The organism is Rhodococcus baikonurensis (assembly GCF_040489275.1).
GTDB lineage: Bacteria > Actinomycetota > Actinomycetes > Mycobacteriales > Mycobacteriaceae > Rhodococcus_F > Rhodococcus_F baikonurensis.
Genome location: NZ_JBEUOQ010000005.1, coordinates 342,273 through 399,820 on the forward strand (window position 1 = coordinate 342,273; position 57,548 = coordinate 399,820).

The following is a 57,548-nucleotide window of genomic DNA, read 5'->3' on the forward strand; positions in this document are numbered from 1 at the left end:
CCGGAGTCCGGCCGATGCCGAGGGTGTCGACTATCGAAATCGTCCTTCGCACGTCGGACTCCTCGACGCCCCACGACCAACCGAAGTCGTGATTCCAGAGCAGAACTGCGGTCTTCCCCGGATGGTTTCTGGCATGAACGGGAAGGACGATCACCGCATCCATGCTCGGCGCCTGTGGCCATCGGACAGTCTCGCCGTGAACCGATCGTGCTACCGCGTCGACGTATTCGTGTGCGGACCAGTCGTTGCCGTTGGTATGCATGGAAGTACATTCGGTGCCACACACGTTTCGGATGGGTACGCGGCGGGACCGATCGAATATTGCGCTTTCAGGAAATGAACGGCAACACAACGGATTCGAATTGGCGATGACCGTCGCGGTGGACACTGTGTCCGGTACGGAACGAGACCAACTCGCAGCGTGCGACGGTGGCTGCAACAGCGTCGAGGCGAACGGGGTCCACCATCCCGCCCAGACCTCCACGCAGGAACAACATGTCAGCCTCGATGAGCGACAACCGATCCCACCACTGCGGATCCGGTCGGCGGAACTGCTCGAGCGCGGATCGCGTCATCGAGCGATCGAACGTCAGCGCCGCGCGCGGATGCCGCACCAAACTTGTTGTGGCGTGCCACAGTTCTGGCACACTCGGCAATTTCCTCGCGAACACCTGTTCCGGGTCACCTGCGCGTAGTGGCAACGGCGCTTCCTCGATGACCAACTTCCGTACCGCCGTGGGGCGTTTCTGAGCGATCAACGACGCCGCGTGCCCGCCGAGCGAATGACCGACCAGATCCACCTGGTCGAGTTCGAGATGATCACACACGTCCATGACGTCGTCGGCGAACTCGTCGAAGAGATACGACGACGCCCGAGCGCTCCGGCCGTGGCCGCGAAGATCGACCGAGACAACTCGTCGGTTGCGCGATCGCAAGGTCCGCGCGAACTTGTCCCAGGTACCGCTGTCGCCGCCCATCCCGTGCACGAGGATTACCGGAGGCAGATCGGCGACACCGGGATGCGAACCGGAATCGCGGTAGCTGATCTGGACCCCGCCGGCACTTCGTACGTTAGCGACACTCACGAGTTCCCAGGATAGACCTGTCCTCGCGAATTGCTGACGCGGTCGGCCGAGGCGGCAACTCCCCTGGCCGCGTGACCTCGTCGTAGCGACCGAGCCCTATCCTCGCGATGTTGCGCAGCGACTCGCTTGGGTCGGCGAAGTATCCGCAATGCCCTCGAATGGAACCGGTGCCGAAAACAAAGGCTCCGTGCTGCGCCCGTACTGGAGACGGACCGTGCCCGAGGCGACCGATCTTCACGCGCGGGAAATACCGGATCCAGTCCGAGGGCCCCAGAGCAGCCCAGAGATTTCCGGCAAAGCACAGGTCTTCGCGAGAACTGGTCCCCATGCCCGGACTCCCGAGCACCACACAATCGTCTACTCGCGCCGACGGGAGGGCGAGTCCGCACACCACGGCCCCGTAGCTGTGTCCGACGAGCGTCACATGCGCCGAACGCGGCAGGATGCGAGTCAATCGCGCCAGATCGATCGCACCACGTTCTGCGAGCGTCCGCGAGAACGACTCGAGAAATCCCCACGGCGTCCGATAACCGACCCACACGATCACCGCGACGTGGTCGTTCCGCCCGAGCGTTCGGAGCATCCTTCCCAGTGTCCATCCGCTCGCGCGTGGTCCGGTCGGACGGTTCTCGTCGAAGTAGTTTCCCAGTCCGTTGTCGTTACCCGGGACGAAGATGACGATGTGCTCGGCTGTGGCGACATCGCCGAACACCTCCACGATCCGGCCTTCGCCGGACTCGTCGTACGCCAGAAGTTGTGCGTCGTGCAGTTCCGTCAGCGCGTAGTGAAGTCGATCGGTTCCGGAAACTTCAGCTCGGCCCGCCGTTTTCATGACACTCCTCGTGAAGAGTTACAACGACGAGAATCATTGCAACAGTGAGTTTTCGAATGTCGTCAACGCTAGGATCCGAACGTCGGCATGGCGATGGTGCCAACGCCCCTACTGTTCGTACAGCCGACTCGACCATGGCCGGTACAGCTGGCTATACCTGTGAGCTCATTCGTACACACCCTCCACCGACCATCCACCGCCTTCACAGATCATCAGCAACGCCCGCGATTCCTCCAGCAGAACCTGAGCCCGCGCCGCCGTGCGTGCCGAAGCTGCGTCCCACCATCGCTCGTCCACCGGCCAGGGCCCGGCCCATCCCTGCACTGCCCATTCCTTACTCCCCCACTTCAGCCTTCCCGGCTGCGAACTGAAGACACCGCGCTCGGTGACGTACACGGCGTTGCCGGCCGCATCCCCCAGCCACACCTTGGGATTGTCGACGAAGATCGACCCCGGAGACGGTTGCGGCAGACGACCCGGCCACGGGGCTGTCGGATCGTGAGCAGCTACCCGCTCGTCACCCAAGGGCAACAAGGTAATTCGCTCCGAGGGCCCTCGCCCACCGCTCAGGACACCGACCTGAACCGATTCGCCGCCCAGAAGACCTTGCACACGCACCAATGCTCGCCTGGCTCGTTCCTCCTCGTCGCCGACACCGCCCCACAGCCCCAACTGCAAGGCACCGGCACTGACCACCTCCACCGGTTCCAGACGCAACACAGCTATACCTGCGGTCGGCCGGGTCTCACTGCGCCCGGTGAGCCAGCCGTCCAGTTGCCATCGCACTCGATCGGCCGTTCCCTCCGGCGTCAGAGGTTCGGCGCAACGCCAAGTCCGAGAAAGATTTTCACCGTTACCCGTGCTGGCCGAAATCGACAGACGGGTGCACGCCACTGCGGCGGCGGACAGCTTGTCATGCAGCAGACTTGCCAACGCGCGCCCGGCAAACGCTGCGGCATCCACCCGCTCGATCGACGGATCGTAATGCTGCTCCACCTCCAGATCCGGCGGAAGCGTCCGCGCCGACGGTGGCCGCTCGGGTTCACCACGCGCCGCACGATGCGCGAGCACCGCATCAGCGCCGAAACGCGAAGCGACGTCCACAGCCGGTAAATCCGCGAAAGCACCGATGGTCCTGATCCCGAGCCTGCGCAGCAGATCCACCAACTCTCCGCGATGCGGTGCAGACAGGCTGGGCTCGGCCGCCAACTCCGGCATGGGTAGCGGCGCCAGAAACCGTGCTCCCTCCCCCGGCGGCACCAGCGCTGCCCGGCGCGCGGCAATGACCGCGGTGGACAGTTGATCCGCCACCCCCACCTGGCTCTCGACGCCCGCAGCAGATGCCTGATCCACCAATCGTTCCGCCGCGGCTTCCTCCGAACCGAAGTACCGACTGACACCTCGTGCGCTGAGCACCAACAAACCAGGACGGAGTACCTCGACGCCCGGTGCCACCGCATCGATGGCCGCGGCCACCGGCTCGAACAATCTGGCGTCGCGTTCCGGATCTGCCGTCGCCACATACAGTTCCGGGCAGCGGGCCTGCGACTCGCGTCGTCGTAGGCCTCGGCGAACACCCTCCGCACGAGCCGTCGCCGAACATGCGATCACACGGTTACCCGAGGTGACCGCGACGGGATGCGTTGCCGGAAGATCGGCAAGTGCTGCCGCTGCCACCGCCGGCCAATCCGGGCACCACAACGCCAGAACTCTGCTCACAGTGACACCACCTGCTCCGACATCACATCCTGCGACATCACACCCTCGACCGGCCGAGAAGGTACCCACTCGACCCGCCCGGCTGCACTGCAGATGTCCAGACGCGTGGTCCGGGGCTGGAACGAGCGCCCCCGAGCACGAACCGCGAAGCTCAGGGAATTGAGCCGACCACGCCCCAACTCCCGGCCCTGACCGAACCCACCGTAACCATGAACCCGAGCGTCCAAGCGAACCTCAGCACCATCCCAGTGACCTTCGGTGACAACAAGAGTCGAGCCCTTGCTTCGAGCGCGTGCCACTACCGCCCGAGCACGCGACGGGGATACCGATGCACCCGCCAATCCCAGAATCACCAGATCCATACCGTCGAGCAGCACAGCGGCAATCTCGACCGGATCCGGCCCTGGCGCCGGAACGAGTGCCAGACGTTCCAGTTGCGCACCCATCTCGTACGCCGCCAGCAATCCCAGTCGAGGCTGCCCGATGACTGCCACATGCCCTCCGGACGCCGTCACCGACGCGACCAATCCCAAAAGCAAAGATGCCGCGCCGTCGACGGACACCACGGTTCCGCGTACCAAACCACCCTGCGGCAACAATGCCCCGATACCTTCCGGCACCGGGAGAACACCAGCCTTGTGCGCGCGGTCCACGACCGGCCTGTCCCTGTCCGCAACACTCTCGGACGCTGCTGCACTTGTCTCGGAAACACCAGCGACGGACACACCAGCCACCGACACGCTCGGTCCAGAGAACGACGTATCGCCCCGAGAGGGAATGGACGCGATCTGCCGGCGGAGCTGCGCCAGCCGATCCTGACGGGACAATCCCGCCGCATCTGCCGATAGCTCCACCAACTCGGTCACCTCGGTCATCCCCATCCTCCGGAACACCGGAAAAACTCACTCGGCAGCAATCCATAACCAGCCGGCAAACCGCGGGGAAGTCGGGTCTGACATGCATCCAACGAACAGCAATTTCGAACATATTTTCGAACTGTTTTCAGTAAACCGTGTCACCCCCGACACGTCAAGCAGAGCAAAAATCCCAGTTCACAGGAGCCTCGAGCGTCACAGTGGCATCAATCCATTAACCTTGAGATGTGACAGCTCAGGAGCAGACCGGGAGGGGCATCGGGCCCGAATACCTGCTGGCGGGGCGGTACCGACTCCGCTCCAAGATCGGCGACGGAGGGATGGGCGCCGTCTGGCTGGCCCGCGACACCCTCCTCAGCCGTGACGTCGCGGTGAAACAAGTCACAACCACGGAAGGCCTCGACACCGAAACGGCCGAAGAGGTCCGCGAACGTACATTGCGCGAGGGCAGGAACGCCGCAAAGCTCACCCATCCCCACTCCATCGCCATGTACGACGTCGCGATCGAGTCCGGCGAACCGTGGTTGGTCATGGAGTACTTCCCGGCCCGCAGCCTCGCCCAGGCCATGAACCTGGCCGACACGTTGCCACCGCTCGAGGTCGCGCAGATCGGCGCACAGATCGCTGCGGCACTCACCGAAGCGCACGCCGCCGGCATCGTCCACCGCGACATCAAGCCAGGCAACATCCTGATCGCAGATCGAGGCAAGTCCCTCGGCACCGTCAAGATCAGTGACTTCGGCATCGCCCGCGCAAAGAGCGACGTGTCCGACTCCCAGGACGAGGTCATCACCGGCACTCCCGCGTACTTCGCACCCGAAGTTGCCCGCGGCGATGATCCCACCGAGGCCAGTGACGTCTTCTCACTCGGGTCGACGCTCTACACCGTGATCGAGGGTCAACCGCCCTTCGGCATCGACTCCGACGCCATCGCCCTCCTGCACCGGGTCGCCAAGGCCGAGATCTACCGCCCCACCAAGTCCGGACCGCTCACCGACGTTCTTCTTCAGCTCCTCGAGCCCGACCCCACCCGCCGGCCGACGATGGCTCAGGCACGCGACGCACTCGCCGCTGCCGCGACAGGCGGCGGCACGATCGAGCAGTTGATCGACGCTCCCGTCTACTCGTCCGAGGGTGCCGTACCGGCCTGGGCGCACCGGACCACACAACTCGCCGACCCACACCGTCGCAATCGCCTGACCGGCTCCACGATCACCGGACTTCCTGCAGTGCAACAGAACACGCCTCTGCGAAACGTTCCCAGTCCGATGGACATGTTCTCCTGGCCGCCGCGGATACCGACCGGCCCCGCCGATGCCAGCACCCGAGACAAGGTAGTGGCCTGGGCTCCCCTCGCCATGACCGGCATGGTTGCCGTCATCATCCTGGCCGCACTGATCGTCGTCATTCTGGTGTTCACTGTCTGACCGGTGTTCACGGTCTGAGTACAAGCTTCACGCAGGCAGGATGTTCGCGTTGAGGTGAAACACGTTGTCCGGGTCGTACTTCGCTTTTACCGCGGACAATCGCGCGTACTTCGCCGCGCCGTAGGAAGCTCGCACCCGGTTCTCGTCGACATCGGTCATGAAGTTGACGTACCCGCCTTGGTTGGAAGAGAACGGACGCAACGCTTCCCAGGTCTCACGCACCCACGATCGGTCCAATTCCAGCGTCCCGGCATCGGTTGCCGTCGCCGTCATATTGCACACGTAATGCGGTGTGCGAGAACCACCGAACGCAGTGTCGTCCTCGCCGACGGAAGTGAAAGCTCCCTGCAGCGGAAAGATCGGCATGAAGGACATCGGCGACGATTTCTTGCCCGCTTGTTCGGTCAGAACATCGATCACGTCGTCGGAGAAATCCATCAGATCCAAAGCCTTCTCATAGGCGTACGCACCCCACGGCTCCGATTCGTCGAGCATCGACTGCAACCCGATGTACGGGAGCGGGGTGACGAACTCGAAAAGCGTCGGCAAGCCCTCTCGAATCGGCGCAATCGCATTCGAGTGTTCCTCTTCCGATCCGAAACCGGCTACCAGCAAGGCGTAGCCGGGCAGTAGGTGAAATTGATCCGGGACAAACGGCGCCGGTGGCGCGGACAAACTGACGGCAACCATCGCACCGGTATTTCTCGGCAGGGCAGGCACCACCTCGCGACACAGACGAAGCGCTGCGGGTCCGTCCTCCATCCCCCAGAAGAACAGTCCCAGATGCACTTCCGGACCGATCTCGCTCAAACGGTACTCGAATTCGGTGACCACCCCGAAGTTTCCGCCACCGCCGCGCAGTGCCCAGAACAGGTCGCTGTGATCGTTCTCGGAGGCTCGCACAATCGAACCGTCGGCAAGTACCACCTCTGCCGACACCAGGTTGTCGATCGCCAGGCCGAGCGTGCGCGTCAACCACCCCATGCCACCGCCCAGAGTCAGGCCACCGACACCGGTATCGCTGATCACTCCGCCGGTCACTGCCAAGCCGTGTTCCTGCGTCGCCGTGTCGAGGTCGGCGATCGTTGCACCACCACCGACCCTGGCTCGCTTCGCGGACGGGGCGACGCTGACTACGTTGATCGCACTGAGATCGATCATCACACCGCCTTCACACACCGACGTGCCTCGGTAGGAATGCCCGCCACCTCTGACCGAGACCTCCAACGAGTGGGCTCTGGCAAATGCAAGTGCCACAGACACATCCGACGCCGACCTGCACCTGGCGATCACCGCCGGCCGGTGATCGATCTGTCCGTTCCAGATCGATCTGGCGTCGTCGTACTCCGGATCTCGGGGACCGAACACAGAACCTGTGACCGCCGATTTCAGCGGCGCGAACTCGACCGTCGTCATCACACACCTCCTTTGTCGGGTGTCGCGGTGACCAGCAGGTACTCCCACTCCATCGCGAAGGGCTCGCTTCCGCTGCCGTACTTTTTCGCCAACTCGAGCAGATCTCGATCCAACGCCTGCGTCCGCGCCGGGTCGTCGGCGATGTTCCGGTACACCGCGATGGTCGGGCCGTAGTTCTTCTTGAAGAAGTCACGAAAATCTTCCGGCCCACTGAATCTGTCCACACGCAGGACGTTTTTCCTGGTGACGACATCGCCGAGCAGATCACGAACATGGTTCTCGTCACCCCACAACGGCGCCGGTTGGGTTCCGGGAGGCGGCGGCGGTGCGTACGGCTTCATCGTCTTGAACATCTCGCCGATGAACCCCGTCGGAGTCCAACTCAGCACCCCGATCTTTCCGCCGGATCGACACACTCGCAGAAGCTCGTCCGCGGCGCGCTGATGATGCGGTGCGAACATCACGCCGACACACGAGAGCACCACGTCGAACTCGTTGTCGCGGAAGGGAAGAGCCTCGGCATCTGCTTCCTGCCAATCGAGTTCGACGCCGGCGAGCGCAGCGGCCTCCTTTCCGGCCACGAACAATTCCGGAGCCAGGTCGGTGGCGATCACCTGCGCACCCAATGCGGCCGCCGGGATCGCCGCATTACCCGACCCCGCCGCGACGTCCAGCACGCGATCACCTTCCTGCACGCCGCACTCGCCGACCAGTACCGGCCCGAGATCCGCGATGACCTGCGCCGCTACCGCCGGATAGTTACCCAGACCCCACATGGCCCGGTGCTTGGCCTTCAGCTCGCGATCCAGCCCGAGCGTTCCCGTTGATTCACTCATTACGGTTCTCCTTCAATCTTTTTCGTACTTCTAGCCGACAAACGTCGATGCCGTTACTTCGACGCTACGACGGCTGTCCGCCCCTCTCCAGTACGAAATCTGTACCGGAGCATCCCAGAGGCCTACGATCGAGAGATGGGGTCCTCGTACCACCAGTTCTGCCCCGTCGCCAAGGCGATGGAGCTGCTCGACGAGCGGTGGACACTGCTTCTCCTACGCGAACTGATGATGGGAAGCGAGCACTTCAACGATCTCCGACGCGGACTTCCGCGAATGTCACCGACATTGCTCTCCACGCGACTGCACCAACTTGCAGTTGCCGGCATCGTCGAGCGAGAAGAAACCGACTGCGTCGTCAGCTATCGTCTGACCGACGCCGGCCGCGAACTGCGGCCTGTGGTCGAAGCTCTCGGCATCTGGGGTACCCGGTGGATCGGCGAGCTGGGCGACGAAGACCTGGATCCGAAACTGCTGCTCTGGGACATGCATCGCCGCGTGGATCACTCCGTGGTGCCCGACGGCAAGACCGTGGTGCAGTTCGTTTTCTCCGGAGTGCGTGGACATTCACGACACTGGTGGCTCGTCATCAATTCCGGCGAAGTAGACATGTGCGATATCGATCCGGGTTTCGACGTCGCAGTGTCGGTCGCCGCAGGCTTGCGACCGATGACCGAGATCTGGCGCGGTAACCTGACCTGGTCGGACGCCATACGGTCCGGCGACGTCACCATTTCGGGGCCCGCAGCATTGCGTCGCAGCTTGCCTTCCTGGTTCGAACTGTCGACTTTCGCATCGATTCCGCGCCCTGCTTAACACATCCTCACCAGCACCGTTCCGTCCTGTTACAGAGCTGTTGCAGACCGTGACACCGTCGACGAACGGTGACCACCTGTCGGTGACACTGACCGAGCAGTCTCTGTCGTATGCCCAGCCATCGCGGAATCATCCGCCTCGTCGCACTCGGTGTAGTCGCACTCGGTACGCTCACGCTCAGCGCGTGCTCGTACACGGAAGAAGCAAAGCCCAAGAGCGGTAACTACCTTGCCACTCAGCCTGATTCAGGGCCAGCAGGTGGCGAGATCGAGGGCGGCATCAGCGTGCAGGACACTCACGTGCCGGCTCTGGCCCGTCTCGATTCCGCCCTACTCGCGGCGTTGCAGTCGGCAGCGGCCGACGCACAGGCATCCGGGGTTGCCATGCACGTCAGTTCGGGTTGGCGATCCGCTGCGTATCAACAGCGGTTGTTCGACGAAGCCGTCGTCAAGTACGGCAGCGTGGACGAAGCGTCCAAGTGGGTGCACTCCCCGAGTCTGTCGAAGCATGTCAGCGGACAGGCCGTCGACATCGGACCGACCGATGCCGATGACTGGCTCATCCAGCACGGCAGCGATTACGGCCTCTGTCAGACCTACGCCAACGAGATGTGGCATTTCGAGTTGGCGACCACTCCCGGTGGGGAATGCCCGCCCCAATTGAGCAACCCTTCGGACGAGAGAGCGGAAGGCTGATCATGACACGAGTCAAACCATCGAGACTGATTGCCGCACTGGCACTTCTGATCCTCGGAGTCATCGAGTTCGAACTGGCAGTCAACACGACCGGTGGCCAGATCGTCGACCAACAACTCATGGTGGGCGCGGCCACCTCAGAAGGCCTCGGTGTCTTCTCCACCGAGTTCATCGGCCTCGTCACTCCGATACTGATAGTGGGAGGAGTGCTCGTGGCGCTCATGATCACATTGCGCAACAACCCGATTGCGCTGGCACTACGCGTCGTCGTCGTGACCCTCGGTCCCATCACGACGGCCTGGGTTCTCAAACAATCGTTGGATCGACCGGACCTGAACGGTCTGGTGATGCACAATTCCTTCCCCAGCGGCACTCTGACGGCCATCGCTGCTCTGGTCTGCGCGATCGTGCTCGTCACGCCCTCGAGGTGGCGGGCAGTCGTTGCAGTCAACGGCGCGCTGCTCACTATCGGAACGGCGATCTCGGTAGTCGTGTTGCAATGGCACCGGCCGAGTGACGTGATCGGTGCGCTACTGCTCGTCGGCTGCTACACCCTTGCTGTGTCGGCATTTCCGTTGAACACCAGCGTCGCACGGCACGCGGTGCTGGCGGACTCGGGCAACGAGCGACTTTCGAGAGTGTGACCCCTGTACCCTTGGCTGACCGAGATTCCTCCGACCGCAGAAGGCCCCTGATCATGGCGAGTCCAAGGTGAGCGCATGGTGAGCATTCTTTTCATAGAAGACGATCCAGCGGTGGCCGAGGCAATCACGTTGGGGCTGAACCGACTCGGGCACAACGTCAGCCATCGCCCCGATGGTAACGGCGATTTCGACGACGCGCTCGGTGCCACGGATCTCGTCCTACTCGACCTCGGGCTGCCAGGAGCCGACGGTTACGAGATCTGTCGACGCATCCGCACTCGCAGTTCCATCCCGATCATCATCCTGACCGCCAGATCCGACGACATCGACACTGTTGCCGGCCTCGAGGCCGGCGCCGACGACTACGTCGTCAAGCCGGCCAGTCCGCGTGTCCTCGACGCTCGGATCAAAGCCGTCGTGCGGCGCTCGGCACCAGCAACGACGCGTCCGGATGCGGCGCCGGGTGCAGAGACATTCGGCGACCTGGAATTGGATCGCTCGTCATTGCAGGTCCGCAAGGCCGGAACGCTGCTGACCCTGACTCCCACCGAACTCCGACTGATACTGGCACTGACCGAGAACCCAGGGCAGGTCCTCAGCCGCCGGCAGTTGTTGTCCGCAGCCTGGGACCAGGAATACCTGGGCGACTCCCGAATCGTCGATGCAGCGGTGCAACGACTGCGCGGAAAGATCGAGGACGACCCAGCCACACCGACCGTGATCGAAACGGTGCGCGGGTTCGGGTATCGCTTCAACACCAGCCCAGCCCGATGAGACCGACCTGGCTTCAGGTCGACGGTCTGCGGACCAGGCTCGTGCTCGTGTTCATCGCAATCGTCGTGATCATCGCCGGGGCAACCGCAGGCGTCGTCTCGTTCATGGCGCGGTCGTGGATCTATTCCAACGCTCAGGACGTGGCGACGGCACAATTTCGCGACGAACTGCAGTACAGCAACGGACCGCCGGTAGACGGGTTGACACCTGACACCCTCGACCAGATCTTCCAGTCCGACATGACTCTGATCGTCGACGGGGAAGTCATCCGTCAAGGATCAGTGGATGCGGCAACGATCCCACCCAGCTTCGAAGAGGGTTTGGACAGTCCCAAACTGATCCGCTTCGAGAGACTCGACTCCCAGCGCATCATGTTGGGAATGTCGGTCAATGTCGTGGACATGACTGCAGACGACGGCTACGACAACGAGACACTGGTCAAAGCCGTCACCATCCGGCCGCTGGTAGGGGTGCAGGACAAGTTCGACGACCTGCTTCGAGCTGTCGGTCTCACCCTCGCAGCCGGTGTGTTGGTGAGCGGTCTGCTCGGGCTGTGGATCGCGTCGACGCTTGTCCGCCCACTCAAACGCCTCGACGAGGCCGCCGCCCGCGCCGCCGACGGCGACCTGAGCGTCCGGCTCCCCGAAGACGGAGTAGCCGAACTTGCGCAGGTCACAACAACGTTCAACAACATGGTCGCTCGCAACGAAGCGGTCATCCGTGGGCTCGAAGAATCGGAAGAGCAGTCGAGAAGGTTTGTCGCCGACGTCTCCCACGAGCTTCGAACGCCGCTCGCAGCACTGGTGCCCGTCAGTGAGATCCTCCGCGAAGAGATCCCCAACCTTCCGCCGGACACCGCCGCTGCCGCGCGCATCGTGAGCAGCGAAATCGGCAAACTCACTCGACTCGTCGAAGATCTGATCGAAATGTCTCGCCACGACTCACAACAGGCGCGCCTCGTCCTCGACGACGTCGACCTCGTCGAATTGACCGAGCGCACACTCGAGAGCCGCGGCTGGATCGAAACCGTCGAACTCCGCGCACTTGAAAATGTCAGTGCCAGAGTGGATTCGCGCCGAATCGACATCGTCGTCGCCAACCTCGTCGGTAACGCACTGCGCCACGGCGCGCCCCCGGTTCGCGTCGAGTTGAGTGTCGAACCCGGTTCCTCCGTCATTACCGTCGTCGACCACGGCCCCGGCATCTCACCCGAGGATCGGCAGGCAATCTTTCGGCGGTTCTACAAGGTCGACACCGCGCGCGGACGCAGCGAGGGCAGCGGGCTCGGACTCTCCCTCGCCGTCGAGAACGTGCATTTGCACGGCGGCACCATCGGCGTCGACCAGGTGGACGGGCGCACGGTCTTCACGGTTCGCCTGCCCCGTCGCTGACCCCATTCCCGAGCGAACGTACCTTTCAGCGCACCCAAGGCGATCGTCGTACCGTTCGCTCGAAAAGGGGTGGGCACCTCGCACCCCAGACCGCCCACATCCGACCAAATAGTGGGATTCTAGTTTCAACATGTGAAACTACGCGAGTAGCGTCGGCATCGTCGAACAGCGTAGAAATCGGAGGGCACCATGACGCAGGCGTCGCGGTTGGACAAGACGGCCGTCTCCCCCAAGGCGTGGACGATGCTCGGAATCGGCGTCGCCGCCCAGGCAGCAGGCACCGTCTTCGTCAGCACCCCCGCCTTCTTGATCCCACTACTGCATTCCGAGCACGGCCTCTCGTTGACGCAGGCCGGAACCCTGGCCGCTGCACCCACTTTCGGCATGGTTCTCACGCTGGTGGCCTGGGGCGCGATGGCCGACAGATTCGGTGAGAAATGGGTCATCTCCATCGGACTCGCGTTGACGGCGATCGCTGCGCTGGCGGCGACAACCACCGACAATTACGCCCTCCTCGGGATCGCGTTCCTGCTGGGCGGCATGGCCGCGGCGAGCACCAACGCTGCCAGTGGACGTGTTGTGGTCGGCTGGTTCCCCAAGGATCGGCGCGGCCTCGCCATGGGTATCCGGCAGATGTCACAGCCCTTGGGCGTGACCATTGCGTCGCTGACCATCCCGACCCTCGCCGCCAACGTCGGCATCGGTTGGGCCGTCGGCCTGTCGGTAGCTCTTAACGGCGTTCTCGCCCTGATCTGCGCTGCCGCATTGGTCAATCCCCCGCGACCGGCGGCGCAGCCCACCGATGTCCCGGTCGAGACGGTCAACCCCTATCGCTCGAACTGGTTCCTCTGGCGCATCCACGTCGTCTCGGCACTGCTGGTGTTTCCGCAGTTCACCCTCTCGACGTTCGGTCTGGTCTGGCTGATCAGCGAACAAGGATGGGATGCTGCGCCCGCGGGACTCCTGATCGGGATCTCCCAGTTCGTGGGCGCGCTCGGACGCATCGTCGTCGGCGTCTGGAGTGACCGTGCCGGAAGCAGAGTAGGCCCCCTGCGGTTGGTTGCCGTCTCTGCATCTGCGGTCATGTTGGCAATGGCGGCGGCCGACGCAGCGCCTTGGGGCGTTCCCGCCCTGATTCTGCTGCTGGCAACCACCGTCAGTGTCGCCGACAACGGTTTGGCGTTCACATCCGTCGCCGAGGCGGCCGGGCCGAAATGGCAAGGAAAAGCGTTGGGCGCACAGAACACCGGGCAGTTCATTGCCGCGTCAGCAGTGGGCCCGGTGGTCGGTGCGCTGATCGGCGCGGTCGGCTACCCGCTCGCCTTCGCGATAGTCGCGGCATTTCCGGCCGCAGCAATCCCCTTGGTGCCCAGCCGAGACCGCGACATCAGCGTCTAGTCCACGATCGGATTCGGTTGCACTGCAGGACCCGTCAGATCGCAATGCGGCTTGCAGGCAACCGAATCCGCTTCCTGAACCGGCTCCACAATCGGAGTACGGATCAGCGCCGCGGCGATCACGGCACCAACCACCAGCAGCGCCACACAGATGTACATCGCGTATCGGAATCCGTCGGAGAAACTCGTCGGATCGACCAGGCTCTCGGCGTCGATCCCCACTAGGGCCGGCAGGGCGGCAACGGCAAGAAGTTGACTCGTCCGGGCAACGGCATTGTTCACACCGGACGCGATTCCCGACTGCTCCACCGGCACCGAGCCGAGCACCGCGGTGGTCAACGGCGCCACCATCACGGCCAGGCCGAGCCCGAACACCAGAACTCCCGGCAGCACGACGGTCAGGTACGACGCATCCGGGCCGATCCGCGTCATCAACACCAAACCCACCGCGGCAACGGCGGGCCCGACCGTCATCGGCAATCGCGGTCCGTGCGTCTGCGCGTAACTGCCCGCGCGCGAAGACAACAGCAGCAATGCCAAGGTGATCGGCACCGTTGCGACGCCGGCAGCCACCGGCGAGTACCCCGCAACCAATTGCAATTGGAGCACGAGCAGGAAGAACACACCGCCCAGCGCCGCATAGACCGCAAGGGTCACCAGATTGGCCGCAACGAACATCCGCGAACGAAACAGGGACGGCGGCACCAACGCACTCGGCGATCGACGTTCCACCACAACGAACAGGCACAGCGTGAGCACCCCGACCAGCCCGACTATCGGGTTGACTTCGATCAGCCCGTACGTCAGCGCGCCGAGACCGACTACTGCGCAGGCAGATCCGACCACGTCCAGGTGCTCGGGCGGATGCGGGTCGCGGCTCTCCGGTACGTGGCGCACCGCTGCCCACACCACCACGATCGCCAACGGAATATTGAGCAGGAACACAGATCGCCATCCCGCCACTTCCACCAACCAACCACCGAAAAGCGGACCGACAGCGCCGGCGACGCCACCCAAGCCCGACCACAAGCCGATGGCCGCGCCGCGGTCCTCCTCGCGAAGTGACGCGGAAATGATGGCAAGGCTGCCAGGCGTCAAGAGCGCAGCTCCTACTCCCTGCAGGATCCGTGCAATCACCAGAAACGTGATGTCTGGTGCTATTCCGCACAGCAACGACGCGACCGCGAACCAGACCGTCCCCCACACGAATACCCGTCGCCGACCCCACCGATCGCCGAGAGCGCCACCGAGGAGTATCAGCGATGCCAACGCCAAGGTGTAGCCGCTGAGCGTCCATTGCAGTCCGGCGACACCGGAATCCAAGTCTTCACCGATGTGCGGCAGAGCAATGTTGACGACGGTGCCGTCGAGGAGAGCCATGCTGGAGCCGAGAACGGTGGCGGCGACAACCCAACGCCCACGTCTCGACGCGAGCGCCAGTGGTTCCGTCATCGCTCCATGGTGCGCCCTCACGCGCAATCGCGAAAGAGCGCGCGGAAATTCAGTCGATCTGGCGGCGATGTGCCCAACGCGTCAGCGCATTGCGATTGGACTGCTGAGTCTTTCGCAGAACGTTCGATGCGTGAGTCTCGACGGTCTTCACGGAAATCACCAGGTCCTCGGCGATTTCACGGTAGGTGTACCCACGTGCCAGCAATCTGAGCACTTCGAGTTCTCGCGGAGTGAGCGAGTCGAGTTCCGGATCGAGTTGCGGCTCCGGTGCATTGGAGCGTCCGGTGAAGGAGTCCAGTACGAAGCCTGCCAGGCGCGGCCCGAACACCGCGTCACCACCGGCAACGCGTCGCACGCCCTCGGCAAGTTCGGATCCCGAGATCGTCTTGGTCACGTATCCGCGCGCACCGCCGCGGATTACCGCGATCACGTCTTCAGCGGCATCGGAAACGCTGAGCGCCAAGCACACCGGGCCGGAATCGATTCCGCGCAGAACTGCCACTCCGCCACCGTCAGGCATGTGGACATCGAGCAGAACGACATGCGGCTTCGTCGAGTTGATACCCGCGATCGCCTCCGCGACGCCACCTGCTTCACCGACGACGTCCATGTCTGCCTCGCGCGAGAGTTCCGCCCTCACCCCGGAGCGGAACACTGCATGATCGTCGACAAGAAATACGCGGTACGGGGGCGGCGCAAGCGAAGTCACTGGGGCTGTTCCTCGGGGTTGTCGACACGGTCAGCAGTCTGGTCCCACTTTAGAGCAGAGTCACCCAGCGGCATGTGCACGCGGATCTCGGTGCCCTTTCCGATGTCGGATCGAACCACGACGCGGCCACCGCGCCGCTCGATGCGACCACGAATCGACTTGGCCAGCCCCTGGCGATCCTCCGGCACCGCGTCGACGTCGAATCCGACGCCGCGATCACGAACGAACACACTGACCTGGTCGCCCTCGACCTCGGCGAACAGATTGATTTCCATCTCCCCCGAGTGCTTTGCCGAGTTCACGAGAGCTTCACGCGTCGCCCCGAGGAGCGCGGTGAACGCCTCCTTCGGCAGACCGTTCTCCACGCCTTCACCTTCGAGTTGTACGTCGCCGACCGTGACGGGACGGACCGTGACACCGTGCTGGTCTTCCACTTCACCGGCGATGATCTTCAGGCCTTCCGTCAGGCTCGTGTGATCGATGTCGCCGCCACTGAACAACCATTTGCGCAGTTCGCGTTCCTGGCCGCGGGCCAGGCGCGCCACCTCTTGCGGGTTGTCGGACTGCTTCTGAATCAGAGCCAACGTCTGAAGTACGGAGTCGTGCAGATGCGACGCGATCTCTTCACGTTCGTCGTTGCGAATGCGGGCCGCACGCTCGGCGCCGAGAGCTCTCCACATCCGCAGCCACAGCGGCACCGTCAACAAACCGACACCGATCAGCGTCACGACCACGGCCAACAGGGACGAGCGGAGTGCTTCGAGGTCGACCTGTGCAAGGACGACAACGCCAAGACCCAAAATGATCAAGGTGGCTCCCCCGACCACCCGCGCCCACGTGAGAACGGTAGGCCGCTGCGGCAAGCCGATGACGGTACGGGGACCGTCGGAATCGAACTCGCGCCACACCAAGGCAGCACCGATCGCGACGACGAAGAACGGCGCGAGCACCGAACCAGCCGTGCCACTGAACAACCAGGACAACGCAGCAGCGCCGCCCAAGCCGAGGGCGATCAATCCGTACGCCCTCTGCCGCTCGGCTGCGGACGGTTTCTGCGTGTCCGTGCCGGCGGAGGTGAAGATCCAGAGAGCGCCGTAAATCACGATGCCGGACCCGGCCATCGCCGCCAGAATCGCGAAAGCCACTCGCACTTTCAGGACGTCGATACCGAGATGATCGGCAATACCGCCCGCGACACCGGCGACGATTCGACCGCCAGCGCGTCGCTCCAACTTTCGCAGCGGAACGCCGCCCGGGATGGGCACACCCTTCTTCATGGGTACGGCAGACGCCGGTACCCCGTTGACGGGTGGGCCTCCCGGAAACCCGGGAGCGGGACCGCTCACGAACGGTGGAGCTGACAGATATTGCACATAGTCGATACTGGCACGAACCACGCAGACACACATCAGGGTCCAACCCTGAATCAGGGCGCCACCCTCACCCGCGATCACCACAAAGATCAGGGTTGGCCCTGATGCGCGGAGGCCGCCCCGGAAGCCAGGATTGATTCATGAACAATCCGACTTTCCAAGAACAGATCCAGGATCTGTGGCGGACCCGCCCCGTGCGTCTGCCGGCACAAGGTCACGTGGCCGGGGTATGCGCCGGAATCGGATACCGGTACGGCATCGACCCCATTCTGGTACGCGTGGCCTTTGTCGCCTCCACCATTTTCGGCGGCTCAGGCATCCTTCTCTACCTCGCGGGCTGGTTGGTGCTCGCCCGCGCCGGTGACGGATCGTCTCCCGCTCAGTCGTTGATGGGCCGCGGACACAGTTCCGATTCCAGTACCAAGACCATCGTCTTGTTGGTGGCTCTCGCCATCGCGGCCACGACCGTCGGGCCCGTCGGCGTCGGTCTGGGTGGCTCCGGACTGATCGGGCTGATCCTGATGGTCGGCGGCCTGTGGCTGCTCTACCAGCGAGCGCCCGTCCCGCCTGCACTGCCGCAGAACACGTCGCCGTACGTCGGCGCGGGTACCGCGTATCCAGGAACCGGATTCACGCCTGGTCCGTTCACTCCCGGATACTTCGCACCCAATCAGCCGCCCGTGTACACGCCGTACACCAAACTCCCCGACAGCTACGTGCCCGAGGAACGGCCGGTCGAACAGTCGCAGCAGTCACCGCAATCCCAGGCCGGTCATCCGACGATCGACCTGTCGAAGGACCCCGGCGCTTCGCCCGCCACCAATCCGACCGAGGTGATCGGCGAGGCCGCCATCACACCGCCCTCCTGGGATCCGCTCGGTGTTGCTCCGTTCGCCTGGGATCTCCCGGACCCGGCAGTCAAGGCCACGCCGCTGCTGCCGTTGCCACCGCGTAAGCGTCGCTCGCGTTGGACGCTGACAGTGCTCGGACTCTCGATCATCGTCGCCGCCGTCACCGGGGCTGCGGGCGCGGCAACCGGCAACGACTGGTTCACTCCTGGCCGAGTCGGCGCGGTCGGGTTGGCCGTCATCGCCATCGGTCTGATTCTCGGAGCATTCTTCCGAAAGGGATACGGCCTGCTGGTCGTCACCGGACCGCTCGTGGGCTTCGTACTGCTTGCCTCGTTGGTCTACCCCATAGAGTTCGACGCCTCGGGTGAGCAAAGGTGGACTCCGGCAACAGCTTCCGAGTTGGATCCGTCGTACTCGGGAGCCTTCGGCAGCTTCACTCTCGACCTCAACGGGGTCACGTTCACCGAGGACAAGACCATCGACGTCGCGGCGTCGTTCGGCGAGTTCACCGTCATGGTGCCGCCAACCGTCAACGTCAAGAACAGTTGCACCGTCGTCATGGGTGACGGATCCGGTTGCCTCGACGGCGGGGTACACCCGGGTCGTGAAGCGAGACCGGATTCGCCCACACTGACCATCAACGCCAAAGCCACGTTCGGCAGTCTGAAGGTGACGCAATCATGAGCGAGTACGACGAGACGACAGACCATGACGAGACCCGAGAGTCCAAGCGCCCCTCGGCACTTCTGCTGATCGCAGGACTGGCCGCACTGTTGGTCAGCGTGTGGGCGTTGGTCGGGCCGTTCTCCCTGGCGCCGGCAGCGAACATTCAATTCCGTTGGCTGTTCGTCGGTGCCGCCGTCGTGGCAGGACTACTGCTGGTGATTCTGCCGAATCGGCGCAACCGAAAGTAACTGCTGTGCGCCTTTATTAACCGCGGGGGTTAATAAAGGCGCACAGTAGTTTTTACTCCCACTCGATAGTTCCCGGCGGCTTGCTCGTCACGTCGAGGACTACGCGGTTCACGTCCGCAACCTCGTTGGTGATTCGAGTCGAGATGCGCTCGAGGGTCTCGTACGGCAGACGGGTCCAGTCCGCGGTCATCGCGTCTTCACTCGAGACCGGACGCAGCACGATCGGATGACCGTACGTCCGGCCGTCACCCTGCACGCCCACGCTGCGGACGTCGGCGAGGAGAACCACCGGGCACTGCCAGATCGTTCCGTCCAAGCCTGCAGACGTAAGCTCTTCGCGCGCAATGGAATCTGCCTGACGCAGAATCTCGAGGCGATCGCGGGTGACCTCACCGATGATGCGGATACCGAGTCCGGGACCGGGGAACGGCTGGCGTCCGACGATCTCTTCCGGCAGGCCGAGTTCGCGGCCCACTGCACGGACCTCGTCCTTGAACAGCAGACGCAGCGGTTCGACCAATTTGAACTGCAGGTCTTCCGGCAGTCCGCCGACGTTGTGATGGCTCTTGATGTTTGCGGTTCCCGTGCCGCCGCCGGACTCCACGACGTCCGGGTAGAGCGTGCCCTGGACCAGGAAGTCGACGGTCGCACCGTGAGATGCGTTCTCGCCCAGAACATCACTGACCGCGCCTTCGAAGCTGCGGATGAACTCGCGGCCGATGATCTTGCGCTTGGTCTCGGGATCGGTGACCCCTGCCAGCTCACCGATGAAGGTGTCAGCGGCATCCACGGTGATCAGGCGCGCACCGGTTGCCGCGACGAAGTCCTGCTCGACCTGTGTGCGCTCACCAGCACGCATCAAACCGTGATCGACGAAGACACATGTCAACCGGTCGCCGATTGCACGCTGAACCAAAGCCGCAGCGACAGCGGAGTCGACACCACCGGACAGACCACAGATGGCGTGTCCATCGCCGACCTGCTCGCGAACCTGCTCGATCAGCGCATCGGCGATGTTCGACGCCGTCCACGCTGCCGGGATACCGGCGATCTCGTGCAGGAAGCGACTCAGGACCTGCTGACCGTGCGGCGAATGCAGAACCTCGGGGTGGTACTGCACACCGGCGAGCTTGCGGGCGCGATCCTCGAACGCCGCGACGGGAGCGCCATCACTGGTCGCGGTCACCTCGAAGCCGGAAGGCGCTTCGGTGACGGCGTCGCCGTGACTCATCCACACCGGCTGCGTCGCGGGAAGTCCGTCGTGCAGCAACCCACCGGATACCGCGATGTCGGTACGGCCGTATTCACGGGTGCCGGTCTCGGCAACGGTGCCGCCGAGGGCGCCTGCCATGGCCTGGAATCCGTAGCAGATTCCGAAAACCGGGATGTCGTGATCGAAAAGTGCGGGATCGAGCTTGGGAGCACCGTCTGCGTAGACACTCGAGGGCCCACCCGAGAGCACAACAGCCAAGGGGTTCTTGGCCACGATCTCCTCGACGGTCGTGGTGTGCGGAATCACCTCCGAGTAGACCTTGGCTTCGCGAACTCGCCGTGCGATCAACTGCGCGTACTGCGCTCCGAAGTCGACGACAAGAACTGGTCTCTGCTGCTCGATATCTGCCACAGGTGCAGTCTAATCGCCGCGGCCAGCGCTTCTGCGCATGCATGGACTCGGCCCGCTCCTCGACCGAGTGAGCGCGAGGTACGTCACTACACAGGCCGACTCTCAGAACTGCGAGGCGACCTCGCGCTGATCTAGACCACCGTCCAGGTCAACGACGCCCCAATCACCCGCACCTTAGCTTCGGCAATCAAATCAGCGACATCATCGCAGGCCAGGGCCCGAAATAGACGAAGGGTGAATTTTCTGGACGTTTGACCGATTCGCCTGAACCAAACGTCCAGTAAAGGTAATCTCGCCCGTCAAGTGATCAGGATCACGATCGCAAACGGCCGGCGCCGCCGAACGGCGCTCACCTCGAGGAGGACCTGTGCGTCGATTCATACGACGACTCGCCATACCTGTCGCGGCTGTGACGGCTGCCGCCGGACTTCTAGTCCTCGGCACGCCGGCCACTGCTGACGAAGCTCCGCCCACCAGCTTCACCGGCACGACCGACAACCTGATCTTCACGAAGAGTGTCATCGGGAACGCGGCAGTTCACCCGGGCGACACCGTCACGTACAAGACCGAGATCAAGCACAACGAAAGCGGCATCGAACGGTCGATCGCAAAGATCCGTGACATCCCGCCCGCTGGATTCGTCCTCGTGCCGGGCAGCGCCAAGGCCACCTACCTGGGTGTGACCACCCGGGCCACCATCAGCAACGAATCGGATGGCGGAGTCTCCGCGAAGTGCTCGAGCGGATGCACCTTCCTGGTCGGTGGATTCGTCGTCAAGAAGAACCAATCCGTGACACTGGAAGCGACCTACACGGTCCCCGTCGCAACGGCCTTCGGTACGTACGACAGCGGCATGCTCTTCGACGTCAACGCCTTCAGCACGCAGCAGGGCCTCAACCCGATCAACGTCAATGTCCAGGTCGTCGACCCGTCTGTCGCCACCGGGACCACACTGGTTGCACCGGCAACGGCGAAGGTCGGCACTCCTGTCGACCTGACCGCGACAGTTGCGCCGTCCGACGCGACGGGCACCGTCCAGTTCAAGGACGGCGGAAACGACATCGGCTCACCCGTCCCGGTTGCCACCGGTAGCGCCACCCTTTCCCACACCTTCGACAGCGTCGGCACCCACGACATCACCGCCGCCTACAACGCCGGTCCGGGATTCCACAGCTCGACCTCCGGAGTCCAGACCGTCGACGTCTCCGCGGACACCACCACCACGATCTCGGCTCCGAACGCCGCATTGGTCGGTGACAGCATCACCGTGAGCGCCGTCGTCACACCGGCGAACGCCGTGGGCACGGTGCAGTTCAAGGACGGCGACACCAACCTCGGCGCACCGGTGGCCGTGGTCGACGGAACGGCTTCCCTGACCCGCAGCTACGACGCTTCCGGCACGCACATCTTCACCGCAGTCTTCACCGGCGAGGCCGGCTACGGCGATTCAGTGTCCACCGCAACTCAACTCGACGTCAGCGATCCCGACTGGGGAACCACGACCACAGTTGTCGAACCGCTCACAGCAGTGGTCGGTGAACCGACCAACCTTTCGGCCACCGTCTCCCCCATCCCGAGCAGCGGAACCGTGACGTTCAAGGTCGACGGCACCGAGGTCGGTACCGCACCGGTCGGCACGGGTGACGGCGTCGCGATCCTCCCGCACACCTTCGCGTCAGCCGGTGCCGCAGCCGTGGTTGCCGAGTTCTCCGGCGGAACCGGATTCGTCGGCTCCACGTCCACGTCGTTCACGGTGAACGTGACCGATCCCGAGCCTGCCCGCGCGGACACCACGACGATCCTGACTGTCAGCGGCGCCGCTCAGGTCGGAAAGGCATTGCAGCTCAAGGCCACCGTTGCACCCGGAACATCAAACGGAATGATCCAGTTCAAGTCCGGCACGACGCCCATCGGCGCACCCGTTGCCGTCGTCAACGGAGTCGCGACACTCACGCACACCTTCGACGACGAAGGAACATTCGGCCTCACTGCCAACTTCGTCGGCGACGCCGGTTGGAAGAACTCCGTCTCCGGCCCGACGGTCGTGCAGGTCGGCACCGCACCGACCGACGGCGGCGGCACCGGAAGCCTGGACACCGGTTCACTGAGCGGCCTGATCCCGCTCTTCGGAAGCTAGTCCCCCACATCAGCTTTGGACACCACTCCCGTACCAAGCTCAGGAGAATCCATGTTCGTGTATTCCAGACGCCGCATCGCGGCGCCGATCGCCGCCACGGCACTCGCCAGTGGCGTCATCCTCGCGGGAATCCCCGCATCAGCAGCACCGGTGACGACAACTTTCGGAACGAGTTGCCTCGCAACCCCGTCCGCTGTCGCCGGTCCGACCACGCAGTCCCAGTCCGGTTCGGTCATCGTCGACGCACCGGAGAGCGTCGGAGCCGGTGAGACCTTCGAGGTCACCATCCAACCCGGCCCCATCGCCTTCCCTGGATCCGCTTCGGGGGCCACCGTCCAGAACGTCTCCCGTATCAAGGTCGACGTCGATGTTCCCGCGAACGCCACCCTGGTGGAAGCCACCATCGTCCCCGGTACTTCGGCTGGGCTCAGCGGTGTCGCGCCGAACATCCTGCGCGTCAACGAGAACGGCAACGTCGATCCCAACGGAACGATTCTGCGCCTCTCCGGAAACAACCAGGTCATCGGAAACAGCCCGAGCTCGAGCATCAACTCCGAGGGCGGCATCGTCGTCAAGGCGACCGGTAAGAACGTCGACGGTTCCAATAACGCCGACGGCTACACGCAGTTCCAGCTCCCCCAGGTCAAGGCAATTCTCAAGGCCGGTGATTCAGGGGACGTCGCGATGAAGGTACGCACCGGCGGCAGCGCAGGAGCGTGGAACAACGATCGCAACTTCCTCACGTTCCTCCCCAAGGCCACCTTGGTCATCACCGCCTGGGCACCCACGCGATGCACCCCGCGTGACGCCGAGAACGGTCCGCTCAACAGCGGCGCAGGCCCCCTCGCCACGACGCGGATCATCGAGGCGGACAAGGCAACCACCACCACGGTGGTCGGGCCGGCCAATGCCAAGAACGGAACCCCCGTCACTCTGTCGGCCAACGTGAGCGGCGGCGCGACCGGTGGAACCGTCCAGTTCTTCGACGGCGACAACCCCCTCGGAGACGCGGCGCCGGTAACGGCTGGATCGGCCAGCATCTCCCCGACCTTCACCGAGGACGGACCGCACTCCATCACCGCGAGCTACAGCGGCGCCCCCGGGTTCCTGGCGTCGACGTCGGCGTCGGCCAAGATCGTGACCGTCACGACCGATGCACCGCCGGACGCCGTGACCACGACGGCCACGGTGTCGCCGTCGACCGCAAAGGTCGGACAGGACGTCAATCTGACCGCCAAGGTCGATCCGCAGGGTACCGGCGGCACCGTCGACTTCATCGTCGACGGCACCGAAACGGTCAGTGCCACGGTCGGAACCGACGGAGTTGCCATCGCTCCGTACACCTTCGCCTCGACCGGAACGCACAAGGTTGTCGCGAAGTTCACGGGCTCACCAGGATTCGCGCCGTCCGCTGCCCCGGCATTCCCGGTCAGTGTGACGACTCCGGCTCCGGCCGACGTCGAGACGACCACGGTCCTCGACGCCGTCGGAACTGTTCAGAAGAACACCCCGGTGACGCTCAAGGCAACGATCGATCCGGCCGGAGCCTCGGGCAAGGTCCAGTTCAAGATCGGTGACACCCTCATCGGTGGACCGGTCGATGTGGTCAACGGTGTCGCAACGGTACCGGCGACGTTCTACAACTCCGGGACCTACAGTGTCACTGCAGAATTCGTGGGCGCTGCGGGCTACACGTCCTCGGCATCCGCGCCGCAGACCCTGACTGTCCCCGGTGATACCGACGGCGGACCCGGCGGCGGAACCGGCAGCCTCGACCTCGGCACTCTCTTCGGATCGCTGGGCGGCTGACAAGGTGGGCTGACGATCTGAAACTGCAAAAGGGGCGTGCCGTCGAATCCTCGACGACACGCCCCTTTTTCGGTTCTCGGTGAACTATCCGGCTGCAGGCTCCACCGGAACAGCAGTGGCCGTCTTGCCGCCGGTGATCTTCACGATCGGCAGAACCAGCGCGGCCGGAGCCGACGCCGGCACGACGGGCGACTTGGGTGCAATCGGTGCCAAGCGTTCGTAGCCGCTGCCCTGGGCGGGACGCAGGTCGGTCTCCCCCTTGTTCGGCCACAGCGACGCCGAGCGCTCGGCCTGGGCGGCAATGGTCAGCGACGGATTCACGCCGAGATTGGCCGAGACCGCTGCACCGTCGACGACGCTGAGCGTCGGGTAGCCGTACACCCGGTGGTACGGATCGATGACGCCGTGATCGGAATCCGACGCGATAGCGCAACCGCCGAGGAAGTGCGCCGTCAGCGGAACGTTGAAGATCTCGCCCCACGTGCCGCCCGCGACGCCGTCGATCTTCTCGGCAACTCGACGCGTCGCCTCGTTACCCTCCGGAATCCACGTCGGGTTCGGCTGACCGTGGCCCTGCTTGCTGGTGACCTTGCGTCGACCGAACAGGCCCTTCTTCGTGTACGTGGTGATGGAGTTGTCGAGGTTCTGCATGACGAGCGCGATGATCGTGCGCTCACTCCAGTCCTTGACCGTCAACATGCGCAACATCTGGTACGGGTTCTTCGCGACCACACCGAGGAACTTGATCCACCGGGGTGTCTTGCCGCCGCCATCGGTCATCAAGGTCTGCAACAGGCCCATCGCGTTCGATCCCTTGCCGTAGCGGACCGGCTCGATGTGGGTGTCGCTGCTCGGGTGGAACGACGACGTGATCGCCACTCCGCGGGTCAGGTCGAGAGCAGGATCGACCTTGTACTTGCCTGCGCCGACGATGGATTCGGAGTTCGTTCGAGTCAGCTCGCCGAGCTTGTCGGAGAGCTTGGGCAGCGCTCCGGTGTCCTTCATGTCGAAGAGCAGATGCTGAGTGCCCCACGTTCCGGCCGCGAGAATGACGTTCGCAGCTGTGTAGGTGCGGCGGTTCTTGCGTCCGAATGCACCGGTTCGCTCGGTGAACACGTCCCACGAACCGTCGCGAGCCTCGCGTAGTCCGGACACGGTGGTCATCGGAATGATCTCGGCGCCGGCTGTCTCGGCAAGGCCCAGATAGTTCTTGAGCAGAGTGTTCTTCGCTCCGTGACGGCAGCCCGTCATGCACTCGCCGCACTCGATGCAACCGGTGCGCTCGGGTCCGACGCCGCCGAAGTACGGGTCCTTCGCCTTCTTGCCCGGCTCACCGAAGTAGACGCCGACGGGCGTCTGGATGAACGTGTCACCGACGCCCATGTCGTCGGCGACCGACTTCATGATCTCGTCAGCGGGCGTCATGTGCGGATTCTGAACGACGCCGAGCATCTTCTGAGCCTGCTCGTAGTACGGCGTGAGTTCACTGCGCCAGTCGGTGATGTGAGCCCACTGCTTGTCCTGGAAGAACGGCTCCGGCGGCTGGTAAAGCGTGTTGGCGTAGTTCAACGATCCACCGCCGACACCCGCGCCCGCGAGAATGAGGCAGTCGCGCAGCAGGTGTACGCGCTGAATGCCGAAACAACCCAGTTTCGGAGCCCAGAGGAACTTCTTGAGATCCCAACTGGTCTTCGCGAAATCTTCGTCGGCATACCGTCGGCCGGCTTCGATGACGCCGACCTTGTAGCCCTTCTCCACGAGACGAAGCGCACTCACGCTTCCGCCGAACCCGGATCCGACGATCAGTACGTCGTAGTCCGTTGCCCGTTGCTTGCCCATCAGGACACCTCCACCGTGAACCGTAGTTACCCGCCAGTATGCACCTATCCCTTGTGACTACCACCACAAGGGGCCTCATAAGCGTAACCACAAGTATCAGGAACGGGAGAAAGTCCTGCACAACGAACTGTGGCCCCGGTTCACGAAGAACCGGGGCCACAGAACGGTACAAACTACGCGCGGACGGTCAATCCGACCTTCTGGAACTCCTTGAGATCGGAGTATCCGGCCTTGGCCATCGACCGACGGAGACCACCGACGAAGTTCAGCGAACCGTACGGATCATCCGAAGGACCGCTCAGAACCTGATCCAGGCTCGGACGCTCACCGTAGGAAACCGGAAGAAGCGCTCCACGCGGAACCGAAGGATGAGCCGCAGCGGACGGCCAGTACCAGCCGCCACCCGGCGCCTCGGCGGACACCGCCAGCGGCGTGCCCAGAACAGCAGCGTCGGCACCGCAGGCGATTGCCTTCGCCAGATCACCCGACGTTGCGATGTCACCGTCGGCGATGACGTGGACGTAGCGTCCACCCGTCTCGTCGAGGTAGTCGCGCCTGGCTGCTGCAGCATCGGCGATGGCCGTGGCCATCGGAACCCCGATACCCAGGACCTCACCGGTGGTGGTTGCACCCTCGGTGGAGCCGTATCCGACGATGACACCGGCAGCGCCGGTACGCATCAGGTGCAGCGCAGTGCGGTGGTCACTGACCCCACCCGCGACAACCGGAACGTCCAGTTCGGAGATGAACGTCTTGAGGTTGAGCGGTTCCTGCTCGGTGTGCACGACGTGCTCCGCCGAGATGATCGTGCCGTGGACGACCAGCAGGTCGATTCCGGCCTTGATCAGCTCGGGTGTCAGCGCGCGCGCATTCTGCGGGCTGACGCGAACGGCAGTGGTGACCCCGGAATCACGGACCTGCGCGACCGCAGCGGCCAGAAGACCGGACTGCAGCGGCGCCGCGTGCAACTCCTGCAGGTAACGGATGGCCGCGTCGACGCCACCGTCCTTCTCGGCGATCTCGACGAGACGCCGGAGCTTCTCCTCGACATCGGGGTGACGGCCCCACAGGCCTTCACCGTTGATGACACCGAGTCCGCCGCGCTTACCCAGCTCGATCGCGAAGGTCGGCGAGACCAACGCGTCGGTGGGATGTGCGAGGACGGGAATGTCGAACCTGTAAGCGTCGAGCTGCCAAGCAGTCGACACCTCCTTCGACGAACGGGTTCGCCGGGAGGGAACGATGTTCACATCGTCCAACTCGTAGGTACGTCGGGCCGTTCGACCCATGCCGATCTCAACGAGGTCGCGCACGCGCGCCCCTTTCTCGTGTACTGGTTGCTAACGAGCGGTGTAGTTGGGTGCTTCGACAGTCATCGTGATGTCGTGCGGATGGCTTTCCTTCAAGCCGGCCGCCGTGATCTGGACGAACTGAGCGTTCTGCAGGTGCTCGATCGTCGCCGACCCCGTGTAACCCATGGCAGCGCGCAGACCACCGGTGAGCTGATGCGTCACCTGGGAGAGCGGGCCACGGAACGGAACGCGTCCTTCGATGCCTTCCGGAACCAACTTGTCCTCGGAAAGTACGTCGTCCTGGAAGTACCGGTCCTTGGAGTACGACTTGGCCTCGCCACGCGACTGCATCGCCCCGAGCGAACCCATGCCGCGGTAGCTCTTGAACTGCTTGCCGCCGACCAGAATCAGTTCGCCGGGCGATTCAGCGGTACCGGCCAGGAGCGAGCCCAGCATGGCCGTCGACGCACCCGCGGCGAGGGCCTTCGCGATGTCACCGGAGAACTGGAGTCCACCGTCGGCGATGACGGGCACACCGAGCGGCTTGCACGCGGCAACCGCTTCCAGGATGGCCGTGACCTGAGGGGCGCCGACACCGGCGATGACGCGAGTGGTGCAGATGGAACCAGGGCCGACTCCGACCTTCACGGCATCGACGCCGGCCTCGACCAGTGCCAGGGCACCAGCGCGCGTAGCGACATTGCCACCGATGATCTGAACCCGCTCGCCCAGTTCACGCTTGAGCTTGGCGATCATGTCGAGAACGTTGGACGAATGCCCGTGTGCACTGTCCACCACCAGTACGTCGACACCGGCATCGGTGAGCGCCATCGCACGCTGGAAGGCGTCGTCACCGGCACCCACTGCAGCGCCGACGAGCAGCCGACCGTCACGGTCCTTGGTGGCGTCCGGATGCTGCTCGGTCTTGACGAAGTCCTTGACCGTGATCAGGCCGGTGAGCTTGCCGTTGCCGTCGACGATAGGCAGCTTCTCGATCTTGTGCCGACGGAGAAGGCCCAGTGCTACGTCCGCGGTGACGCCTTCCTGAGCGGTGATCAACGGCATCTTGGTCATGATCTCGACGACCGGACGATTCTGGTCGACCTCGAAACGCATGTCACGGTTCGTGACGATGCCGACCAGCTGGCCGGCGTCGTCGGTGACCGGGAGACCCGAGATGCGGAAGCGAGCGCACTTCGCGTCGACCTCACCCATCGTGTCGGTCGGCTTACACGTGACGGGGTCGGTCACCATGCCGGCCTCGGAGCGCTTGACGGTCTCGACCTGTCCTGCCTGAACCTCGACGGACGAGTTGCGGTGCAGAACTCCCATACCGCCGGCGCGCGCCATCGCAATGGCCATGCGCGACTCGGTGACAGTGTCCATCGCAGAGCTGACCAACGGAATCCGCAGACGGATGTCGCGGGTCAGTTGACTGGACGTGTCGACCTGGCTCGGGATGACGTCGGACGCGGCAGGCAACAGCAGCACGTCGTCGTATGTCAGTCCCAGCATCGCGACCTTGTTGGGGTCGTCTCCTCCGGTGTGTACATGTCCTGCAGAACTACTCATGCGGTCAGGACCCTCCATGGACCTAGATTCGCCCAGGGCGACCGCTGTAGCAGCCGCCTCGAAACGGATTACGAAAAGCTGGATATCGGATAGAAGGCGCCTACACGGAAAGAAATTCCTGGCACCTTTTCCCGGCGTTGCACACCATGGTATCGGCTCACTCAAAGGTCCGAACCATCCCACCCACGCTGCGGGTACGCGTAACAAGTGGCGCTGACCCCCCTGACCTGCGTACCGTGGTGCTGTGCGTGATCAACTGCCCCCCGGTCTGCCGCCAGATCCCTTCGCCGGCGACCCAGCTGACCCCTCCGCGGCTCTCGATGCCATCGAGCCGGGTCAACCACTCGACTCCCATGAACGCCAAGCGGTCGAGGAGGATCTCGCTGACCTCGCCGTTTACGAGGCACTCCTCGCTCACCGCGGCATCCGCGGTCTCGTAGTGTGCTGCGAGGACTGCCAACAAGATCATTACCACGACTGGGACATGCTGCGCGCAAACCTGCTGCAGCTCCTCGTGGACGGAACCGTCCGCCCCCACGAGCCCGCCTACGACCCGATGCCTGAGGCATATGTCACGTGGGACTACTGCCGCGGATACGCCGACGCGTCGATGAACGAGGCGATGCACGGCGACGGTTTCGACAGCTGAGCGAAACCCCACCGAGTTCATACGAAAGTGGCCGACAAGCAATTGCTTGTCGGCCACTTTCGTTTGACTCGGATCGGAACGATGCGATCAGGGCGGGGGTGACGAAGAATCACCCGACGGCGACGAGGCCGGGGCCAGTGAGGTCGTTGTCGTGGTTGTGGTCGTCGTTGTCGTGGTAGTTGCCGTGGGCGACGATGACGGTGTGGACGACGCCGCACTTGGCCCAGGCGCTTGCATGATTCCAGGGTCGGGCGTTGTCGTCGTGGTTGCGCCGCCAGGCTGCTGAGGGTTGGCCGGGTTGACAGAAGTCCCCGGAATCGCCGTGGGCGAGGTGGCAAGCGAGGACTGCTGATCGGTCGTCAGCGGCGGCGCCAAGGGTGACGTGGTCTCCTGGACCTGCGTCATCAACTTGCCCCAACGCTCGACGAGGTCGGTCTTGTCCTGCGAGTCCTTGACCGCATCGGCACGGTGAGCTGCGTTGTCCAGCACCATCTTTGCCGCGGGAATGTCCCCGGCAGCCAACAGACGCTCGGCCTTCTCGAGCTCGGATGTCGTGTCGATCTTCGCAACCGTCGAGTTGGCCTCGTCGGCGAAGACGACCTGCTTGACGCCCCAGAGGGCATCGCCGGGCTGGGCGTCGTACGCCATCGCCGTGGCTCCACCGAAGACCACTGCTGCGACAGCTGCTGCGGCGGCGATCGGGCGGACCACGCGCAGTCGGGAACGGGAACGCTGACGATCGGAGAAGCCGGACGGCGTCGCTGTGATTGCAGCGATGACATCGTCCAACAACGGACCCTCGGGCATCGGAGTCGCAACGACATCGTCACGCCATTGCGAGAGAATCAACGCAAGTTCGTACTGTTCGGTGCTATCGGTTGCTACCGGTCCACCACTCGAAATGGATTCGATCAGCGCATCGTCACGCCGAACCGCAGCCAAGTCCACTGGCGTACCGTCGTCGGCGAGATCACCGAGATTCGAAGCGTCACGCCCCTCGTCTCTAGCCAAAGCTCTCACCTGCTTTCGTCACTTCTTTTTTCAGTTTCGCGATCGCCCTGTGCTGAGCGACTCGTACAGCTCCGGCGGTACTACCGACGGCGACGGCCGTTTCCTCGGCCGACATCCCGACCACCAGGCGAAGTATCAAGATTTCTCGATGCTTCTCCGGAAGTGTGCCGAGCAGTTCGTGCATCTGTCTGCTGGACTCCGAATCAAGTGCTCGTTGTTCGGGACCATCATCCAGTGCTATTACATCCGGTACTTCGGAAACGGGCTCCGACTTGTTACGGGCGGAGCTTCGATGTGCGTCCGCAACCTTGTGTGCCGCAATTCCGTACACAAAGGCCATGAACGGGCGTCCCTGGTCCTGATAACGCGGCAGCGCGGTCATCACGGCCAGACACACTTCCTGTGCGACGTCGTCAGCGGACAGGTGTCCCCGCTCGGCCGCACCCACTCGACCGCGGCAGTAGCGCACCACCATCGGTCGGATGTTCTCCAGAACCAAAGCTAGAGCTGTACGGTCGCCCTGCGCAGCAGCGGCGACCGCGGTGTCCAACTCATCGCTCGTATTTGTCATCGTCAGCGAAAATCCTGGCGTTACAGTGGCACCTCCCGAGCGGGTGTGCTCCCGCTCTCAGCGGAACCCTCTAAGAGTAACCATCCGGACCGGCTGGTCTCCGCATGCCCGCCCAGCAGTCGCGATAACGAAACAGCCCTGCGGGAATCGTTCGCAGGCGACTTCGGCGGAGCAATTACGACAAAGGTAGGAGTAATCCACCGCGCATCGCGATCAGATCGCCGATCTCACGAGCGCTCGGCGAGGTCCTCCCACCACTCACGCCCTCGATCAACAACGACGACGCCCAGGCCAGGGGCAGCAGACCGTATCGCTGACACCGCGCAAGCACATCCGTCGCCAACTCCACGGCCGCGCTTGGGTCTGTTCCGGTCAAAGTGGCACTGAGCAGTAGATCCGACTTCACGCGGTGCCGGACAGACTCCGATTCCCCCGACAATTCGACGGCGCGTTCTGCGTGTCTGCCTGCGCGCGCGAAGTCACCTCCCGCCAGTGCGAGTTCCGCCGAGACCCATTCGATCCGAATTTCCTGCCGCCACAGCCCGGCCTCTTCACCCAGACGCGCCCGACACTGCGCCAGCAGGCGCCAGCCGAGCGGGAGCCGGCCACAGCCGAGCGCATCCGCAGCCAGACCGGTCAGAGCGTCACAGGCGGCCTCTGGATCGTCTTGCAGGCCGCCGACGATCGCCAGTGCGCGACCGTCCCACGTCGACGCGAGTGCATGGCGTCCGCTCTGGCGAAGAAACGACGCCCTCGTGCTGGCAGACAGAGAGGCAAGGACTCGATCCGAATGCGCCGAGAACCCCGAAGTGCGCCGATCCAGGACATCCAATGCGGCCCGCGCTCGGGCGTAATGCCCCTGCCCACCCAGAACCACTGCTGTTGTCCACCACTCCCGGGTGATACTCGGCACCGGGAGGCGGTCGAGATCCGGATCCGCCCCGAACGCGGCGGACTCGAGAGTGCTTGGACGTGCAGCTGCTTGAGAGGGCACAAATGATCCGGTGGGCGCAGATGGTCCAGGGGGCGCAGGTGTCGACACAGGTAGATCATGGCAGCAGCACCGCCAGACAAGCGCTCGACCGATGCCGAAAATCGCACAGAAACACGAAATGGCAAGTTTGTCGGAGTTAATCAGATATTCAACTGAGATTTGCCGAATGTACTCGTAATGATATTTAACGGGCATATATCCGTGACGTTAACTGTGCATTACTTATTGGACAGATGTCCTAGTTGAAACTTGGGCACTAAGTCCCGAAATGGCGCACTATCCCGCCTGCGCAATATCGGACAAATGACGCAAACCGAGCCGAATGACTGAGTGATTTCGCCGGGCGATCAGCAGCAAACATATCCCTGATCTGTGGGTTTCGCATCTCGAGCAGCCAGGCTCGCCGCCCACCACCTCGATCGACGCGATATCAACATCGCCACAGCACAACGCATGAGGGGCCCGAAATGTAAATATATACTTCGTTAACTCTCGTATTTCGATATATGCCGATCGCCACTGAACGAGCCTATTGACGCGATTTACTCAGCACCCTTACGGTTAGCAAGCGTGAACGATTCAGAAGGCCCGGATAACCTCCGGGCAACTTGGTCCGCTCGTTGATCAACGCGAGCTTGCAGTAAGGAGTCAACATGCCTGCACCGAATCACCTTCCAGGCCCCAACGCAGACATCTGGGACTGGCAGATGCACGGTCTGTGCCGCGGAGTCGACTCCTCCATGTTCTTCCATCCCGATGGCGAACGCGGTAGAGCACGTGCCCAGCGCGAAACCCGCGCAAAAGAGATGTGCCGTCAGTGCCCGGTACTGATGCAGTGCCGCAGCCACGCGCTGACCGTCGCCGAGCCGTACGGCATCTGGGGAGGAATGTCGGAAACCGAACGTGAACTACATGCGCGCCACCGTCGCACCACCCGCATAGCTTCCTGATACGCGCAGGTCGAGCGCACAAGGCCCCCGAGAGTTTTCGGGGGCCTTTGCTTGTCTACGTCAGCTCCTGAAAAGAATTTCCGACTCCGACCCATCCTGTCGACGACCGACTCCGAATGCCTTCTGACAGTGCACCTCAGCACATCCCTTCAGGAAGGCAGACCCATGAACACCTCTACTCGAGTTCTGGCAGTCACCGCAGCAGCTTCTTTCGCCGTCTTCGGCGTCGTCGGTTGCTCCTCCGACGACAACGATTCGTCGACCGACACCTCGAGCGCCGCCATGACGTCTTCTGCAATGGGATCGAGCATGTCTCCCAGCAGCGCGATGGCAGAGCCCGCTTCTGATCTGGTCGGTGCCGGTTGTGCCGACTATGCAGCCGCAGTACCGAGCGGCGCCGGTTCGGTCAGCGGAATGGCCCAGGATCCGGTTGCCACAGCGGCATCCAACAATCCGTTGCTCACCACCTTGACCGCGGCGGTCTCCGGCCAGCTCAACCCGGACGTCAACCTGGTCGACACCCTCAACGGCGGCGAGTTCACCGTCTTCGCACCGATCGACTCGGCATTCGCCAAGATCGACCCCGCCACGATCGACAGCCTCAAGACGGACAGCGCCACGCTGACCAAGATCCTCACCTACCACGTGGTTCCCGGCCAGATCGCCCCTGACGCGATCGACGGAACGCACCCCACCGCCGAGGGCGGAACGGTCACCGTCACCGGATCCGGTGACAACATCAAGGTCAACGACGCAACTGTCGTCTGCGGTGGAGTCAAGACTGCAAACGCCACCGTCTACCTCATCGATTCGGTGCTGATGCCGCAGTAGTCCCCACCTGCTGTGCGCCTTTGTTAACCCCCCGCGGTTAATAAAGGCGCACAGCGGCCAACGGCGGGCCAAGAGAAAAGAACCGGACATGCACGCTACGGTTGTACGCGATGAAGCGAGACAACTCTTCGTGAGCGAGCCAGACCATGCGTCGGATGCGGCCGACGCATGCCCGACGGACAACTCTGCGGCCCGCACCGCTCGAATCGCGGAATCACGCGAGCTGGCAGTGATCCTCGCGAACGTCGCCGGTGGCGACCAGAACGCCTTTGCCGAGTTCTACGACCGAACCAGCTCCCGCGTCTACGGCATGGTTCTTCGTGTACTCCGTGATCCAGGCTTCTCCGAGGAAGCGGTCCAAGAGGTCTACCTCCAAGCCTGGAAATCGGCCGACAGTTTCGACCCTGCCAAGGGGTCCGCACTCTCCTGGCTTCTGACTCTTGCCCACCGACGCGCGGTGGATCGCGTGCGCTCCGAACAGTCGAGTTCGGATCGACAGGCTCTCTACGACACCACCAATGCCACTCCCGAGTTCGACGTCGTCAGCGACGAAGTGACGCGAAGAGACGAGCATCGTGCTGTCACGGACTGTCTCGAAACGCTGACGGACACGCAGCGCCAATCGGTGACTCTCGCATATTACGGCGGCCGAACGTACCGCGAAGTGGCCGAAGATCTCGGCGTGGCGATTCCCACGATCAAGTCGCGAATTCGCGACGGACTACTGCGCCTACGTGGATGTTTGGGGGTGATGTGAGATGGACGAAGAGCTGATCGACTACGCGTACGCCTACGCGATCGATGCGTTGGACCTCGACGAGCGCCGTGAGGTCGACAGACGCCTCGCCGCTTCGGACTCCGCGACCCGCGCCGAATTCGACGCCCAGGTCCGACTCACCGCCGAAACCATGGCCGCGATGACCGTCGTCGACGCCGTCGAGCCCCCGCCGTCACTGCGTAGTAGCGTCCTCGCCTCGATCTCGGCACAGACGACTGCTGCCGACGCCCCCGTCTCGCTGGCCGAGCGCCGTAATCGTCGACGTCCGTGGACCGTTGCACTTGCCGCGGCAGCCGCAGTCGCAATCCTGGTCGGCGGCATCGGAATCGGACGCACGCTGTCCGACAACACTCCGCCGCAGAACGCAGCGTCCGAAATCATGGCAGCACCCGACGTTCATGCCACGACGCGGGAAATCCCGGGCGGCGGTAGTGCCACGACGCTGTTCTCGCCCTCCGAGGACGCCGCAGTCCTCGTGATGAACGATGTGACTCCCCCGAGTCCGGATACCGTCTACCAGATGTGGCTGGTGCCGGGCGACACCGACGACACCACGATGATCCCGATGGGGACGATGGCTCCGGGCGACGTCAAACCCACTACCCAGGTGGTGCTCGACGGCATCGGCCCGAACACGAAGTTGGCATTCACGGTCGAACCGCCCGGCGGATCGCAGCAGCCCACCAGCGAGCCGTTCGCGACGATCCCGCTCATCTGATCGCCAGACGAAAGAAGAGATCCCCCACCGGAATCCGGCGGGGGATCTTTTCTTTGTCGAAACTACGAGCAGCGAATCAGTGGCTGTGACCGTGTCCGGTGTCGGCAACTTCCTCGGTCGGCTTCTCTACGACGGCGCTCTCGGTGGTGAGGATCATGCGCGCGACGGAAGCAGCGTTGACCACTGCCGAGCGAGTGACCTTGACCGGGTCGACGACGCCGTCGGCAAGCAGGTTTCCGTAGGTGAGGGTGGCGGCGTTGAAGCCTTCGCCCTTGGTCATCTCGGCGACCTTGCTGACGACGACGGAACCGTCGATGCCTGCGTTGCTGGAGATCCAGAACAACGGAGCGTTGAGGGCTTCACGGACCACGGCAACGCCGGTGGCCTCGTCACCCGTCAAGCCGAGGTTCCCGATCAGAGCCGTACCGGCCTGGACGAGAGCCGATCCGCCACCGGGGACGATGCCCTCGGAAACTGCTGCCTTGGCTGCGTTGACCGCATCCTCGACGCGGAACTTGCGTTCCTTCAGATCGGTTTCGGTGGCTGCGCCGACCTTGATGACGGCCACGCCGCCGGACAGCTTCGCCAGACGCTCTTCGAGCTTCTCGCGGTCCCAATCCGAATCGGTGTTCTCGATCTCGCGACGCAGCTGCGCAACGCGGGTCGCGATGTCGTCAGCGGTGCCTGCACCGTCGACGATGACCGTCTCGTCCTTGGTGACGACGACGCGGCGAGCGCTGCCGAGCAGTTCGAGGCCGGCTTCCTTGAGAGAAAGGCCGACGTCGGTGTTGATGACGGTGCCGGCGGTGACGACTGCGAGGTCGTCGAGGAATGCCTTGCGACGATCACCGAAGAACGGCGCCTTGACGGCAACGGCCTTGATGGTCTTGCGGATGGAGTTGACCACCAGGGTGGAGAGAACTTCACCCTCGACGTCCTCGGCGATGATCAAGAGCGGCTTGCCGGATTCGGCAACCTTCTCGAGCAGCGGCAGGAAGTCGGGAAGCGAGCTGATCTTCTCGCGGAAGAGCAGGATCAGCGCGTCTTCGTAGACGGCCTTCTGCGCATCGATGTCGGTGACGAAGTAGGGCGAGAGGTAGCCCTTGTCGAACTGCACACCTTCGGTGACGACGAGTTCGGTTGCAACGGTGGAGGATTCCTCGACCGTCACGACGCCGTCGGTTCCGACACGGGTGAGTGCCTCGCCGACGAGCTTGCCGATCTCCTCGTCACGCGAGGAAACGGTGGCGACCTGAGCGATCGACTTCTCGCCCTCGACGGGGGTGGCTGCGGCGAGCAGTTCCTCGACGACCTTGTCGGCTGCGGCGTTGATGCCGACGCCGAGAGCCATCGGGTTCGCGCCCGCTGCGATGTTCTTGAGTCCGCCGCGGACGATGGCCTGGGCCAGAACGGTCGCGGTGGTGGTGCCGTCGCCGGCAACATCGTTGGTCTTGGTGGCGACACTCTTGACGAGCTGTGCGCCGAGGTTCTCGAAGGGATCTTCGAGCTCGATCTCACGGGCGATGCTCACACCGTCGTTGGTGACGGTGGGGCCGCCGAATGCCTTGGCGAGCACGACGTGGCGTCCACGCGGGCCCAAGGTCACCTTGACGGCGTCGGCAAGCTTGTCGACTCCGGCTTCGAGAGCGCGGCGTGCGGTCTCGTTGAACGCAATTTGCTTGGACATCTGTTCTGTCAGCTCCTGAATCTTCGGGGCGTGAACGCATTCCGCCCCGGGATCCTGTGTGGACTCCGGGGCGGATCACGTGTGTCTTACTTGGAGACGACAGCCAGCACGTCGCGTGCCGACAGGATCAGGTATTCCTGGCCGGCGTACTTGATCTCGGTTCCGCCGTACTTGGAGTAGATGACCGTGTCACCCTCCTTGACGTCGACCGGGATGCGGTTGCCCTGCTCGTTGACGCGGCCTTCGCCGACTGCAACGACGGTGCCCTCCTGGGGCTTTTCCTTGGCTGTGTCAGGAATGACCAGGCCGGAAGCCGTCGTCGTTTCAGCCTCGTTGGCCTGGACGAGGATCTTGTCCTCGAGCGGCTTGATGTTGACGCTCGCCACGATGAGCCCTCCACTTTGGGGTATGTGCGTCCGAGGCGATCCTCGGACAGCTGTTTGGGTATGCCGTTTACGGCGCGTCACTGCAGTCCCGTCGTCGCGGGTGCCGGAACTCGATCAGCGCCAATTGGCACTCTATACGTGAGAGTGCCAACCCTCAAGGACTGGGCGCATTTTTCTCTTCGTCCAGAGCGAAACAGGACAGCCGTCCACCACGTTCACCTATTGTTCACTTCGTGACGAACATCAATCGCCGTAGTTTTCTGACCTTCGCCGGACTCGGCGCCGTCGGCGCGGTCAGCCTTGGCAAGCCGTGGGGCCTGCAATACGCAGGCGCGTCGACCATTCCGACGTCCGGTCCCGGCACCACTCTCGAGTCCGTGTCCACCCCCGTCAGCAGCAGCGGCTACACCAAGCTCACCGCCGGGCCCGGTTGGGCGAACATCGTGCGCAGCGAGTTGGCCGAGCCGAAGTCGGGACGCGAGGACCGACGCACCGCGCTCGCCTCACTCGTGCAGTTGACCGACGTCCACATCGTCGACGCCCAGTCCCCCATGCGCTTCGAATACGTCCATCAGATCACCGGCTCGGCGTTCCGCCCCCAGGAGACCTTGACGGCGCACGGGTTGATTTCGCTTGTCCGACGCGTCAATTCGATCGGGAGTGGCCCGCACACCTCGCGCCCCTTCGATGCCGTCGTCACCACCGGCGACAACACCGACAACAAGGAATTCGCCGAACTCGACTGGTTCCTCACCTCACTCAACGGCGGTACCGTCGTCGCCAACACCGGTGCCAAGGACCGCTACGAGGGCGTGCAGAACTCGGGTGCCGATCTCTACTGGAACCCCGAGTCACCGATGCTCGACATGTACAAGAAGGCCGGTTTCCCGGAGATCCCGGACTTCTTCGGTGCCGCTTTCACTCCCGTGTCGAGCCCCGGCCTGAACACCCCTTGGTACTGCGTGTTCGGCAACCACGACGATTCGGTGTCCGGCACGGTGCCCAGCGGCATCCCGCCGCTCGAAGCGATGTACACGGGATCTCTCAAATTCGAGGTGCCCGGTTCACCGGAGCAGGCCAAGCAGATCGACGTCGCCACCAAGTTCGATCCCAGTGCGATTCCCGGAATCCTGTCCGCCTTCACGACGCCGCCGCGCCAGGTCACCCCCGACCCGTCGCGCGCGCCGTTCACGCCCCGGCAGTTCATCGCCGCACATCTCGACCCCGCGCACACCGGTCCCGGTCCCGTCGGGCACGGTTTCGCTCCCGACGCCGGAGAAACCGGTATCGGTTACTACTCGTTCCAGATCGCACCGGGCGTCGTCGGTATCAGCATGGACTCCACCAACCGCGCAGGCCTTGTCGACGGTTCGCTGGGCGCCGCTCAGTTCCAGTGGATCGAGAACACCCTGCGCGCCGGCAGCAGCACCTACTACGACGCCGCGGGCTCTCGTGTCACCGAGTCGCGCAGCGACACGTATTTCGTGCTGTTCAGTCACCACACGAGCGACACGATGGACAATCTCGTTCCCGACCCCGAGAACGTCCTCGAGCCACGCCTGCGCGGATCACAGCTTCTCGACTTGCTGCATCGTTTCCCGAACGTACTTGCCTGGGTCAACGGACACACCCACGAGAACAAGATCACCCCGTGGCCCGGCGCGACCCCCGAGCAGGGCTTCTGGGAGATCAACACCGCCTCTCACATCGACTACCCGCAGCTCGGGCGCATCATCGAGATCGCGGACAACCACGACGGAACGGTGTCGTTGCTTGCGACGCTCTTCGAAGCGGAAAGCCCCAATTCCGTCGACTACAGCGACAAGTCGGCGGCCGGACTCGCCTCGCTGTACCGCGAACTGTCGTTCAACGACATCCACCGCGACCCGAAGCTGACGGGTGCCGGCGTCGACCAGAACGTCGAATTGTTGGTCCACACCGGACGATGACTCCGTTTGCCGCAGTGTCCTGGGTGACTTCAGGGTCCCCGGTGACTTCAGGGTCCCCGGTGACTTCAGGGTCCTAGGCGACTTCAGTGTCCTAGGTGACTTCTGGTCCGCTCGAAGGCGAGCGGTGCGCTTTCGCCCACGACACTGCGGCAACGACGAATCGAACTCCGAATCCGATCAACACCAGATTGCAGACGATCTGGAGGCTCACGAGTCCCCTGGCAAGGTCCGTCTGTGCAGCGATGTCACCGAAGCCGACGGTCGAGAACACCGACAGCGAAAAGTACAGGGCCGCCATACGCGACAGCGGTTCGGTGAAACTGCCGACGCTCGCATGCTCGACCGAAAAATAGGTGATGGACACCAAGAGTAAGTAGGTCGGCATCACGACCGCCACTGCTTCGACCGCCTGCAGAGAGGGCACATCGGAACGCAGAATTCGACGCACCTGCCAGGTCGTCACGGCAAGCACCGCGGCTCCTCCACCGATCAAGAGGAAGATCGCACCCACGGTGTGGACATCGATCCACGGCAGGAAGAAGTACGCACATCCGAAGGCGATCATCGTCAGCGTGGGTCGAAGCAGTGCACCCCGGATCAGCGTGCGTCGTCGATCCCGGTCGATGTGGGGAGAATCGCCTTTTTTCCGCATGAATCAATGATCGACAATTTCGCAGGTAAAACCACCCTTTCGGTCCGAAAAGGACGTCACGGAGACGAAAAGCACTGAGCAATCCTCACGAACCTTCTGTAACGTTCATATAACGGCGGTCGATTGAACATTGACCGGTATTGACTGTGAGGAGGTGTGCGATGAGTTGTTCACTGGGAATTTCCACTGGATCTTCCGGTGTCTATTCAGCACTCGTCGACACCGATACCAGCACAAACGCGCCAGGCGCCGTGCCTGCCGAGACTCGCTTCGTCTCGGCGGATCAGGCCAATTCCAACGTCGGTGACCTCGTCAGAGCATCCATCAAGCTGATGACGACGCAGGTAACGGACGGATCTGAAGCGCCGCGCTCGATCGGTGTCAGCTATCGCACCGACGACCAGCTCGCGAGCATCAAGTCATCTCTCTCGCGCTCGCCGAAGCAGGTCCGTGCCATCCCTGAACCTGCCGCAGTACACGCGTATCTCGCCGAGACCGGGAAAACCGAGCGGTACTACACGACAGCTCAGGTCGACGTCGGCGATCAGGGTCTGACGGTGTCCGTCGTCGACCACACCGGTGAAGTTCTGCATTCCGACCGCATCGACGCCCTCGCGGGGGCCGGAATCGACCGGGCATTGGTCGACTTCGTGACCGAGAAGGCGCCAGGGCACCTGCGCCGGTACACCGACGCGGAACTTCTTTCCGCCCGGTGCCACGTCGCGAAGGAGCAACTGTCCACTGCCACCAAGGTGACCATCGACCTTCCCGTCGACGCCATGGCAATCACGCGCGACGAGTTCGAAGCCATCATCGCCCCGGATATCGAGCGCGCCGTCACCTTCATCCGTGAAGTCGTGAACGGCTCACCGCGGCCCGTCGGAGCCGTTGTGCTCATCGGCGGTGGCGCACACATTCCGGCCGTGCGGTCCGCCGTCGCCGCTGCCGTCGATCTCCCACTGGTCGAGATCGTCGAGCCCGAGACTGCGGCAACCAAAGGTGCTGCACTCCTGGCAGATTCGATCACCGCAATTCGTTTCCCCCTGCTGGGCTCCGGAAGTGACCAGCGCTCCGGATCCACCGCCAAGGTCTCGGGCGCTTTGATCGGTGCGCTCGTGGTCGGCGGACTGGTACTCGGCTACGGTGCAAAGGAATTGGTGCCGACCGACGACACCGCGGTCTCGCCTGTCGGAACCGGTTCGACCACGACGACGGTGAGCCCCGAAGCGACGACGAGCACCGGATCGACGATCATCCCCTCGCATGATCCTCTGCCTTCGGTAGCAGGCAGCACGTTCCCGCAGTACGGCTATCCCACAACGCCGTTCGACTCACAGCCGTACGACACGCACTCGTACACAACACATCAGTACACACTTCCGCCTGCGCCGATCCCGAACACCGAGACGACAACTACGCCGCCGACGACCACACCAACCTCACCGAGTTGGCCGACCATCCCGGGAGTCACACTGCCCGATCCACCGGCGTGGTGGCCGACGCTCCCGGACACCGAGGCGACGCCTCCGGTCGATCCGACCGAGGCGAACCCCGGCGGCGGTGTCGGCCCGGGCGAAAGTGGCGGAGAAAACCCGACGACGCCGGAAAACCCTGGAAGCGGTTCCACCGAAACCGAAATCACGGCCCCCGGCGGTGGTGATCCGACGACTAAGCCCGGTGAACCGAATACCTCGATGCCCGAAACCGGTCCCGCGACCACACCGGATCGGGAACCGGTCCCAGTCGGTTGATTCTCGGTCGGTCGATTCTCAGCGCATCAACTGGCTGATCGAGACCGACAGCCCCGGGTCCGTAGCCACACTCAATTCCGAAGGGCCTGCGCCGTTTCCGATCAGGTGGGCGGCCAACGAAGCGATCATCACGCCGTTGTCCGTGCAGAGTCGAGGTTTCGGAATGCGCAACGTGATGCCGGCTTCGGCGCAGCGCTGCTCGGCGAGTGAGCGAATACGTGAATTAGCCGTGGCGCCGCCGCCGAGGACCAAGGTGTCGACCCCGACGTCCTTGGCTGCACGCACTGCCTTCATCGTCAGGACGTCGGCAACGGCTTCCTGGAACGAGGCGGCGATGTCCGGAATCGAAAAGGTCTCGCCTGCGCGCTCTTTCGATTCGACATAGCGGGCGACGGACGTCTTGAGTCCCGAGAACGAGAAGTCGTGCCGCGAATCGCGCGGCCCCGTCATGCCGCGAGGGAAGGCGATCGCGTTCCGATCTCCCTCTTGCGCAGCAGCGTCGAGTGCCGGTCCGCCGGGAAAGCCGAGTCCGAGCAGTCTGGCCACCTTGTCGAAGGCCTCGCCGGCGGCGTCGTCGACAGTCGTTCCCAGCTCGACGATGGGCTTGCCCAGATCTTCGACGTGAAGCAGGTGCGTGTGACCACCGGAGACCAGCAATGCGACGCACGAGGGCAACGGACCGTGTTCGAGAGTGTCCACCGAGACGTGGCCACCGAGATGATTGACCGCATAGAACGGGATGTTCCATGCTGCCGCATAGGCTTTCGCTGCGGCGACACCGACCAGCAGCGCGCCGGCCAGGCCGGGTCCGATGGTGACGGCGAGTGCGTCGGGCTTCTCGACACCGGCGGCCGCAAGAGCGCGGCGCATCGTCGGTACTATCGCCTCGAGGTGAGCCCGTGAGGCCACTTCGGGAACGACTCCCCCGTATCTGGCGTGCTGATCCACGCTCGATGCCACCTCGTCGGCCAACAGGTCGCAGGTTCCGTCACCGTTCCAGCGAACGATGCCGACACCTGTTTCGTCGCAAGAGCTTTCGACACCCATGACGATCATGCTTGCTGCTCCTCAATTTCGCGGACACCGAGCACGGCAGGCCGTCTCATCGTGTACGCATCTGCCCCACTGGGCTGGTAGTACTTCTTTCGCGTTCCGACGATCTCGAATCCTTCGCGTCGGTACAGCGCGATGGCAGGCTCGTTGTCGGTGCGCACTTCCAGGAACACCGGGCACTGGCGTGAATCCGCCAGGGCCAGAAGCGCATCGAGCAACGCGCCGCCGATTCCCAGTCGCTGAGTCGAGGGATCCGTACCGATGGTGTGAACCTCGGCCTCCATGTTCGGCGACGCCCCCAACAAGGCAACTCCGGCGTATCCGAGGACGTGACCGTCTGGTTCTCTGGCAACGAAGTAATGATTATGTGCGCCGGCAAGTTCCGAAACGAATGCTTGCGCGCTCCAGGGACCGTCGCCCGCGAACAACGCGCGTTCCAACTCCGCGCACCGTTCGGCGTCATCGACGTTCATCGGCTCGATGCTGTACTTCATCTGCTCTGTCTCACTTGCCACGTTCTGCGAGGGTCTTCGCGTCCGGGCGTCGCAGGTACAGCGGCTCCAGCGGGGCCGGAACCGAGCCGGCCAGAATCTCGCGAGCAGCGACTGTCACCAACCCGGCCGGTGACGGTGTTTCCGCCGGGTCGACGGGCAGATCGAAGAAGTCCACGTGCGAAGCGGATCCGGCAATCAGCGTCGAAGGCGAAGGATCAACGTCGCCGGCGGAATTCACAGCCGGTCCTTCGACGCGCACCCCTCTGTCATAGCGCGCCCAGTAGATCTCGCGACGCCTCGCGTCAGTCACGACGAGCAGGCTCGGTGTGGTCGGTACCGCAGCCGCGATGGCGTCGAGGCTGCACACGCCGTACACGGGAACACCGAGTGCATCACCGAAGGCAGCGCCTGTCGCCATGCCGACGCGCAGTCCGGTGTACGGCCCCGGCCCGACACCCACGACAACGGCGTTCAACTCTGCCGGAGTGATCCCTGCCTCGGCGAGGCATTCGAGGACGTGAGGGGTCAAGACCTCGGCGTGCGCACGAGGATTGACCGTGACACGCACGGCAAGCGTCTCCACTGTGTCCGGTGACTCTGCGTCCAGTGACACTGGGTCCGGTGACGAAGCCGACAGGGAGACGACTCCGGCAGTGACTGCCGGAGTGGAGGTGTCAATTGCGAGAACAAGCACGATTTCTCAGGGTACCCGCACGTGAAGAACTACTTCCGGCCCGGGAGGGTCACGACGTCCAGGACCAACTCGCAGTCCGCACATCCGATTCGGGTTCCCGATGAAGCTGCACTCGCAGGTGCCGTTCGACGAGCCTTTCCACGACGTCACCACCCCATTCGACCACCACCACTGCATCGGTGAGGTCGGTGTCGAGGTCGAGGGCATCGAGTTCGTCGAGCGCATGCGGTCCGCTGTCTCCCAGCCGGTATGCGTCGACGTGGATCATGCCGACGGGAACTCCGCCGCCGGGGCGGGTGCCCGGACGATGCTCACGAGCGATGACGAACGTCGGGGACGTCACCCGGCCCTGCACCCCGAGCCCGGCGCCGATTCCGCGCGTCAACGCGGTCTTGCCTGCCCCGAGTGGACCGTCCAGCACCACCAGGTCGCCGGCAACAAGTCCCGCCGCCAAGCGTCGGCCGAAAGCCTCGGTATCCCCGGCCGTTTCCAACGTGATCTGTCCGGACACGGGAAGTCCCGTGGAGTTCTCAGCCGACATCGGACCGCTCTTCTACCTGCGCTCGCTGCACCAACTTGTCGATTGCGTCCGTCACGATCGCCGGGAACTCGAGCTGCACCAGATGGCCTGCCCCGTGAACTCTCACGAGTTCGGATTCGGGGAGATCGGCAGCGAGACGCTTCGAGCTGATGAACGGAATCATCATGTCTTGATCGCCGCAGATCACGACTGCCGGTGTGTGCGCGAGGACCTCGAGGGAAGCGGACTCGTCGTGCAGTTCCAACGTCCGCAAGAAATTGACGATGGTCACGACCGAGGTCCGGTCGAGCATGCCGTCCGACAGTTCATGCAGCCGCGGGCTGACATCGGTGCCGTACGAGGCCGCACGCAGGATCGGCGTGATCAGTACTCGCGCAGCGCCGCGGGCATGCTGAACCACTCCTGGCGAGGTGCGCACTGCCAACCGGAACCCGTCGATGATCGGATTCTGCAGATTACGGGTCAGACCGGTCTCGGCCAGCCCGGCCGCCGTCGTCGCGACCAGCCCGACGCCGATGACTCGTCCCTCGAACCATTCGGGTCGCTGACCGGCGAGCGCGAGCACCGTCATGCCACCCATCGAGTGACCGACCAGAACTATCGGTCCCTTGGGCACTTTGGCCTCGACGACAGTCGCGAGGTCGCGGCCCAGCTGCGAGACCGTACAACTCTTCGAACGCGGCATGCCCGAATCTCCGTGTCCGCGCTGGTCGTAGAACACCATTCGAACCGTGTTGCCCCATCGCTCTTCGAGCTGGCGGCGCTGGAAATGCCAGGACAGCGCACTCAGGCAGTACCCGTGCACGAAAACGACTGTCAGCGGAGCGTCATCCGGCCCCACTTCGCGAACTGCGAGCTCGACACCGTCCTCGGTGCGCACAGTGCTCTTGCGGTCGCGCGTCATGAGGTCGAAGTCCTCGTCCGCGTAGATTTCCCGGCCCGGACGCGTCGCGGTCTTGAATGCATTCACGCCGGCCATCGAGCCGAGCGCCACAGCGCTGAGCAGGCCACCGAGAATGCTCATCTTTCCTGCAGTCTTCATGACGTCCCTCCCCCGATGTATGTACGCACAGTGCGTCCACGTATTCCGGTCACGACCTCGTAGTGAATCGTGTCGAGTACGTCGGCCCAGGCCTGCGCGTTGGGTTCGCCCTGATCGCCGTTGCCGAAGAAGATCGCGGTGTCACCTTCGCGAACTCCGTCGCCGTCCGGCCCCAGGTCCACCAATACCTGGTCCATGCAGATCCGCCCGACGGCCCGGCGACGCTTACCGCCCAACTGCACTTCGAACTTGCCGCTGAGTGAACGACACAGACCGTCGGCGTAGCCGACGGGAAGCAGCGCAAGAGTGGTGTCGTGCGGTGCGACCCACTGATGCCCGTAGGAGACGCCCTCTCCGGCGGCCACCTTCTTCACCAGAATCACCTTCGCTCGCAGCGTCATCGCCGGTCGTAAACCGAAATCTCCGAGTTCGGGCACCGGAGACAATCCATATATCGCAATTCCGGGCCGAACCATGTCAAATTGCAGGTCAGGACGGGTGACTGTCGCGGCGGAGTTGGAAAGATGAACCACTTCGGGTTCGAATCCGCGAGCGCGGACGTCGGCAACCGCGTCGATCAAACGCTGCTTCTGCATGTCGATGACGTCGTGATGCGGTTCGTCCGAGTGCGCAAGATGGGAGAACACTCCGCGCAGCCTGATCGTGCCCTCGTCCCGGGCAGTTGCGAGGTCGTCGAGCATCTTCGGCCACTCGGTTCTCGATACGCCGTTGCGATTGAGACCGGTGTCCACCTTGAGCGTCACCGTCGCTGGTTGTCCCAGAACCCGTGCCGCGTCGACGACAGCAGCCAGGTGTCGCGGCGAGGACACGCCGATCTCGACATCGGATCGGATCGCCGAGGAGAAATCGGCGTCGACGCCATGCAGCCAGGCCAGGACGGGAGCGGTGATGCCTGCCTCGCGAAGAACCAATGCCTCCGCGATGGTGGTGACGCCGAGTTCCCGGGCTCCGGCCGAGAGCGCCGTTCGCGCCACCGCAACTGCGCCGTGGTTGTATCCGTCCGCCTTGATGACCGCCATCAACGCGGCGTCCCCGGCAAATTCACGCAGAACACGCACGTTGTGCGCGATCGCGTCCAGATCGACGACTACCTCCGTCTGCGGCCCTACTGCGTCTTCGAGTCGGCTCGCCTTCCCCTCGGCAGGCTCCTTCGGTGCTCTTCCCTGGGCAAGCGTCATGGCGACAATCCTGCCACCCACGCAGAATCGGACACGTGTTCGGGTTTGAACACCCTCAATCAAGGGCAAAAGAGCGAAGCACCCGCACCGACTCGCGCAGACCTCCCAGCAGGGGCGAAGCCGAAATCGGTGCTCCGGCGACATCGCTCTGATCGCCGGCAGCGGCGATATTCGCAGCCAACGCGTGAGCCCGCGCCCCGACGGCCCCGGCTTCGAGAGGGCTCAGTCCCGCCGCCAGCAACGCGCCGATCACACCGGAGAGGATGTCGCCCGAGCCTGCGGTCGACGCCCAGGAGCCGCCGGCGTCGTTGACCAGGACCTCACCGCCGGGATCCGAGATCACCGTCGTGCGGCCCTTCAGCAGAACCGTGACTCCGAGGCGCTCGGCGAGAGCACGTGTGGACGCGATTCTGTCGTCGCCCAGGGGTGTGAATCGTGCGAACTCGCCGGCGTGGGGCGTCAACAATGTCGGCGCGGTGCGGGCTGCGACAAGTTCGGGACGCTGAGCGAGGAGGGTGAGTCCGTCCGCATCGACGACAACGGGTACATCGGTAGCCAGCACCGACGCCAGAAGCCGCGCGGCGTCGTCGTCGGTACCCATGCCGGGGCCGACCACCCAGGCCTGAACCCGCCCCGCGGCGTGGAACGTCTCACTGGCAATCACTTCCGGGAACCGGGCGAGCACCTCGGCGGAGCCGTGCCCGGCGTAGCGGACCAGGCCGGAAGTGGCGGTCACCGCGGCGCCGGTGCAGAGCACGCCCGCGCCGGGATACTGCTCACTTCCCGCAACGATGCCCACCACACCCTGCGAATACTTGTCGTCCCCCGGGCCGGGCACCGGCCACAGCGCACCGACCTCCGCCGGATCGAGTGAACCGAACGCCGGTTCGTCGACGTTCAATCCGATGTCCACGAGTTCGACACGACCACACAGCGGAGCCGCGAGTACGTGTACGGGCTTGAGCGCGCCGAATGTGACCGTCACGTCAGCGGTCACCGACGGGCCGTCCACCGAGCCGGTGTTCGCGTCGACGCCGCTCGGAAGATCGACCGCCACGATCGGTGCATCCAGTTGGCCGACGAGTTCAGCCGCGTCAGGTCGCAGACCGCCGTGCCCGGAAATCCCGACGATGCCGTCGATCACCAGATCCGGCGACCCGACGTCGGCAGCGACTCGGCCACCGGCCTTCAAGAGAGCGTCGAGGCCCGCCCGATGAGCGCGCGCCGGATCGAGCAACACGGCCCGCACGCTCACACCTCGTTTGCGGAGCAACGCACCCGCCCACAGGGCATCACCGCCGTTGTCGCCGGTACCGACCAGAAGCGTCACCGACCGATGCGCGACCGATCCTGTACGGGAACGTAATTCGTCCGCGACGACTCGCGCAAGGCCGAAGGCCGCTCGACGCATCAGCACCCCGTCGGGCAGCTTGTCGAGCAGCGGCGCCTCCGCTGCTCGCACCTGATCGGCTGTGTAGTACCCACGCATGTCGGAACCCTTCAGTTGCCGTCGCTACCCTCGGAACCATGAAATCACGTCTTCGCCCGGCAATCGCGGGACTCGTCCTCGCCCTCGGTCTGGTCGGGTGCAGTTCCAGCACAGACACCACACCATCTGCGGCCGAAACGACGGCGAGCGGACCCGTGGTGACCATCTCCGGGATGGCGTACTCCCCCGCTTCCCTCACCGTGAACGTCGGCGACACCGTCACGTGGGTATTCGACGACAACGGAATGGCCCACGACGTCAACGGCCTCGGCGACGCGAAGGGCAAACTCCGCAGTCCGCTCAAGAAATCGGGAACCTACACCTACACGTTCACCGAACCCGGAACTTACGACTACACCTGCACACCGCATCCCGAGATGCGCGGAACCGTCGTCGTTCAAGCGCCGTAATGCACTCGGGCCCCGCAGTCTTTCGACTGCGGGGCCCGAGCTGTCTTGCGAAAGCTATTCGACCGTAACCGATTTCGCCAGGTTACGCGGCTTGTCGACGTCGTAGCCGCGTGCGGCTGCAACCTCGGCCGCAAAGATCTGCAACGGAACCGTGGACAGCAACGGCTGCAGCAGGGTAGGTGACGCCGGAATCTCGATCAGGTGATCCGCGTGCGCCGCGGCGACGGTGTCGCCTTCCTCCGCGATGACGATCGTCGTCGCACCGCGCGCTTTGATCTCCTGAATGTTGGACACCAACTTCGAGTGCAGGACAGCGCGGCCCTGCGGCGACGGCATGACGATGATGACCGGAAGGTCCTCCTCGATCAAGGCGATCGGGCCGTGCTTGAGCTCGCCGGCGGCAAAGCCCTCGGCGTGCATGTACGCAAGCTCCTTGAGCTTGAGCGCACCCTCGAGCGCCACCGGGTAGCCGACGTGGCGACCCAGAAACAGCACGGTCGACGCGTGCGCGAACTGGCGTGCCAACGCGCGCACCGGTTCTGCGGTCTCGAGTACCTTGCTGACCAAAGCGGGCATCGCTTCGAGGTCGGCATACTCGCGGGCAACCTCGTCCGGATATTTGGTGCCGCGCGCCTGCGCCAAAGCCAAACCGACGAGGTAGTTCGCGGTCACCTGCGCAAGGAACGCCTTGGTGGACGCGACCGCGATTTCCGGTCCTGCCCGGGTGTAGAGGACGGCGTCGGCCTCGCGAGGGATCTGCGCACCGTTGGTGTTGCAGATCGCGAGGACCCGTGCCTTCTGATCCTTGGCATGCTTGACAGCTTCGAGTGTGTCGGCCGTCTCCCCCGACTGCGAGATCGCGACGACGAGCGTCGAACGATCGAGAACCGGGTCGCGGTAACGGAATTCGCTGGCGAGTTCGACCTCGACAGGTAGACGCGTCCAATGCTCGATCGCGTACTTCGCCAACAGGCCGGAATGGTAAGCACTACCGCAGGCGACGACGAACACCTTGTCGACGTCGCGCAGCTCCTGGTCCGACAACCGCTGCTCGTCGAGGACGATCTTCCCGTTCTCGAAGTGTCCGAGGAGAGTGTCGGCAACCGCAGTCGGCTGCTCTTCGATCTCCTTGAGCATGAAGTAGTCGTGACCACCCTTTTCGGCGGCCGCGAGATCCCAGTCGATGCGGAACGGGCGTCCTTCTGCCTCGTTGCCCGCGAAGTCCGAGATCCGGTAGCTGTCGGCAGTGATCACCACTGCCTGATCCTGTCCGAGTTCGACCGCATCGCGCGTGTGCTCGATGAACGCGGCGACGTCGGAGCCGAGGAACATCTCGCCCTCACCGACACCGACGACGAGCGGCGTCGAGCGACGCGCGGCGACAATCGTGTCCGCGTGGTCGGCGTGCGTGAAGACGAGCGTGAACGCACCTTCCAACCGGCGAACCACCGACAGGGCACTCTCGATGAAGTCGCCTGCCGTCGGCCCCTGCGCGTACGCCCGGGCTACCAGGTGGACTGCCACCTCGGAATCCGTGTCGCTCTGAAGCTCGACGCCTGCAGCCTCGAGCTCCGCTCGCAGCGGGGCGAAGTTCTCGATGATTCCGTTGTGAACGACAGCCAGCTTGCCCGACGCATCACGATGCGGGTGTGCATTGCGATCCGTCGGACGCCCGTGCGTCGCCCACCGGGTATGGCCCATACCGGACGTACCGACGAAGTGATCCGCGCCGTACTCGCCGAGCTCCGCCTCGAGGTTGGCCAACTTACCGGCCTTACGCTCGATCTCGACCCCACCGGTTCCGTCGAGAATCGCGATTCCCGACGAGTCGTACCCGCGATACTCCATTCGCCGTAAAGCCTCCACCACAACGCCCAGAGCTGGGCGGTGGCCGACGTATCCCACGATTCCGCACATGGTGACTCAGGGTACTTGGACATCTGCAGTGGGCGCATTTTGCGGTTCCCGCACCTGGTTGCAGTGTCCGCTCCGCATACACGAGGCGACTCATCGGATAACGTCTTCAACCGTGGCACCGAAACTGAAGACACTGACCCGTGAGCTGTCCAAGCGCGGCCCGCATCGAGTTCTCCGCGGCAACCTCGCCCTGGCCGGACAGCCGGGTGTCGTGTACACGCCGGAAACCGGTTTCAATCTCCCCGCCGTTGCCTTCGCGCACGGGTGGATGGTCGGGTCCCACAAGTACGAGCAGACACTCCAGCACCTCGCTTCCTGGGGAATCGTCGCAGCGGCGCCCGACAGCGAACGCGGTCCGGTCCCGTCACACCTCGGATTGGCGGCAGATCTTCGGGCCACTCTCGACATCTGCGTCGGCGTACGCCTCGGCCCCGGCCAGATCAGCGTCCAACCCGATCGGGTCGCCTTTGCCGGTCACGGCATGGGCGCGGGCGCGGCAGTGCTGGCGGCAGCTCAACGTGGGGATGTCGGTGCGGTGGCCGCGCTGTTCCCGGCCCCGACGGCACCCAAGGCGGAGAACTACGCGTCGAAGATCACAGCGCCCGGATTGATCCTCGCCGGCGAAGACGACGTCGATTCCATGACCAGCAATGCCCGCCCGCTGAGCGTGGAGTGGGGCGGACCCGTCGTGGCACGTACCGTGAACGACGGTCAGGACGCCGGACTGATCGAGGGCCGACGACTCCTCGGCGCTCTGGGTCTCGGTGGGTCCGAGCGTAAGACACAGGCCGCCACACGGTGCCTGCTCACGGGCTTCCTGTTGTTCCATCTGACCGGAGACAAGAAGTACAAGGACTTCGCTGATCCCGACGTCGAGATTCCGCACACGTCACCGTTGCTCCCGGTCGAACCTCACTCCGACGCGCGGGCCAGCCAACTGTTGCGTAAGTAGGGGTCCGGGCTCGCCCCCGTCTCCGGCGGCGGGCTCGGCTCAGTCGGCGTCGGCTCGGACGCGGACCGCAGGTACGGGCCGACTCCGACGGAGCTGTCAGGATCGCTGTCAGCGGTGTCGTTCGCGGCAACTTCGGTATCGAATCGCAGCGACGGTGGGCTCTGACGCGCTTCCTCGGTCCCCGCGACTGCTCTGCGCTCACGGAACTCGTCGAGTTGAGCATCGAGGGTTCGCCGGATCGCTTCGAACGGCGCGTGTACGGACTTCACAGCGGACCAGCGCCGGCCAACTCGGCACCCGTCTCGTCGGCGGGGACGGCAGACGACTCCTCGGTAACTGCGACAGGCGGCTCCGCGTCTGGCTCCATCTCCGGACCCGGCGCCGGCAATACCTCTGCGGCGGAAACCTCAGTGGTGGATACCTCGGTGGTGGTCTCAACCGGCAGCTCGGGCTGAAGTACCTCCGACTGGGGCGGTTCCTGCAGCGTTTCCTGATCGGCGTCGAACACTATTCGCGGCCAACCATTTTCGTCCAACTCCACGCTGACCGACGCAGCGCTCCCGTCAGCGCCGGTGACATCGAGACTCACCCCGCGACCGTCGGGAGTAATCGAGAAGCCCCACACGTTGCCGCCGATCGAAAACGAGAACGGCGACACCGCGGCACCGGAAGCGCTCGGCTCCGCGACCGGCAAGCTTGACGGGAACGCATCTGTCAGCCACTGCGTCGCAACGTCGAAAGCATCACCTACTGCACTCACGCACTGCGTACACGCCCTGTCGAATTCGTCGCGAGCGTCCAGATACACCGAACGAAAAACTGTCTCCAGCCATTGCTCCGCACCACAACCGCTGGAAGCGGCGAGGGTCAGCTGCTCGATCTCCCCCGCGCCCAGACCGCCGATCGTCGCCCGGTCGAGACTGGCCACCTTGAAAGCCTTGTCGGCCAGCGCCGTTCGAACAGTCCGCGCGAATTCGTCAGCCAGTGTGATCAACAGCGGCGCCGAATCTGCATCGGACCGAGCTTCTCGCCTCGCCTCGAAGACCTGGTCTACGACCACATCCACTCCGGAAACATTCCACACCGCTGGAAGGTTCTCCGCCAGGACCGTCAGCATCGTGATCTCCGCGACCGAACCATCCACGGCCCCAGCCACGTCCGACACGTCTCGCGTCAGTGCCCCCAAATCGATGCCCACTTCTGCACGATACGAATCCTCGTAGGACGTGAGCAGTCGTTCTTCGAAACCCAACTGAGTGGCCAGGTCGTGAAATCGACCGAAGAACTGCAGTCCTCTCGCGCCAGCATCCAGGATCTCGTCGGGATGCACGAGCGAATCACGCAGTGCAAGAATATCTTCGACGAATCCAAAGCCGTTCGTCACGGCGTGAGGCGTCACGCTGTTGGGGGTCACGAAGTCGACCCGCCGGAGCCGCGCAACCGCTGCGCGCCCGCACGGTCCACGTCGACGACCGCCTCGGTCGAGGAGGAAAGCCTGCGCCCCAGCATCTCGAGAAAATCGGCACGCCCGACCAAGCGAGAATTCACGACCGCCAATGCCGAAGCCAACGCGACTCCGTGCTCGGCATAGTCACGGCCCGAAACAGCACCGCCGAATCGCAAATGCCTGATCGGTTCCGCAGAAGCTCGCAGATCCTGAGCCGCCGACACCGCATGGCGTGCCAATTCATTTGTTCCAGCACGGTCGACGTCCACGAGCGACCCCCAAGTTTGAGCGGAACCACTCGCACGTCGAGCGGCCTATGACTCCTTGGACGCAGCGGGGCGCATTTACGTTCCCTCGAAAACGCGAACGCGTCTACGTTTTCTCGGCAACGCGAACTCGCGATGTGGGGCTACACCGAACCGACGATCTCGGCCAACTGGTCGGCCAACTTCTGCGCGAGCGGGAGTTCGGTTGCTTCGACCATGACGCGGACCAGTTGCTCTGTCCCCGACGGACGCAGGAGCACTCGACCACCGTCACCGAGAACTCGCTTGGCGTCCGCGACTGCCGCAAGTACCGACGGCGACGCTGCCACCGTCGCCTTGTCGCCGACCTTGACGTTGATCAGCACCTGCGGGAGGGTGGTCATCGTTGCGGCCAATGCGGATGCCGACTTGCGCGTACGAGCCATGCGTCCGAGCAAACGGAGACCGGTGAGAATTCCATCGCCGGTGGTACCGAACGCCGGCAACACGACATGGCCTGACTGTTCTCCACCGAGGCTGTACCCGCCCGCACGCAGTTCTTCCAAGACATAGCGGTCACCTACGGCCGCCGTCACGACGTTGATTCCGGCCTCCCGCATCGCGATGTGCAACCCGAGATTGCTCATGACGGTCGCGACGAGAGTGTTCTCGACCAATTCGCCGGCGTCATTCATCGCGATCGCCAGAACAGCCATGATCGCGTCGCCGTCGACCACCGCTCCGGTCTCGTCGACTGCCAGGCAGCGGTCCGCGTCGCCGTCGTGTGCGAGCCCTAGATCCGCCCCGTGATCGACCACGGCTTTCTGAAGATTCTCCAGGTGCGTCGATCCGCAACCATCGTTGATGTTGAGGCCGTCGGGATCGGCGCTGATCGCGATGACGCGAGCGCCCGCTGCGGCGTAGGCAGCCGGTGCGAGCGCGGAAGCGGCGCCGTTGGCGCAGTCGACGACAACGGTGAGTCCGGCAAGCGGCTCGCTAGCCGCGCTCGCCAGATGTGCCAGGTACAACTGAGAGGCGTCGTCGACGGTACGGACTCGGCCGATCCCGGCACCGGTCGGAAGTACAGGCGCTGCAGCGCCGTCGAGTGCATCCTCGATCGCCACCTCGACGGCGTCGTCCAGCTTGTGTCCACCGGCCGCGAAGATCTTGATTCCGTTGTCCGGCATGGGATTATGCGACGCCGAAATCATGACACCGAGACTGGCGTCGAGCTTTGCCGTCAAGTAGGCAACTGCCGGAGTCGGAAGAATACCCACGTCGAGCACGTCGACGCCTGCGGAACTCAACCCGGCCGTCACCGCAGCCTGAAGCATCTCACCGCTGGCGCGAGGATCGCGGCCGATCACGGCGGTCGGGCGTGCATCCGAGGTGTCGGCTGTCAGTACGCTCGCCGCGGCCACTGCCAATCTCAATGCGAGATCTGCAGTCAGATCCGAATTGGCAAGTCCACGAACACCGTCAGTACCGAACAACCGACCCATAGAACGACTCCTGAATCCTGTGAACCTCGAGAATGGAACTCGAGAATGGAATTTCTCCGAGAAACACAAGAGCGAGCGTCCGGTAACGATGGACGCCCGCTCTCGTGCTGAACAGGTGCCGAAGCAGACCCGTTGGGTCAACCTCGGCAAAGCATCAGCGCTTGGAGTACTGCGATGCCTTACGGGCCTTCTTCAGGCCGTACTTCTTACGCTCGACCGCGCGGGCGTCACGCGTCAGGAAGCCTGCACGCTTGAGGGCCGGACGATCATCAGGGGTTACCTCGATGAGTGCGCGCGCGATAGCCAGACGCAGTGCGCCTGCCTGACCGGACGGGCCGCCACCGTGCAGCAGTGCAATGATGTCGAAAGAGTCGGGACGCTCGACGAGCACCAGCGGAGCCTTGATCAGCTGCTGGTGAACCTTGTTGGGGAAGTAATCCTCCAACGTACGGCCGTTGAGCTTGAACTGACCGGTGCCGGGAGCCATCCGGACGCGAACGACAGCCTCCTTGCGGCGACCGACGGTCTGGACCGGGCGATCGAGGACGATCGGTGCGAGCGTAGCTGCAGCAACCTCTTCGACGACCTCGACTGCGTCAGCGGCGACAAGCTCTTCCACTGCTTCGATGTTCTCTTCGGACACGTTCTGCTCTTCCGGCGATGTCACTGTGCGACCTGCTTGATCTCGAACGGCACCGGCTGCTGCGCGGTGTGGGGGTGATTCGGGCCCGCGTAGACCTTGAGCTTGCTGCTCATTGCGCGGCCGAGCTTCGTCTTGGGGAGCATGCCGACAATGGCCTTCTCGACGAGACGATCGGGAGTCCTGTCGAGGACCTCACCGACAGTGCGGGACTTCAGGCCACCCGGGAATCCGGAGTGGTGGTAAACGTTCTTGCCCTGGAGCTTGTTGCCGCTGATGGCAACCTTCTCTGCGTTGATGATGACAACGAAGTCACCACCGTCGATGTGCGGCGCGTAGGTGGGCTTGTGCTTGCCACGCAGCAAGTTCGCTGCCTGAACGGCAAGACGGCCGAGCACCACGTCAGTGGCGTCGATGACGTGCCACGTGTGGGTCACATCTCCGGCCTTCGGGGTGTACGTAGACACAGATCTTCCTCGTCTTAATTCATTCCACTGCTGACCATGTGCGTATCGCGTAAACGATCCTCGGCGGCCAGTTGAGACCCGAGAACCGCCGGTCTCCACGCATTTCTGCCGGAGCCCTACGGCACGCCACCGATAGACGATACCGGTCTACCCGCTGCCAGGTCAAAGCGCAGCCATCGCCGTCGACAACGCCCTCCCCGGAACCAGGGGGTAAGCGATCGACATGTGCCTGCCCCGGCAACCTGACGGTACCGGGGCAGGCGGGGTGTCATCACGACATGAATGCTGTCAGCGACCGAACCCGTTTGCGGCGATCCGATCAGCTTCCTGCATCTTCTCCGAGCCGCTCGCCGTCGCTCCGGCGATCTGCGCGAGAACCATGTTCAGTTCTTCGGAAGCCTGGGCCCAGCGGCGCTGAGCGTCGTTCCACGCTTCGGAGCCTGCCCCTTCCCAGCCTGCTTGCAGCTTGTCTACGACAACCTTGATGTCGCCCTGCTTGTCGTTGATCGCTTTGGCCTGCTGTTTCATCTGGTCGGACAGCATTGCGAGGCCGCCGAAGTCGTACTTGATCCTGTCGGACATAACTGCTCCCGGTTCGGTGTGACTGGAGAGAAATTGCGAGAACTACTGGCTGAGGACTGCTTGATCGAACGGTGAAGCGCTCACGGTCAGGACATGTTCACCGTCGCGCCGCGAAGCGCGCTGACGTTGTCGTCTTCGGTCGAGTCGAAGGTTCCAGCAGCCTGTTTGATCTGCTCGCAGATGTCGGTCAGAGCAGTGTCCAACTTCAGGGCCGCGCTGTTGTATCGCTCCATGATTCCTGCGTATTCGACCTGTGCGGCGCCGTTCCACGAATTGTGCGAAGCGTCGGCCTCCGACCGAACAGCGTTGACCAGTCCCCTGATGTCACCGAGATGTCCGTCGATGGTCCCCGCCGAATCGATCAATTCAGCGGTAGTTGCGGTAAAGCCCATGTCGTCCCCCTGGATTCGGTGAGTACCGTTCGGTATCGGCGATCACACACGACGGCTTGCCCGTCGAATGTGCACCGGG

At 63.7% G+C, this 57,548-nt stretch carries 56 protein-coding genes (1 of these 56 only partly in view); 20 read left to right on the forward strand and 36 right to left on the reverse strand.

Features of this window, described 5'->3' with window-relative positions; genetic code table 11:
* The 5 genes from ABWI03_RS14975 to imuA' all read right to left on the reverse strand — a co-directional run.
* A protein-coding gene (locus ABWI03_RS14975; protein WP_095968948.1) for a DUF6292 family protein crosses the window boundary here: on the reverse strand, positions 1-262 show its 5' portion. It extends 80 nt beyond the left edge of the window; 262 of the gene's 342 nt are visible here — the first part of the coding sequence; its start codon is at positions 260-262; its stop codon lies off the left edge, out of view.
* Positions 263-329: 67 nt separating this feature from the next.
* Positions 330-1,085, reverse strand: a complete 756-nt coding sequence (locus ABWI03_RS14980) for an alpha/beta fold hydrolase (RefSeq protein ID WP_124566516.1) — start codon at positions 1,083-1,085, stop codon at positions 330-332.
* Positions 1,072-1,917, reverse strand: coding sequence for an alpha/beta hydrolase (locus tag ABWI03_RS14985; RefSeq protein WP_296552810.1), 846 nt, complete (start codon positions 1,915-1,917; stop codon positions 1,072-1,074). Before ABWI03_RS14985 ends, ABWI03_RS14980 begins: the two co-directional genes overlap by 14 nt.
* 165 nt (positions 1,918-2,082) lie before the next feature.
* A complete protein-coding gene (locus tag ABWI03_RS14990; protein WP_095968945.1) occupies positions 2,083-3,636 on the reverse strand; it encodes a DNA polymerase Y family protein in 1,554 nt (517 codons plus the stop codon).
* On the reverse strand, positions 3,633-4,511 hold the full coding sequence (imuA', locus tag ABWI03_RS14995; RefSeq protein ID WP_298778569.1) for a DnaE2-dependent mutagenesis accessory factor ImuA': 879 nt from the start codon (positions 4,509-4,511) through the stop codon (positions 3,633-3,635). The genes ABWI03_RS14990 and imuA' overlap by 4 nt, the downstream gene beginning before the upstream one ends.
* 227 nt (positions 4,512-4,738) lie before the next feature.
* Here imuA' and ABWI03_RS15000 point away from each other — a divergent pair, with 227 nt between their 5' ends.
* On the forward strand, positions 4,739-5,938 hold the full coding sequence (locus tag ABWI03_RS15000) for a serine/threonine-protein kinase (RefSeq protein WP_200315708.1): 1,200 nt from the start codon (positions 4,739-4,741) through the stop codon (positions 5,936-5,938).
* A gap of 27 nt (positions 5,939-5,965) precedes the next feature.
* On the opposite strand, the gene ABWI03_RS15005 is transcribed toward ABWI03_RS15000, so the two are convergent.
* Both ABWI03_RS15005 and ABWI03_RS15010 read right to left on the reverse strand, forming a co-directional pair.
* Positions 5,966-7,354, reverse strand: a complete 1,389-nt coding sequence (locus ABWI03_RS15005) for an FAD-binding oxidoreductase (protein WP_298778575.1) — start codon at positions 7,352-7,354, stop codon at positions 5,966-5,968.
* Entirely contained in the window at positions 7,354-8,190 is an 837-nt protein-coding gene (locus ABWI03_RS15010; protein WP_200315712.1) for a class I SAM-dependent methyltransferase, read from the reverse strand. Before ABWI03_RS15010 ends, ABWI03_RS15005 begins: the two co-directional genes overlap by 1 nt.
* Positions 8,191-8,325: 135 nt before the next feature.
* Here ABWI03_RS15010 and ABWI03_RS15015 point away from each other — a divergent pair, with 135 nt between their 5' ends.
* From ABWI03_RS15015 to ABWI03_RS15040, 6 genes are all read left to right on the forward strand, one after another.
* Entirely contained in the window at positions 8,326-9,003 is a 678-nt protein-coding gene (locus ABWI03_RS15015) for a winged helix-turn-helix transcriptional regulator (protein WP_095968940.1), read from the forward strand.
* Between the two features lie 110 nt (positions 9,004-9,113).
* Entirely contained in the window at positions 9,114-9,698 is a 585-nt protein-coding gene (locus ABWI03_RS15020; RefSeq protein ID WP_298778577.1) for a M15 family metallopeptidase, read from the forward strand.
* A gap of 2 nt (positions 9,699-9,700) precedes the next feature.
* Positions 9,701-10,342, forward strand: a complete 642-nt coding sequence (locus ABWI03_RS15025; protein WP_095968938.1) for a phosphatase PAP2 family protein — start codon at positions 9,701-9,703, stop codon at positions 10,340-10,342.
* 75 nt (positions 10,343-10,417) lie between these two features.
* Positions 10,418-11,116: a response regulator transcription factor gene (locus tag ABWI03_RS15030; RefSeq protein WP_095968937.1), complete on the forward strand. Its 699-nt coding sequence runs from the start codon at positions 10,418-10,420 to the stop codon at positions 11,114-11,116.
* Complete coding sequence (locus ABWI03_RS15035) at positions 11,113-12,507, forward strand: ATP-binding protein (RefSeq protein ID WP_298778582.1); 1,395 nt, start codon at positions 11,113-11,115, stop codon at positions 12,505-12,507. Before ABWI03_RS15030 ends, ABWI03_RS15035 begins: the two co-directional genes overlap by 4 nt.
* A 189-nt stretch (positions 12,508-12,696) precedes the next feature.
* Positions 12,697-13,905 carry an MFS transporter gene (locus ABWI03_RS15040; RefSeq protein WP_298778585.1) on the forward strand — a complete coding sequence of 403 codons (1,209 nt, stop codon included), beginning with the start codon at positions 12,697-12,699 and terminating at the stop codon, positions 13,903-13,905.
* Here ABWI03_RS15040 and ABWI03_RS15045 read toward each other — a convergent pair.
* From ABWI03_RS15045 to ABWI03_RS15055, 3 genes are read right to left on the reverse strand one after another with little or no spacing between them, the layout of a single operon-like run.
* Positions 13,902-15,356: an MFS transporter gene (locus tag ABWI03_RS15045; RefSeq protein WP_298778588.1), complete on the reverse strand. Its 1,455-nt coding sequence runs from the start codon at positions 15,354-15,356 to the stop codon at positions 13,902-13,904. The genes ABWI03_RS15040 and ABWI03_RS15045 overlap by 4 nt on opposite strands.
* A 49-nt stretch (positions 15,357-15,405) precedes the next feature.
* Positions 15,406-16,065, reverse strand: coding sequence for a response regulator (locus ABWI03_RS15050; RefSeq protein ID WP_003940972.1), 660 nt, complete (start codon positions 16,063-16,065; stop codon positions 15,406-15,408).
* Positions 16,062-17,342 carry an ATP-binding protein gene (locus tag ABWI03_RS15055; RefSeq protein ID WP_095969254.1) on the reverse strand — a complete coding sequence of 427 codons (1,281 nt, stop codon included), beginning with the start codon at positions 17,340-17,342 and terminating at the stop codon, positions 16,062-16,064. The genes ABWI03_RS15050 and ABWI03_RS15055 overlap by 4 nt, the downstream gene beginning before the upstream one ends.
* A 236-nt stretch (positions 17,343-17,578) precedes the next feature.
* On the opposite strand from ABWI03_RS15055, the gene ABWI03_RS15060 reads away from it, so the two are divergent.
* A complete protein-coding gene (locus ABWI03_RS15060; RefSeq protein ID WP_298778592.1) occupies positions 17,579-18,973 on the forward strand; it encodes a PspC domain-containing protein in 1,395 nt (464 codons plus the stop codon).
* Positions 18,970-19,203: a hypothetical protein gene (locus ABWI03_RS15065; RefSeq protein WP_019747594.1), complete on the forward strand. Its 234-nt coding sequence runs from the start codon at positions 18,970-18,972 to the stop codon at positions 19,201-19,203. Before ABWI03_RS15060 ends, ABWI03_RS15065 begins: the two co-directional genes overlap by 4 nt.
* Positions 19,204-19,255: 52 nt before the next feature.
* Here the strand turns inward: ABWI03_RS15065 and guaA are convergent, their stop codons facing one another.
* Entirely contained in the window at positions 19,256-20,827 is a 1,572-nt protein-coding gene (guaA, locus tag ABWI03_RS15070; RefSeq protein ID WP_020969072.1) for a glutamine-hydrolyzing GMP synthase, read from the reverse strand.
* 367 nt (positions 20,828-21,194) lie between these two features.
* On the opposite strand from guaA, the gene ABWI03_RS15075 reads away from it, so the two are divergent.
* Positions 21,195-22,964, forward strand: a complete 1,770-nt coding sequence (locus ABWI03_RS15075; RefSeq protein ID WP_298778599.1) for an Ig-like domain-containing protein — start codon at positions 21,195-21,197, stop codon at positions 22,962-22,964.
* A 51-nt stretch (positions 22,965-23,015) separates the two neighbouring features.
* The gene (locus ABWI03_RS15080; protein ID WP_166810891.1) at positions 23,016-24,773 is read left to right on the forward strand and encodes an Ig-like domain-containing protein; all 1,758 of its coding nucleotides are present in this window, start codon (positions 23,016-23,018) and stop codon (positions 24,771-24,773) included.
* Between the two features lie 84 nt (positions 24,774-24,857).
* Here the strand turns inward: ABWI03_RS15080 and ABWI03_RS15085 are convergent, their stop codons facing one another.
* The 3 genes from ABWI03_RS15085 to guaB form a co-directional block, all read right to left on the reverse strand.
* On the reverse strand, positions 24,858-26,612 hold the full coding sequence (locus tag ABWI03_RS15085; RefSeq protein WP_124566531.1) for a GMC oxidoreductase: 1,755 nt from the start codon (positions 26,610-26,612) through the stop codon (positions 24,858-24,860).
* Positions 26,613-26,785: 173 nt separating this feature from the next.
* Positions 26,786-27,925: a GuaB3 family IMP dehydrogenase-related protein gene (locus ABWI03_RS15090; protein WP_124566532.1), complete on the reverse strand. Its 1,140-nt coding sequence runs from the start codon at positions 27,923-27,925 to the stop codon at positions 26,786-26,788.
* 27 nt (positions 27,926-27,952) lie between these two features.
* Positions 27,953-29,476 (reverse strand): IMP dehydrogenase, encoded by a 1,524-nt coding sequence (gene guaB / locus ABWI03_RS15095; protein WP_020723641.1) that lies wholly within the window; start codon positions 29,474-29,476, stop codon positions 27,953-27,955.
* A 244-nt stretch (positions 29,477-29,720) separates the two neighbouring features.
* Between guaB and ABWI03_RS15100 the strand changes: the two genes are divergently transcribed.
* Positions 29,721-30,125 carry a DUF5319 domain-containing protein gene (locus tag ABWI03_RS15100; RefSeq protein ID WP_095968927.1) on the forward strand — a complete coding sequence of 135 codons (405 nt, stop codon included), beginning with the start codon at positions 29,721-29,723 and terminating at the stop codon, positions 30,123-30,125.
* Positions 30,126-30,212: 87 nt separating this feature from the next.
* Here the strand turns inward: ABWI03_RS15100 and ABWI03_RS15105 are convergent, their stop codons facing one another.
* The 3 genes from ABWI03_RS15105 to ABWI03_RS15115 form a co-directional block, all read right to left on the reverse strand.
* On the reverse strand, positions 30,213-31,145 hold the full coding sequence (locus ABWI03_RS15105; protein WP_435054136.1) for an anti-sigma-D factor RsdA: 933 nt from the start codon (positions 31,143-31,145) through the stop codon (positions 30,213-30,215).
* Complete coding sequence (locus ABWI03_RS15110) at positions 31,129-31,707, reverse strand: sigma-70 family RNA polymerase sigma factor (protein WP_003940953.1); 579 nt, start codon at positions 31,705-31,707, stop codon at positions 31,129-31,131. The genes ABWI03_RS15105 and ABWI03_RS15110 overlap by 17 nt, the downstream gene beginning before the upstream one ends.
* Before the next feature lie 175 nt (positions 31,708-31,882).
* A complete protein-coding gene (locus tag ABWI03_RS15115; protein ID WP_298778609.1) occupies positions 31,883-32,701 on the reverse strand; it encodes a hypothetical protein in 819 nt (272 codons plus the stop codon).
* 653 nt (positions 32,702-33,354) lie between these two features.
* On the opposite strand from ABWI03_RS15115, the gene ABWI03_RS15120 reads away from it, so the two are divergent.
* The 4 genes from ABWI03_RS15120 to ABWI03_RS15135 all read left to right on the forward strand — a co-directional run bounded on the left by ABWI03_RS15120 (position 33,355) and on the right by ABWI03_RS15135 (position 35,978).
* Positions 33,355-33,651, forward strand: a complete 297-nt coding sequence (locus tag ABWI03_RS15120; protein WP_003940939.1) for a WhiB family transcriptional regulator — start codon at positions 33,355-33,357, stop codon at positions 33,649-33,651.
* Between the two features lie 165 nt (positions 33,652-33,816).
* A complete protein-coding gene (locus ABWI03_RS15125) occupies positions 33,817-34,482 on the forward strand; it encodes a fasciclin domain-containing protein (RefSeq protein WP_007728616.1) in 666 nt (221 codons plus the stop codon).
* An 88-nt stretch (positions 34,483-34,570) separates the two neighbouring features.
* On the forward strand, positions 34,571-35,239 hold the full coding sequence (locus ABWI03_RS15130) for a sigma-70 family RNA polymerase sigma factor (RefSeq protein ID WP_283376904.1): 669 nt from the start codon (positions 34,571-34,573) through the stop codon (positions 35,237-35,239).
* Position 35,240: 1 nt separating this feature from the next.
* Positions 35,241-35,978, forward strand: coding sequence for an anti-sigma factor (locus tag ABWI03_RS15135; protein ID WP_095968924.1), 738 nt, complete (start codon positions 35,241-35,243; stop codon positions 35,976-35,978).
* A 76-nt stretch (positions 35,979-36,054) separates the two neighbouring features.
* Here the strand turns inward: ABWI03_RS15135 and groL are convergent, their stop codons facing one another.
* A complete protein-coding gene (groL, locus tag ABWI03_RS15140) occupies positions 36,055-37,665 on the reverse strand; it encodes a chaperonin GroEL (protein WP_003940715.1) in 1,611 nt (536 codons plus the stop codon).
* Positions 37,666-37,751: 86 nt separating this feature from the next.
* Complete coding sequence (gene groES / locus ABWI03_RS15145) at positions 37,752-38,051, reverse strand: co-chaperone GroES (RefSeq protein ID WP_003940763.1); 300 nt, start codon at positions 38,049-38,051, stop codon at positions 37,752-37,754.
* 233 nt (positions 38,052-38,284) lie between these two features.
* On the opposite strand from groES, the gene ABWI03_RS15150 reads away from it, so the two are divergent.
* On the forward strand, positions 38,285-40,000 hold the full coding sequence (locus ABWI03_RS15150) for a TIGR03767 family metallophosphoesterase (protein ID WP_124566535.1): 1,716 nt from the start codon (positions 38,285-38,287) through the stop codon (positions 39,998-40,000).
* A gap of 91 nt (positions 40,001-40,091) precedes the next feature.
* On the opposite strand, the gene ABWI03_RS15155 is transcribed toward ABWI03_RS15150, so the two are convergent.
* Positions 40,092-40,652: a potassium channel family protein gene (locus ABWI03_RS15155; RefSeq protein ID WP_095968922.1), complete on the reverse strand. Its 561-nt coding sequence runs from the start codon at positions 40,650-40,652 to the stop codon at positions 40,092-40,094.
* 161 nt (positions 40,653-40,813) lie between these two features.
* On the opposite strand from ABWI03_RS15155, the gene ABWI03_RS15160 reads away from it, so the two are divergent.
* A complete protein-coding gene (locus ABWI03_RS15160; protein ID WP_298778617.1) occupies positions 40,814-42,403 on the forward strand; it encodes an Hsp70 family protein in 1,590 nt (529 codons plus the stop codon).
* 18 nt (positions 42,404-42,421) lie between these two features.
* On the opposite strand, the gene tsaD is transcribed toward ABWI03_RS15160, so the two are convergent.
* The 7 genes from tsaD to ABWI03_RS15195 are packed head-to-tail and all read right to left on the reverse strand — an operon-like array spanning position 42,422 to position 48,915.
* Positions 42,422-43,459: a tRNA (adenosine(37)-N6)-threonylcarbamoyltransferase complex transferase subunit TsaD gene (tsaD, locus tag ABWI03_RS15165; protein WP_166810879.1), complete on the reverse strand. Its 1,038-nt coding sequence runs from the start codon at positions 43,457-43,459 to the stop codon at positions 42,422-42,424.
* Positions 43,456-43,950, reverse strand: coding sequence for a ribosomal protein S18-alanine N-acetyltransferase (gene rimI, locus ABWI03_RS15170; protein ID WP_124566599.1), 495 nt, complete (start codon positions 43,948-43,950; stop codon positions 43,456-43,458). The genes tsaD and rimI overlap by 4 nt, the downstream gene beginning before the upstream one ends.
* 10 nt (positions 43,951-43,960) lie before the next feature.
* Positions 43,961-44,644 (reverse strand): tRNA (adenosine(37)-N6)-threonylcarbamoyltransferase complex dimerization subunit type 1 TsaB, encoded by a 684-nt coding sequence (gene tsaB, locus ABWI03_RS15175; RefSeq protein WP_298778624.1) that lies wholly within the window; start codon positions 44,642-44,644, stop codon positions 43,961-43,963.
* Between the two features lie 49 nt (positions 44,645-44,693).
* Positions 44,694-45,185 carry a tRNA (adenosine(37)-N6)-threonylcarbamoyltransferase complex ATPase subunit type 1 TsaE gene (gene tsaE, locus ABWI03_RS15180; RefSeq protein ID WP_298778627.1) on the reverse strand — a complete coding sequence of 164 codons (492 nt, stop codon included), beginning with the start codon at positions 45,183-45,185 and terminating at the stop codon, positions 44,694-44,696.
* Positions 45,175-46,227 carry an alpha/beta fold hydrolase gene (locus tag ABWI03_RS15185; RefSeq protein ID WP_298778631.1) on the reverse strand — a complete coding sequence of 351 codons (1,053 nt, stop codon included), beginning with the start codon at positions 46,225-46,227 and terminating at the stop codon, positions 45,175-45,177. Before ABWI03_RS15185 ends, tsaE begins: the two co-directional genes overlap by 11 nt.
* Positions 46,224-47,426: an alanine racemase gene (gene alr, locus ABWI03_RS15190; protein WP_298778634.1), complete on the reverse strand. Its 1,203-nt coding sequence runs from the start codon at positions 47,424-47,426 to the stop codon at positions 46,224-46,226. Before alr ends, ABWI03_RS15185 begins: the two co-directional genes overlap by 4 nt.
* 55 nt (positions 47,427-47,481) lie before the next feature.
* Positions 47,482-48,915: an NAD(P)H-hydrate dehydratase gene (locus ABWI03_RS15195; protein ID WP_298778635.1), complete on the reverse strand. Its 1,434-nt coding sequence runs from the start codon at positions 48,913-48,915 to the stop codon at positions 47,482-47,484.
* Positions 48,916-48,953: 38 nt separating this feature from the next.
* Here ABWI03_RS15195 and ABWI03_RS15200 point away from each other — a divergent pair, with 38 nt between their 5' ends.
* Complete coding sequence (locus ABWI03_RS15200) at positions 48,954-49,325, forward strand: plastocyanin/azurin family copper-binding protein (RefSeq protein ID WP_095968914.1); 372 nt, start codon at positions 48,954-48,956, stop codon at positions 49,323-49,325.
* A gap of 54 nt (positions 49,326-49,379) precedes the next feature.
* Here ABWI03_RS15200 and glmS read toward each other — a convergent pair whose 3' ends face one another.
* Positions 49,380-51,242, reverse strand: coding sequence for a glutamine--fructose-6-phosphate transaminase (isomerizing) (gene glmS, locus ABWI03_RS15205; RefSeq protein ID WP_003940837.1), 1,863 nt, complete (start codon positions 51,240-51,242; stop codon positions 49,380-49,382).
* 112 nt (positions 51,243-51,354) lie between these two features.
* Here glmS and ABWI03_RS15210 point away from each other — a divergent pair, with 112 nt between their 5' ends.
* Complete coding sequence (locus tag ABWI03_RS15210) at positions 51,355-52,194, forward strand: poly(ethylene terephthalate) hydrolase family protein (RefSeq protein WP_095968912.1); 840 nt, start codon at positions 51,355-51,357, stop codon at positions 52,192-52,194.
* On the opposite strand, the gene ABWI03_RS15215 is transcribed toward ABWI03_RS15210, so the two are convergent.
* The 8 genes from ABWI03_RS15215 to ABWI03_RS15250 all read right to left on the reverse strand — a co-directional run bounded on the left by ABWI03_RS15215 (position 52,155) and on the right by ABWI03_RS15250 (position 57,469).
* Complete coding sequence (locus tag ABWI03_RS15215) at positions 52,155-52,463, reverse strand: hypothetical protein (RefSeq protein WP_298778640.1); 309 nt, start codon at positions 52,461-52,463, stop codon at positions 52,155-52,157. The genes ABWI03_RS15210 and ABWI03_RS15215 overlap by 40 nt on opposite strands.
* Positions 52,460-53,608, reverse strand: a complete 1,149-nt coding sequence (locus ABWI03_RS15220; RefSeq protein WP_353798744.1) for a hypothetical protein — start codon at positions 53,606-53,608, stop codon at positions 52,460-52,462. Before ABWI03_RS15220 ends, ABWI03_RS15215 begins: the two co-directional genes overlap by 4 nt.
* Complete coding sequence (locus tag ABWI03_RS15225) at positions 53,605-53,910, reverse strand: hypothetical protein (protein ID WP_283376899.1); 306 nt, start codon at positions 53,908-53,910, stop codon at positions 53,605-53,607. Before ABWI03_RS15225 ends, ABWI03_RS15220 begins: the two co-directional genes overlap by 4 nt.
* A gap of 140 nt (positions 53,911-54,050) precedes the next feature.
* Positions 54,051-55,388 (reverse strand): phosphoglucosamine mutase, encoded by a 1,338-nt coding sequence (gene glmM, locus ABWI03_RS15230; RefSeq protein WP_298778645.1) that lies wholly within the window; start codon positions 55,386-55,388, stop codon positions 54,051-54,053.
* Positions 55,389-55,542: 154 nt separating this feature from the next.
* Complete coding sequence (rpsI, locus tag ABWI03_RS15235) at positions 55,543-56,055, reverse strand: 30S ribosomal protein S9 (RefSeq protein WP_298778648.1); 513 nt, start codon at positions 56,053-56,055, stop codon at positions 55,543-55,545.
* Positions 56,052-56,495, reverse strand: coding sequence for a 50S ribosomal protein L13 (gene rplM, locus ABWI03_RS15240; protein WP_003940842.1), 444 nt, complete (start codon positions 56,493-56,495; stop codon positions 56,052-56,054). Before rplM ends, rpsI begins: the two co-directional genes overlap by 4 nt.
* A 288-nt stretch (positions 56,496-56,783) precedes the next feature.
* Complete coding sequence (locus ABWI03_RS15245) at positions 56,784-57,077, reverse strand: WXG100 family type VII secretion target (protein WP_003940975.1); 294 nt, start codon at positions 57,075-57,077, stop codon at positions 56,784-56,786.
* 86 nt (positions 57,078-57,163) lie between these two features.
* Positions 57,164-57,469 (reverse strand): WXG100 family type VII secretion target, encoded by a 306-nt coding sequence (locus ABWI03_RS15250; RefSeq protein ID WP_095968907.1) that lies wholly within the window; start codon positions 57,467-57,469, stop codon positions 57,164-57,166.
* Positions 57,470-57,548: the final 79 nt, after the last annotated feature.

Excerpts from the sequence above, each read along its gene's own strand:
- ABWI03_RS15135 (WP_095968924.1), top strand. The coding sequence starts at position 35,241 with ATGGACGAAGAGCTGATCGACTACGCGTACGCCTACGCGATCGATGCG.
- rimI (WP_124566599.1), bottom strand. The coding sequence starts at position 43,950 with ATGAAGTACAGCATCGAGCCGATGAACGTCGATGACGCCGAACGGTGC.
- ABWI03_RS15055 (WP_095969254.1), bottom strand. The coding sequence starts at position 17,342 with ATGAAGAAGGGTGTGCCCATCCCGGGCGGCGTTCCGCTGCGAAAGTTG.
- ABWI03_RS15030 (WP_095968937.1), top strand. The coding sequence starts at position 10,418 with ATGGTGAGCATTCTTTTCATAGAAGACGATCCAGCGGTGGCCGAGGCA.
- ABWI03_RS15035 (WP_298778582.1), top strand. The coding sequence starts at position 11,113 with ATGAGACCGACCTGGCTTCAGGTCGACGGTCTGCGGACCAGGCTCGTG.
- alr (WP_298778634.1), bottom strand. The coding sequence starts at position 47,426 with ATGACGCTTGCCCAGGGAAGAGCACCGAAGGAGCCTGCCGAGGGGAAG.
- guaB (WP_020723641.1), bottom strand. The coding sequence starts at position 29,476 with ATGAGTAGTTCTGCAGGACATGTACACACCGGAGGAGACGACCCCAAC.
- ABWI03_RS14985 (WP_296552810.1), bottom strand. The coding sequence starts at position 1,917 with ATGAAAACGGCGGGCCGAGCTGAAGTTTCCGGAACCGATCGACTTCAC.
- ABWI03_RS15130 (WP_283376904.1), top strand. The coding sequence starts at position 34,571 with ATGCACGCTACGGTTGTACGCGATGAAGCGAGACAACTCTTCGTGAGC.
- ABWI03_RS15040 (WP_298778585.1), top strand. The coding sequence starts at position 12,697 with ATGACGCAGGCGTCGCGGTTGGACAAGACGGCCGTCTCCCCCAAGGCG.
- ABWI03_RS15045 (WP_298778588.1), bottom strand. The coding sequence starts at position 15,356 with ATGACGGAACCACTGGCGCTCGCGTCGAGACGTGGGCGTTGGGTTGTC.
- ABWI03_RS15245 (WP_003940975.1), bottom strand. The coding sequence starts at position 57,077 with ATGTCCGACAGGATCAAGTACGACTTCGGCGGCCTCGCAATGCTGTCC.
- ABWI03_RS15025 (WP_095968938.1), top strand. The coding sequence starts at position 9,701 with ATGACACGAGTCAAACCATCGAGACTGATTGCCGCACTGGCACTTCTG.
- groL (WP_003940715.1), bottom strand. The coding sequence starts at position 37,665 with ATGTCCAAGCAAATTGCGTTCAACGAGACCGCACGCCGCGCTCTCGAA.
- tsaE (WP_298778627.1), bottom strand. The coding sequence starts at position 45,185 with ATGTCGGCTGAGAACTCCACGGGACTTCCCGTGTCCGGACAGATCACG.
- glmM (WP_298778645.1), bottom strand. The coding sequence starts at position 55,388 with ATGGGTCGGTTGTTCGGTACTGACGGTGTTCGTGGACTTGCCAATTCG.
- ABWI03_RS15015 (WP_095968940.1), top strand. The coding sequence starts at position 8,326 with ATGGGGTCCTCGTACCACCAGTTCTGCCCCGTCGCCAAGGCGATGGAG.
- ABWI03_RS15200 (WP_095968914.1), top strand. The coding sequence starts at position 48,954 with ATGAAATCACGTCTTCGCCCGGCAATCGCGGGACTCGTCCTCGCCCTC.
- tsaD (WP_166810879.1), bottom strand. The coding sequence starts at position 43,459 with ATGATCGTCATGGGTGTCGAAAGCTCTTGCGACGAAACAGGTGTCGGC.
- ABWI03_RS15060 (WP_298778592.1), top strand. The coding sequence starts at position 17,579 with ATGAACAATCCGACTTTCCAAGAACAGATCCAGGATCTGTGGCGGACC.
- imuA' (WP_298778569.1), bottom strand. The coding sequence starts at position 4,511 with ATGACCGAGGTGACCGAGTTGGTGGAGCTATCGGCAGATGCGGCGGGA.
- glmS (WP_003940837.1), bottom strand. The coding sequence starts at position 51,242 with ATGTGCGGAATCGTGGGATACGTCGGCCACCGCCCAGCTCTGGGCGTT.
- ABWI03_RS15020 (WP_298778577.1), top strand. The coding sequence starts at position 9,114 with ATGCCCAGCCATCGCGGAATCATCCGCCTCGTCGCACTCGGTGTAGTC.
- ABWI03_RS15005 (WP_298778575.1), bottom strand. The coding sequence starts at position 7,354 with ATGACGACGGTCGAGTTCGCGCCGCTGAAATCGGCGGTCACAGGTTCT.
- ABWI03_RS15160 (WP_298778617.1), top strand. The coding sequence starts at position 40,814 with ATGAGTTGTTCACTGGGAATTTCCACTGGATCTTCCGGTGTCTATTCA.
- ABWI03_RS15155 (WP_095968922.1), bottom strand. The coding sequence starts at position 40,652 with ATGCGGAAAAAAGGCGATTCTCCCCACATCGACCGGGATCGACGACGC.
- ABWI03_RS15195 (WP_298778635.1), bottom strand. The coding sequence starts at position 48,915 with ATGCGTGGGTACTACACAGCCGATCAGGTGCGAGCAGCGGAGGCGCCG.
- ABWI03_RS15065 (WP_019747594.1), top strand. The coding sequence starts at position 18,970 with ATGAGCGAGTACGACGAGACGACAGACCATGACGAGACCCGAGAGTCC.
- ABWI03_RS15120 (WP_003940939.1), top strand. The coding sequence starts at position 33,355 with ATGCCTGCACCGAATCACCTTCCAGGCCCCAACGCAGACATCTGGGAC.
- ABWI03_RS15080 (WP_166810891.1), top strand. The coding sequence starts at position 23,016 with ATGTTCGTGTATTCCAGACGCCGCATCGCGGCGCCGATCGCCGCCACG.
- ABWI03_RS15010 (WP_200315712.1), bottom strand. The coding sequence starts at position 8,190 with ATGAGTGAATCAACGGGAACGCTCGGGCTGGATCGCGAGCTGAAGGCC.
- ABWI03_RS15125 (WP_007728616.1), top strand. The coding sequence starts at position 33,817 with ATGAACACCTCTACTCGAGTTCTGGCAGTCACCGCAGCAGCTTCTTTC.
- ABWI03_RS15085 (WP_124566531.1), bottom strand. The coding sequence starts at position 26,612 with ATGGGCAAGCAACGGGCAACGGACTACGACGTACTGATCGTCGGATCC.
- ABWI03_RS15110 (WP_003940953.1), bottom strand. The coding sequence starts at position 31,707 with ATGACAAATACGAGCGATGAGTTGGACACCGCGGTCGCCGCTGCTGCG.
- ABWI03_RS15185 (WP_298778631.1), bottom strand. The coding sequence starts at position 46,227 with ATGAAGACTGCAGGAAAGATGAGCATTCTCGGTGGCCTGCTCAGCGCT.
- ABWI03_RS15250 (WP_095968907.1), bottom strand. The coding sequence starts at position 57,469 with ATGGGCTTTACCGCAACTACCGCTGAATTGATCGATTCGGCGGGGACC.